Origin of the sequence: Nocardiopsis eucommiae (genome assembly GCF_965344335.1) — a bacterium.
GTDB lineage: Bacteria > Actinomycetota > Actinomycetes > Streptosporangiales > Streptosporangiaceae > Nocardiopsis > Nocardiopsis eucommiae.
On record NZ_CBDRIY010000036.1, the window covers coordinates 1 to 56,357 of the forward strand.

At 70.1% G+C, this 56,357-nt stretch carries 50 protein-coding genes, 5 tRNA genes and 2 CRISPR repeat arrays (1 of these 57 running past the window's edge); of the genes, 32 read left to right on the forward strand and 23 right to left on the reverse strand.

Annotated elements, in window-relative coordinates; all coding sequences use genetic code 11:
• Positions 1-113: 113 nt before the first annotated feature.
• Entirely contained in the window at positions 114-1,259 is a 1,146-nt protein-coding gene (locus ACRWK8_RS20620) for an ABC transporter substrate-binding protein (protein WP_431872262.1), read from the reverse strand.
• Between the two features lie 310 nt (positions 1,260-1,569).
• Here ACRWK8_RS20620 and ACRWK8_RS20625 point away from each other — a divergent pair, with 310 nt between their 5' ends.
• From ACRWK8_RS20625 to ACRWK8_RS20690, 14 genes are all read left to right on the forward strand, one after another.
• Positions 1,570-2,952, forward strand: coding sequence for an MFS transporter (locus ACRWK8_RS20625; RefSeq protein ID WP_431872264.1), 1,383 nt, complete (start codon positions 1,570-1,572; stop codon positions 2,950-2,952).
• A complete protein-coding gene (locus tag ACRWK8_RS20630) occupies positions 2,949-5,081 on the forward strand; it encodes a molybdopterin oxidoreductase family protein (RefSeq protein ID WP_431872266.1) in 2,133 nt (710 codons plus the stop codon). The genes ACRWK8_RS20625 and ACRWK8_RS20630 overlap by 4 nt, the downstream gene beginning before the upstream one ends.
• A complete protein-coding gene (locus ACRWK8_RS20635) occupies positions 5,078-6,520 on the forward strand; it encodes an FAD-dependent oxidoreductase (RefSeq protein ID WP_431872268.1) in 1,443 nt (480 codons plus the stop codon). Before ACRWK8_RS20630 ends, ACRWK8_RS20635 begins: the two co-directional genes overlap by 4 nt.
• A gap of 167 nt (positions 6,521-6,687) precedes the next feature.
• Positions 6,688-9,198 carry a nitrite reductase large subunit NirB gene (gene nirB, locus ACRWK8_RS20640; protein ID WP_431872270.1) on the forward strand — a complete coding sequence of 837 codons (2,511 nt, stop codon included), beginning with the start codon at positions 6,688-6,690 and terminating at the stop codon, positions 9,196-9,198.
• Positions 9,195-9,557: a nitrite reductase small subunit NirD gene (gene nirD, locus ACRWK8_RS20645; RefSeq protein ID WP_378734562.1), complete on the forward strand. Its 363-nt coding sequence runs from the start codon at positions 9,195-9,197 to the stop codon at positions 9,555-9,557. Before nirB ends, nirD begins: the two co-directional genes overlap by 4 nt.
• Complete coding sequence (locus ACRWK8_RS20650; protein ID WP_431872273.1) at positions 9,554-10,711, forward strand: uroporphyrinogen-III synthase; 1,158 nt, start codon at positions 9,554-9,556, stop codon at positions 10,709-10,711. The genes nirD and ACRWK8_RS20650 overlap by 4 nt, the downstream gene beginning before the upstream one ends.
• A gap of 42 nt (positions 10,712-10,753) precedes the next feature.
• Positions 10,754-11,443, forward strand: coding sequence for a sirohydrochlorin chelatase (locus tag ACRWK8_RS20655; RefSeq protein WP_431872275.1), 690 nt, complete (start codon positions 10,754-10,756; stop codon positions 11,441-11,443).
• A gap of 797 nt (positions 11,444-12,240) precedes the next feature.
• Positions 12,241-13,158, forward strand: coding sequence for a DUF6282 family protein (locus tag ACRWK8_RS20660; protein ID WP_431872277.1), 918 nt, complete (start codon positions 12,241-12,243; stop codon positions 13,156-13,158).
• Positions 13,159-13,161: 3 nt separating this feature from the next.
• Positions 13,162-14,076 carry a cupin domain-containing protein gene (locus ACRWK8_RS20665; protein WP_431872279.1) on the forward strand — a complete coding sequence of 305 codons (915 nt, stop codon included), beginning with the start codon at positions 13,162-13,164 and terminating at the stop codon, positions 14,074-14,076.
• Positions 14,073-14,825, forward strand: a complete 753-nt coding sequence (locus ACRWK8_RS20670) for an HpcH/HpaI aldolase family protein (RefSeq protein WP_431872281.1) — start codon at positions 14,073-14,075, stop codon at positions 14,823-14,825. The genes ACRWK8_RS20665 and ACRWK8_RS20670 overlap by 4 nt, the downstream gene beginning before the upstream one ends.
• Positions 14,818-15,588, forward strand: coding sequence for an ABC transporter ATP-binding protein (locus ACRWK8_RS20675; protein ID WP_431872283.1), 771 nt, complete (start codon positions 14,818-14,820; stop codon positions 15,586-15,588). The genes ACRWK8_RS20670 and ACRWK8_RS20675 overlap by 8 nt, the downstream gene beginning before the upstream one ends.
• Entirely contained in the window at positions 15,585-16,445 is an 861-nt protein-coding gene (locus ACRWK8_RS20680) for an ABC transporter permease (RefSeq protein ID WP_378734550.1), read from the forward strand. Before ACRWK8_RS20675 ends, ACRWK8_RS20680 begins: the two co-directional genes overlap by 4 nt.
• Before the next feature lie 19 nt (positions 16,446-16,464).
• Positions 16,465-17,550, forward strand: coding sequence for an ABC transporter substrate-binding protein (locus tag ACRWK8_RS20685; RefSeq protein WP_431872285.1), 1,086 nt, complete (start codon positions 16,465-16,467; stop codon positions 17,548-17,550).
• On the forward strand, positions 17,543-18,181 hold the full coding sequence (locus ACRWK8_RS20690) for a flavin reductase family protein (RefSeq protein WP_431872287.1): 639 nt from the start codon (positions 17,543-17,545) through the stop codon (positions 18,179-18,181). Before ACRWK8_RS20685 ends, ACRWK8_RS20690 begins: the two co-directional genes overlap by 8 nt.
• 19 nt (positions 18,182-18,200) lie before the next feature.
• On the opposite strand, the gene ACRWK8_RS20695 is transcribed toward ACRWK8_RS20690, so the two are convergent.
• Both ACRWK8_RS20695 and ACRWK8_RS20700 read right to left on the reverse strand, forming a co-directional pair.
• A complete protein-coding gene (locus ACRWK8_RS20695) occupies positions 18,201-18,923 on the reverse strand; it encodes an IclR family transcriptional regulator (protein WP_431872289.1) in 723 nt (240 codons plus the stop codon).
• A 256-nt stretch (positions 18,924-19,179) separates the two neighbouring features.
• Positions 19,180-20,136 (reverse strand): LysR substrate-binding domain-containing protein, encoded by a 957-nt coding sequence (locus tag ACRWK8_RS20700; protein WP_431872291.1) that lies wholly within the window; start codon positions 20,134-20,136, stop codon positions 19,180-19,182.
• Between the two features lie 71 nt (positions 20,137-20,207).
• Here ACRWK8_RS20700 and ACRWK8_RS20705 point away from each other — a divergent pair, with 71 nt between their 5' ends.
• Genes ACRWK8_RS20705 through ACRWK8_RS20715 form a run of 3 tightly spaced genes read left to right on the forward strand, consistent with a single transcriptional unit; the run spans position 20,208 to position 22,794 of the window.
• The gene (locus ACRWK8_RS20705; protein ID WP_431872293.1) at positions 20,208-21,413 is read left to right on the forward strand and encodes a thiolase family protein; all 1,206 of its coding nucleotides are present in this window, start codon (positions 20,208-20,210) and stop codon (positions 21,411-21,413) included.
• The gene (locus ACRWK8_RS20710; protein ID WP_431872295.1) at positions 21,410-22,105 is read left to right on the forward strand and encodes a 3-oxoacid CoA-transferase subunit A; all 696 of its coding nucleotides are present in this window, start codon (positions 21,410-21,412) and stop codon (positions 22,103-22,105) included. Before ACRWK8_RS20705 ends, ACRWK8_RS20710 begins: the two co-directional genes overlap by 4 nt.
• Entirely contained in the window at positions 22,102-22,794 is a 693-nt protein-coding gene (locus tag ACRWK8_RS20715) for a CoA-transferase (RefSeq protein ID WP_431872297.1), read from the forward strand. The genes ACRWK8_RS20710 and ACRWK8_RS20715 overlap by 4 nt, the downstream gene beginning before the upstream one ends.
• 104 nt (positions 22,795-22,898) lie before the next feature.
• Here the strand turns inward: ACRWK8_RS20715 and ACRWK8_RS20720 are convergent, their stop codons facing one another.
• Complete coding sequence (locus tag ACRWK8_RS20720) at positions 22,899-23,738, reverse strand: helix-turn-helix transcriptional regulator (RefSeq protein WP_110048162.1); 840 nt, start codon at positions 23,736-23,738, stop codon at positions 22,899-22,901.
• Positions 23,739-23,927: 189 nt separating this feature from the next.
• Between ACRWK8_RS20720 and ACRWK8_RS20725 the strand changes: the two genes are divergently transcribed.
• Positions 23,928-24,872 (forward strand): SDR family oxidoreductase, encoded by a 945-nt coding sequence (locus ACRWK8_RS20725; protein WP_431872300.1) that lies wholly within the window; start codon positions 23,928-23,930, stop codon positions 24,870-24,872.
• Positions 24,873-25,083: 211 nt separating this feature from the next.
• On the opposite strand, the gene ACRWK8_RS20730 is transcribed toward ACRWK8_RS20725, so the two are convergent.
• The 3 genes from ACRWK8_RS20730 to ACRWK8_RS20740 all read right to left on the reverse strand — a co-directional run bounded on the left by ACRWK8_RS20730 (position 25,084) and on the right by ACRWK8_RS20740 (position 28,143).
• Positions 25,084-25,344 (reverse strand): hypothetical protein, encoded by a 261-nt coding sequence (locus ACRWK8_RS20730; protein ID WP_378742830.1) that lies wholly within the window; start codon positions 25,342-25,344, stop codon positions 25,084-25,086.
• On the reverse strand, positions 25,341-26,687 hold the full coding sequence (locus ACRWK8_RS20735) for a TRAP transporter large permease subunit (RefSeq protein ID WP_431872302.1): 1,347 nt from the start codon (positions 26,685-26,687) through the stop codon (positions 25,341-25,343). Before ACRWK8_RS20735 ends, ACRWK8_RS20730 begins: the two co-directional genes overlap by 4 nt.
• A gap of 103 nt (positions 26,688-26,790) precedes the next feature.
• The gene (locus tag ACRWK8_RS20740; protein WP_431872304.1) at positions 26,791-28,143 is read right to left on the reverse strand and encodes an RraA family protein; all 1,353 of its coding nucleotides are present in this window, start codon (positions 28,141-28,143) and stop codon (positions 26,791-26,793) included.
• Between the two features lie 214 nt (positions 28,144-28,357).
• Here ACRWK8_RS20740 and ACRWK8_RS20745 point away from each other — a divergent pair, with 214 nt between their 5' ends.
• Positions 28,358-29,110, forward strand: coding sequence for an IclR family transcriptional regulator (locus tag ACRWK8_RS20745; protein ID WP_431872306.1), 753 nt, complete (start codon positions 28,358-28,360; stop codon positions 29,108-29,110).
• 264 nt (positions 29,111-29,374) lie between these two features.
• Here the strand turns inward: ACRWK8_RS20745 and ACRWK8_RS20750 are convergent, their stop codons facing one another.
• Positions 29,375-29,587, reverse strand: coding sequence for a MerR family transcriptional regulator (locus ACRWK8_RS20750; protein ID WP_431872308.1), 213 nt, complete (start codon positions 29,585-29,587; stop codon positions 29,375-29,377).
• Positions 29,584-29,952: a hypothetical protein gene (locus ACRWK8_RS20755; RefSeq protein WP_431872310.1), complete on the reverse strand. Its 369-nt coding sequence runs from the start codon at positions 29,950-29,952 to the stop codon at positions 29,584-29,586. Before ACRWK8_RS20755 ends, ACRWK8_RS20750 begins: the two co-directional genes overlap by 4 nt.
• Positions 29,953-30,053: 101 nt before the next feature.
• Here ACRWK8_RS20755 and ACRWK8_RS20760 point away from each other — a divergent pair, with 101 nt between their 5' ends.
• The gene (locus ACRWK8_RS20760; protein WP_431872312.1) at positions 30,054-30,821 is read left to right on the forward strand and encodes a Scr1 family TA system antitoxin-like transcriptional regulator; all 768 of its coding nucleotides are present in this window, start codon (positions 30,054-30,056) and stop codon (positions 30,819-30,821) included.
• Entirely contained in the window at positions 30,814-30,993 is a 180-nt protein-coding gene (locus ACRWK8_RS20765; RefSeq protein ID WP_378742820.1) for a DUF397 domain-containing protein, read from the forward strand. Before ACRWK8_RS20760 ends, ACRWK8_RS20765 begins: the two co-directional genes overlap by 8 nt.
• A gap of 165 nt (positions 30,994-31,158) precedes the next feature.
• On the opposite strand, the gene ACRWK8_RS20770 is transcribed toward ACRWK8_RS20765, so the two are convergent.
• From ACRWK8_RS20770 to ACRWK8_RS20800, 7 genes are all read right to left on the reverse strand, one after another.
• The gene (locus tag ACRWK8_RS20770) at positions 31,159-32,286 is read right to left on the reverse strand and encodes an MFS transporter (RefSeq protein WP_431872314.1); all 1,128 of its coding nucleotides are present in this window, start codon (positions 32,284-32,286) and stop codon (positions 31,159-31,161) included.
• 63 nt (positions 32,287-32,349) lie between these two features.
• Positions 32,350-33,249, reverse strand: coding sequence for an ABC transporter substrate-binding protein (locus tag ACRWK8_RS20775; protein WP_378742816.1), 900 nt, complete (start codon positions 33,247-33,249; stop codon positions 32,350-32,352).
• Positions 33,250-33,312: 63 nt separating this feature from the next.
• Entirely contained in the window at positions 33,313-34,044 is a 732-nt protein-coding gene (locus ACRWK8_RS20780; RefSeq protein WP_431872317.1) for an ABC transporter ATP-binding protein, read from the reverse strand.
• A complete protein-coding gene (locus ACRWK8_RS20785) occupies positions 34,041-34,886 on the reverse strand; it encodes an ABC transporter permease (protein ID WP_431872319.1) in 846 nt (281 codons plus the stop codon). The genes ACRWK8_RS20780 and ACRWK8_RS20785 overlap by 4 nt, the downstream gene beginning before the upstream one ends.
• Complete coding sequence (locus tag ACRWK8_RS20790) at positions 34,883-35,881, reverse strand: ABC transporter substrate-binding protein (protein WP_431872321.1); 999 nt, start codon at positions 35,879-35,881, stop codon at positions 34,883-34,885. Before ACRWK8_RS20790 ends, ACRWK8_RS20785 begins: the two co-directional genes overlap by 4 nt.
• 111 nt (positions 35,882-35,992) lie before the next feature.
• The gene (locus ACRWK8_RS20795) at positions 35,993-36,862 is read right to left on the reverse strand and encodes a substrate-binding domain-containing protein (RefSeq protein WP_431872323.1); all 870 of its coding nucleotides are present in this window, start codon (positions 36,860-36,862) and stop codon (positions 35,993-35,995) included.
• 188 nt (positions 36,863-37,050) lie between these two features.
• Positions 37,051-37,854 carry an IclR family transcriptional regulator gene (locus tag ACRWK8_RS20800; RefSeq protein WP_431872325.1) on the reverse strand — a complete coding sequence of 268 codons (804 nt, stop codon included), beginning with the start codon at positions 37,852-37,854 and terminating at the stop codon, positions 37,051-37,053.
• Positions 37,855-38,635: 781 nt separating this feature from the next.
• On the opposite strand from ACRWK8_RS20800, the gene ACRWK8_RS20805 reads away from it, so the two are divergent.
• The 8 genes from ACRWK8_RS20805 (at position 38,636) to cas2 (ending at position 49,062) form a co-directional block, all read left to right on the forward strand.
• On the forward strand, positions 38,636-39,436 hold the full coding sequence (locus tag ACRWK8_RS20805; protein WP_431872327.1) for a DUF2637 domain-containing protein: 801 nt from the start codon (positions 38,636-38,638) through the stop codon (positions 39,434-39,436).
• Between the two features lie 433 nt (positions 39,437-39,869).
• Positions 39,870-40,747: direct repeats of the CRISPR family, unit length 30 nt; unit sequence GTCCTCATCGCCCCTACGAGGGGTAGCAAC.
• Positions 40,748-41,320: 573 nt separating this feature from the next.
• Positions 41,321-41,812, forward strand: coding sequence for a CRISPR-associated endoribonuclease Cas6 (locus ACRWK8_RS20810; protein ID WP_431872329.1), 492 nt, complete (start codon positions 41,321-41,323; stop codon positions 41,810-41,812).
• Positions 41,809-43,230, forward strand: a complete 1,422-nt coding sequence (locus tag ACRWK8_RS20815) for a hypothetical protein (protein ID WP_431872331.1) — start codon at positions 41,809-41,811, stop codon at positions 43,228-43,230. Before ACRWK8_RS20810 ends, ACRWK8_RS20815 begins: the two co-directional genes overlap by 4 nt.
• The gene (gene cas7i / locus ACRWK8_RS20820) at positions 43,227-44,255 is read left to right on the forward strand and encodes a type I-B CRISPR-associated protein Cas7/Cst2/DevR (protein WP_378742800.1); all 1,029 of its coding nucleotides are present in this window, start codon (positions 43,227-43,229) and stop codon (positions 44,253-44,255) included. The genes ACRWK8_RS20815 and cas7i overlap by 4 nt, the downstream gene beginning before the upstream one ends.
• On the forward strand, positions 44,252-47,317 hold the full coding sequence (cas3, locus tag ACRWK8_RS20825; RefSeq protein WP_431872333.1) for a CRISPR-associated helicase Cas3': 3,066 nt from the start codon (positions 44,252-44,254) through the stop codon (positions 47,315-47,317). Before cas7i ends, cas3 begins: the two co-directional genes overlap by 4 nt.
• Positions 47,314-47,811: a CRISPR-associated protein Cas4 gene (locus ACRWK8_RS20830; RefSeq protein ID WP_378742796.1), complete on the forward strand. Its 498-nt coding sequence runs from the start codon at positions 47,314-47,316 to the stop codon at positions 47,809-47,811. The genes cas3 and ACRWK8_RS20830 overlap by 4 nt, the downstream gene beginning before the upstream one ends.
• Positions 47,811-48,791 (forward strand): CRISPR-associated endonuclease Cas1, encoded by a 981-nt coding sequence (gene cas1, locus ACRWK8_RS20835; protein ID WP_431872336.1) that lies wholly within the window; start codon positions 47,811-47,813, stop codon positions 48,789-48,791. The genes ACRWK8_RS20830 and cas1 overlap by 1 nt, the downstream gene beginning before the upstream one ends.
• A 7-nt stretch (positions 48,792-48,798) precedes the next feature.
• Complete coding sequence (cas2, locus tag ACRWK8_RS20840; RefSeq protein WP_431872338.1) at positions 48,799-49,062, forward strand: CRISPR-associated endonuclease Cas2; 264 nt, start codon at positions 48,799-48,801, stop codon at positions 49,060-49,062.
• A 131-nt stretch (positions 49,063-49,193) separates the two neighbouring features.
• Positions 49,194-50,335: a CRISPR direct-repeat array (repeat unit 30 nt; unit sequence GTCCTCATCGCCCCTACGAGGGGTAGCAAC).
• A 380-nt stretch (positions 50,336-50,715) separates the two neighbouring features.
• On the opposite strand, the gene ACRWK8_RS20845 is transcribed toward cas2, so the two are convergent.
• The 5 genes from ACRWK8_RS20845 to ACRWK8_RS20865 all read right to left on the reverse strand — a co-directional run bounded on the left by ACRWK8_RS20845 (position 50,716) and on the right by ACRWK8_RS20865 (position 51,739).
• Positions 50,716-50,789, reverse strand: a tRNA-Val gene (locus ACRWK8_RS20845).
• 20 nt (positions 50,790-50,809) lie between these two features.
• Positions 50,810-50,884, reverse strand: a tRNA-Cys gene (locus tag ACRWK8_RS20850).
• A 46-nt stretch (positions 50,885-50,930) separates the two neighbouring features.
• Positions 50,931-51,003: transfer RNA gene (locus ACRWK8_RS20855), tRNA-Gly, on the reverse strand.
• A gap of 71 nt (positions 51,004-51,074) precedes the next feature.
• Positions 51,075-51,147 (reverse strand) — tRNA-Gly (locus ACRWK8_RS20860).
• 160 nt (positions 51,148-51,307) lie between these two features.
• On the reverse strand, positions 51,308-51,739 hold the full coding sequence (locus ACRWK8_RS20865) for a roadblock/LC7 domain-containing protein (RefSeq protein ID WP_049567257.1): 432 nt from the start codon (positions 51,737-51,739) through the stop codon (positions 51,308-51,310).
• Between the two features lie 360 nt (positions 51,740-52,099).
• On the opposite strand from ACRWK8_RS20865, the gene ACRWK8_RS20870 reads away from it, so the two are divergent.
• Positions 52,100-52,942, forward strand: a complete 843-nt coding sequence (locus ACRWK8_RS20870; RefSeq protein WP_431872340.1) for an aminotransferase class IV — start codon at positions 52,100-52,102, stop codon at positions 52,940-52,942.
• Positions 52,943-53,003: 61 nt separating this feature from the next.
• Here ACRWK8_RS20870 and ACRWK8_RS20875 read toward each other — a convergent pair whose 3' ends face one another.
• Positions 53,004-53,426 (reverse strand): SsgA family sporulation/cell division regulator, encoded by a 423-nt coding sequence (locus tag ACRWK8_RS20875; RefSeq protein ID WP_017546787.1) that lies wholly within the window; start codon positions 53,424-53,426, stop codon positions 53,004-53,006.
• A 476-nt stretch (positions 53,427-53,902) separates the two neighbouring features.
• On the opposite strand from ACRWK8_RS20875, the gene ACRWK8_RS20880 reads away from it, so the two are divergent.
• Positions 53,903-53,976, forward strand: a tRNA-Val gene (locus ACRWK8_RS20880).
• 149 nt (positions 53,977-54,125) lie between these two features.
• On the opposite strand, the gene ACRWK8_RS20885 is transcribed toward ACRWK8_RS20880, so the two are convergent.
• Positions 54,126-54,431: a PGPGW domain-containing protein gene (locus tag ACRWK8_RS20885; RefSeq protein ID WP_378742788.1), complete on the reverse strand. Its 306-nt coding sequence runs from the start codon at positions 54,429-54,431 to the stop codon at positions 54,126-54,128.
• Positions 54,432-54,988: 557 nt separating this feature from the next.
• Between ACRWK8_RS20885 and thrS the strand changes: the two genes are divergently transcribed.
• Positions 54,989-56,357, forward strand: partial view of a threonine--tRNA ligase gene (gene thrS, locus ACRWK8_RS20890; protein ID WP_378742786.1) — the 5' portion only. It continues 608 nt past the right edge of the window; 1,369 of the gene's 1,977 nt are visible here — the first part of the coding sequence; the start codon lies at positions 54,989-54,991; its stop codon lies beyond the right edge, outside the window.

The window sequence follows — 56,357 nt, forward strand, 5'->3', positions numbered from 1 at the left end:
CCCCCCCCCCCCCCCCCCCCCCCCCCCCCCCCCCCCCCCCCCCCCCCCCCCCCCGTCGCCGTCTTCCCGGCGGGCCACCCGAGGGCGCCGCCCCGGGTGTCCCGCCCCCGGCCTCACACCGCGCAGGCCTCCTCGTCGGCCGCGCGGTCGAAGGTGTGGTCGGGCGTGATCCGGGCCGAGTCGGGGACCTCGGGCAGGTCGTCGAACAGCTCGGGGTGGTCCTCCTGGACCGCGAGGACGAACGAGGGGTCCACCACCGAGTCGACGTCGATGTCGGCCCCGGTGACACCCTGCTCCGACAGGAGCCGGGAGACGGTGTCCAGCGCCAGGTAGTTGCAGGCGGAGAAGCGGCCGTCCAGCTGGGCGAGGTTGTGCTCCATGGCGGCCCGGGCGATGTCGGGATCGGTGCCGGTCAACCAGCGTGTGGCGGAGTCGGCCGCGTCCTCCGGGTGGTGCCGGATCCACTGGTCGGACTCGGCGCGGGCGGTCAGGAACGCCCGAACCGTCTCCCCGTTCCCCGCCAGGTACTCCGGCGTGGTCATGACGTAGCCGACGTAGGGGAGGTAGCCGCCGCCGCGGACCACCTCCCACGCGCCCTCGACCTGGTCGGTGACGGTGAGGGGCCACGGGTCCCAGGCGACGGCCGCGTCGGCGCCGCCGGTCTCCAGGGCCACGGGCATGTCCGGTGGCGCGGTGTTGACGAGGTCGACGTCCTCGGGATCGACACCCTCCTCCTCCAGCAGGGCGAGCAGGTAGAGGTGGTTGATCGTGCCGAGGCTGGTGGCGATCGTCCTCCCCTCCAGAGTGGTCAGGTCCTCGGGGTCGATGTCCGCGTCCTCGACGGCGACGAGGGACATGGTGTCGTCGACGTTGCGCTGGGCCGCCGACCCGCTGTAGTGACCGACGATGACGAGGTCCACGCCGCTGTCGAGCGCGGCGAGGCCCGGGACGCCGACCTGGATGACGTCGACGTCGCCCGCCTCCAGCGCGTTGATCGCGTCGACGCCCGTGGGGAACGGGGCGGCCAGGGTCACGTCGAGGCCGTGGTCCTCGAATGTGCCGGTCTCGGCGGCGATGGGCAGGCCGAGCTGGTCGATGCTGCCGACGTAGCCGGCCGACAGGGACCCGGACCCGGCGGCGGAGGCTCCCTCCACACCGTCGTCGACGGTGGAGGCGCCGGTACAGGCGGTGAGGGACAGGACGAGCGCGGTGCCGCTCGCGGCGAGGGGCGCCCGCGAGCGCCGTTCACAGGGGGGCATGGTGCTGACTCTCTCCGTGTTGGGGGGTGGCCTGGGAGGGGCTACCCGGGGCACCGGAGGTCGAACCCGTCGCCTCCGCAGGGGCGGCCCGACGCGGGCGGAGGGTGATTCCTCCCACAAACAGCGGATCCCCCTTGTCGACGCGTAGCCGGGCCACTACCTTCCACCAGCGTCGACGGATGTTCTCACCACGGCCGCGCCCTCCGAGTGAGCCGACTGTTCCCCCGTGTGTCACCGTCGGACACCTCCCGGCAACGCGGCCTTCCTACCTTCGGTTCCGTCGACCCCGTCAATCAGGAAGGCACCAGCCGTGACCGGAACAGGCCAACGCGCGCCGCGCACAGGCAGGAGCTGGATCTCCCGCTGGGACCCGGAGGACGAGGCGTTCTGGAACGACGGGGGGCGCCGGGTGGCCCGCCGCAACCTGTGGGCCTCCATCGCCTCCGAGCACATCGGCTTCTCGGTGTGGAGCATCTGGTCGGTGCTCGTGCTGTTCATGACGCCCGAGCACGGCTTCTCCACCACCCCCGAGCAGAAGTTCCTGCTGTTGTCGGTGGTGACCCTGGTCGGCGCCGTCCTGCGCGTGCCCTACACCCTGGCCGTGCCGATCTTCGGCGGACGCAACTGGACCGTCGTCGCCACCCTGGCGCTCATCGTCCCGACCGTGGCCGCCTTCTTCCTGGTCCGCGACCCCGACACCCCCTTCTGGCTGCTGCTGGTCCTGGCCGCCACCGCGGGTGTGGGCGGCGGCAACTTCTCCTCCTCCATGGCCAACATCAACTCCTACTTCCCCGAACGGGAGAAGGGGTGGGCCCTGGGCCTGAACGCGGGCGGCGGCAACATCGGCGTCGCCACCGTCCAGCTGGTCGGACTGGCCGTCATCGCCCTGTTCACCACCTCCTCCGGGTACCTGGTCCCGCTCTTCTACGCGCCGCTGATCCTGCTGTCGGCCTGGTGGGCGTACCGGTCCATGAACAACCTCGTCCACGTGCGCGCCGACGCGGCCGCGCAGCTGTCGGCCACCCGCGACCGCCACTTCTGGATCATGTCGCTGCTGTACGTGGGCACCTTCGGCTCCTTCATCGGTACCGGGTTCGCCTTCGGCCTGCTGCTCCAGGCCCAGTTCGGACTGGAGCCCGTGCAGGCCGCGGGGATCGCCGTCCTGGGACCGGTCCTCGGCTCGCTCATCCGGCCAGTCGGCGGCAGGCTGGCCGACTCCCTGGGCGGGGCCCGCGTCACCCTGTGGGTCTTCACCGCCATGGCCGTCTGCTCCGCCGTGCTCGTCCTGGCCGTCCAGGCCAGCCAGCTGGGCCTGTTCATCGGCGCGTTCGCGGTGATGTTCGTCCTCACCGGCCTGGGCAACGGCTCCACCTACAAGATGATCCCCTCCATCTACGCGGCCCGGGCGGAGGACGCCATCGCCGCCGGAGAACCCCGAGAACAGGCCCTGGCACGCACCAAGCGCGTGGCCTCCTCCATGCTCGGCCTGATCGGCGCGGTCGGCGCGCTGGGCGGCGTGGGCATCAACGTCGGCTTCCGCGAGTCGTTCGCCGCGACCGGCTCCACCGCTCCCGCCTTCGTCGCCTTCGGCGCGTTCTACCTGCTCTGCGCCGGGGTCACCTGGGCGGTGTACCTGCGTCGCCCCGCGCGCTCCGCCTCCGCCGACGCGCCCCTCCCGGTGACGGCCCGATGACCACGACCCACTGTCCCTACTGCGCGCTCCAGTGCGCCATGAGCCTGGAACCCGGACCGGACGGGCGCCTGGCCGCCCGTCCGGCCCCCTTCCCCACCAACCGGGGCGGCCTGTGCCGCAAGGGCTGGACCTCCGCCGAGCTCCTCACCGTGCCCGACCGCCTCACCCGCCCCCTGCTGCGCGAGAGGCGCGGCGGCGAGCTGGTCGAGACGGACTGGGACACCGCCCTGGACCACGTCGCGGAACGCCTGGCTTCCCTGCGCGCCGAGTCCGGCCCCGACGCCGTCGCGGTCTTCGGCGGTGGCGGCCTGACCAACGAGAAGTCCTACGCCCTGGGCAAGTTCGCCCGCCTGGCCCTGGCCAGCTCCCAGATCGACTACAACGGCCGCTTCTGTATGTCCTCGGCCGCCGCCGCGGGCACGCGCGCCTTCGGCCTGGACCGGGGCATGCCCTTCCCCCTGACCGACGTGGCCGAGGCGGAGGTGGTCCTGCTCGCCGGGGCCAACCCCGCCGAGACCATGCCGCCGATGATGGGGCACCTCTCCGCGCCCACTCTCATCGTCATCGACCCGCGCCGGTCGGCCACCGCACGTGTCGCCCTCGACCGGGGCGGCCTCCACCTGGCTCCCCGGCCCGGTACCGACCTCGCCCTGGCCCTGGGGCTGCTGCACGCGGCACGCGTGCGGGGCTGGTGCGACGAACCGTTCGTCGCCGCACGCACCACCGGGTTCGACGCCGCCTGGGAGCACGCCGCCGCCTGGTGGCCCGAACGCACCGAACGGGTCACCGGCGTACCCGCCGCGAGCATCCGCGCCGCCGCCGACCTGCTGGGCCGGGCCGCCGGGAACCGCTCCGCCTACGTCCTCACCGGGCGCGGCACCGAACAGCACTCCAAGGGCACCGACACGGTGTCGGCCTGGATCAACCTGGCCCTGGCCCTGGGGCTGCCCGGCCGCCACGGTTCGGGCTACGGGTGCATCACCGGTCAGGGCAACGGCCAGGGCGGACGCGAGCACGGCCAGAAGGCCGACCAGCTGCCCGGGTACCGCCGTATCGACGATCCGGACGCACGTGAACACGTGGCCCGGGTGTGGGGGGTGGACCCTGCCGCCCTGCCCGGTCCGGGCCGCTCGGCCTTCGAACTCCTCGACGCCCTGGGCACCCCCGACGGGCCGCGCGCCCTCCTGCTGTTCGGCTCCAACCCCCTGGTGTCGGCCCCCCACACCGCACGGGTACGCGACCGCCTGGACTCCCTGGACCTGCTGGTGGCGGCCGACTTCGTGCTTTCGGAGACCGCCGCCACGGCCGACGTGGTGCTGCCCGTGGCCCAGTGGGCCGAGGAGGGCGGCACCATGACCAACCTGGAGGGCCGCGTCCTCCGCCGGGCAAGGGCGACCGCCCCGCCGGAGGGGGTGCGGACCGACCTGGAGGTCCTCTCCGCCCTGGCCGTGCGGCTGGGGCAACCCGCCGAGCGGTTCCCGACGGATCCCGACGCCGTCCTGGCCGAACTCGGCCGCGCCTCCGCCGGAGGCCCGGCCGACTACTCCGGCGTCACCCCCCGGCGCCTGGCCGACGGCCAGGCGCTGTACTGGCCGGTCCGGACCCCCACCGGGTCCACGCCCCGCCTGTTCCTGGACACCTTCGCCCACCCCGACGGTCGCGCCCGCCTCGTCCCGGTCTCCCACCGCGCCCCCGCCGAGACCACTGACACCGAGTACCCCCTGGTGGCCACCACCGGCAGACTGATGGGCCACTACCAGTCCGGAGCCCAGACCCGCCGCGTGGCCGAGCTGGAGGGCGCCGAACCCGAGGCGTACGTGGAGGTGCACCCCGCCACGGCCGCGCGCTCCGGACTCGCCGCAGGGGACTGGGCCCGCGTCACCTCCCGCCGTGGCCACACCCGCGCCCGGGTGCGCCTGGAGCCCACCGCCCGTCTGGACACGGTGTTCCTGCCCTTCCACTTCGCCGGTGAGCAGTCCGCCAACAACCTCACCCACCCGGCACTGGACCCCGTCAGCCGCATGCCCGAGTTCAAGGTCAGCGCCGTACGCCTGGAACCCGATCCGCCCGGCCGGGGTCGAGGAACCCGGGGCCCGGCCAGCGCACCCATGCCAGGAGGCACCAGTTGAACACCGCGCAGAGAACGTCCCCGCGCCGGATCGTGGTCGTCGGGAACGGTATGGTCGGCGCCCGATTCGCGGAGGAGACGGCCCGGCTGGACCCGGCGGGGGACCGCGTGCGCGTGAGCGTGGTCGGCGCCGAACGGCACCCCGCCTACAACCGCGTTCTCCTCTCGGGCGTGCTCGCCGGGGACTACGGCCCCGACCAGATCCGGCTACCGGCCCCTGGAGGAGCGGGGATCACCGTGCGCACCGGTGTGGCCGCCACCGCCCTGGACGCCCGGCGGCGGGTCCTCTCCCTGGACGACGGAACGCACCTCACCTACGACGAACTCGTCCTGGCCACCGGAGCGCGCGCCGCGCTCCCGCCGGTTCCCGGAGTGCGCGCCCCGGACGGAGGACCGGGGGAGGGGGTGCACACCCTGCGCGACCTGGAGGACTGCCAGCACCTCCTCTCCCAGACCCGGCCCGGCGCCCCCGTGGTGGTCCTGGGCGGAGGCGTCCTGGGCCTGGAGGCCGCACGCGGCCTGGTGGGCCGTGGGGCACGGGTGTCCGTCGTGGAGTCCGCGCCCTGGATCATGTGCCGTCAGATCGACCAGGGCGCCGCGCGGGTCCTGGCCGACAGCTACGCCACGCTGGGCGTGGCGGTGCACGCGCGCCGCTCGGCCGCCCGCTGGATCCCCGGTACCGGTCTGGAAGTGGACGACGGCACCGTCCTGCCCGGCGACGCCCTGGTGGTCGCGGCCGGGGTACGCGCCAACACCGAACTGGCCGCCCGGGCCGGGATCGTGGTCGACCACGGGGTGGTCGTGGACGACAGCCTGGCCACCTCCGACCCCCGGGTGCACGCCGTCGGTGACTGCGCCCAGCACCCCGGCGGCGGTGCCGGACTCGTCCAGCCGGGCTGGGAACAGGCCGCCGTGCTGGCCCGGCGCCTGACCGGTTCCGCGCCGCACGCCTCCTACACCGGAGCCCGACCGCTGACCCGGCTCAAGGCCGAGGGCATCGAACTGACCGCGTTCGGGCGGGTCCACGAGGACGACGACGCCCCGGGACTGGAGACCCTGACCATCAGCGACCGCCACGGCGGCCGTTACGCCAAGCTCGCGGTACGCCGGGAACGGGTGGTGGGCGCCGTGCTGCTGGGCTTCCCCGAGGCCGCCGCCACCCTGTCCCAGCTCTACGACACCGGCGCCCCGGTGCCCTCCGACCGCCTCGCCCTCCTCCAGGGGCCGCCCACCACCGTCCCCGAGGCCCAGGGGGCGGCGGAGGCGCCGGTGTGCCGCTGCAACGCGGTCAGCCGCGCCGACATCGAGAAGGCGTGGCTGGACGGGGCCCGCACCCGCGAGGCCGTCGCCGAACGCACCCGCGCCACCACCGGCTGCGGCGGGTGCGTACGCGACGTGGGGGCCCTGCTGTCGGGGATGCGGCCCGCCCCGGTGGGGTGACCGGGCCCGTCGGACGGCCGCTCCACCCCGGTCCGCGCATCACCCCGCCCCCACCTGCGGTGGCAGCACAACGAAACAACCGCGACACGGTCGTCTGACCCGAGGGAAACACCCGCGAGGTTGCCTGGACGCAGTCCGCACCCGCTACACGAGGAGCCGAGCACACCATGGAAGAGCTCGTCGTCATCGGCAACGGCATGGTCGGCCACCGCCTGGTCGAGGCACTCCGGGACCGCGACACCGACCGGCGCTGGCACGTCACCGTCGTGGGCGAGGAGCCCCGCACCGCCTACGACCGGGTCGCCCTGTCCTCCTACTTCGACGGAGCCAGCGCCCAGGACCTTTCCCTGGGCGACCTCTCCGGCCCCGCCGTCGACGTGCACGTCAGCGAACGCGCCACCGCCGTCGACCGCGTCCGCCGCACGGTGACCACCGCCAGCGGCCGTGAACTGCCCTACGACCGCCTGGTCCTGGCCACCGGCTCCACCCCCTTCGTGCCGCCCATCCCCGGACACGACCTCCCGGGCTGCCACGTCTACCGCACCATCGAGGACCTGGAGGCCATCACGGCCTCCGCCCGTGGCGCCCGCACCGGAGTGGTCGTCGGCGGCGGCCTGCTGGGGCTGGAGGCCGCCAACGCCCTGCGCCTGCTGGGGCTGGAGGCCCACGTGGTTGAACTCGCCCCCCACCTGATGCCCGCCCAACTCGACCAGGGCGCCGCGTCCCTGCTGCGCACACTGGTGGCCGACCTGGGCGTACACGTGCACACCGGCGTCGCCTCGACGGGCGTCGAACCCTCGCCCCAGGGGCGCGCGGCGCGCCTGACCCTGGACGGGGGCGCCCACCTGGACGCCGACATCGTCGTGTTCTCCGTGGGCATCCGCCCCCGGGACGACCTCGCCCGCGCCGCCGGACTCCGCGTGGCCGAGCGCGGCGGCATCGTCATCGACGACACCTGCACCACCAGCGACCCCCGCGTCCACGCCGTCGGTGAGGCCGCACACCACGACGGCACCGTCTACGGCCTCATCGCTCCCGGCAACGCCATGGCCGAGGTCGTCGCGGACCGTCTCCTGGGCGGCGCGGCCACCTTCACCGGCGCCGACACCTCCACGAAGCTCAAACTCCTCGGGGTCGACGTCGCCAGCTTCGGTGACGCGCACGGTCGCACACCCGGAGCCCTGGACGTCGTGGTCAACGACGCCGCGGGCGGCCGCTACGCCAAGCTCGTGGTCTCCGACGACGCCACCACCCTGCTCGGCGGTGCCCTGGTCGGTGACGCCTCGGCCTACGCCACCCTGCGCCCCCTGGTCGGATCCCCGCTGCCCGGTGACCCGCTCGCCCTGATCACCCCGGAGGGCGCCGCGGGGCTGGGCGCCGAGGCACTGCCCGACGACGCGCAGATCTGCTCGTGCAACGCCGTCACCAAGGGCGACCTCACCCGGGCCGTCGACGCTGGCAACCACGACGTCCCCGCGCTGAAGGCCTGCACCAGGGCGGGCACCAGCTGCGGCTCGTGCGTACCCATGCTGAAGCGGATCCTCGCCCAGTCCGGAATCGAGCAGTCCAGGGCCCTGTGCGAGCACTTCACCCAGTCGCGCGCCGAACTCGTCGAGATCGTCCGGGCCACCGGCACCTCCACCTTCTCCGCGCTGATCGCCGCCCACGGCACCGGACACGGCTGCGACGTCTGCAAACCCGCCGTCGCGTCGATCCTGGCCTCGCTCGGCAACGGCCACATCCTGGAGGGCGAGCAGGCCACCCTCCAGGACACCAACGACCGCTACCTGGCCAACATCCAGCGCAACGGCACCTACTCGGTCGTGCCGCGCGTCCCCGGCGGGGAGATCACCCCCGCCAAACTGATCGTCATCGGTGAGGTGGCACGCGACTTCGACCTCTACACCAAGATCACCGGGGGCCAGCGGATCGACCTGTTCGGGGCCCGGCTGGAACAGCTGCCCGCCATCTGGGCGCGCCTGGTGGAGGCGGGCTTCGAGTCCGGACACGCCTACGGCAAGGCCCTGCGCACGGTCAAGTCGTGCGTGGGCACCACGTGGTGCCGCTACGGGGTCCAGGACGCGGTGGGTCTGGCCATCCGCCTGGAGGAGCGCTACCGGGGCCTACGGTCACCCCACAAGCTCAAGTCCGCCGTTTCCGGATGCGCCCGGGAGTGCGCCGAGGCCCGGGGCAAGGACTTCGGGGTGATCGCCACCGACCAGGGCTGGAACCTGTACGTGGGCGGCAACGGCGGGTTCACACCCCGCCACGCCGAACTCCTGGCCGGTGACCTGGACGAGCCCACCCTCATCCGCTACATCGACCGGTTCCTGATGTTCTATGTGCGCACCGCCGACCGGCTCCAGCGCACGGCGCCGTGGATCGAGTCCCTCGAAGGCGGCCTGGACCACCTGCGCGACGTCGTCGTCCACGACTCCCTGGGCGTCGCCGCCGAACTGGAGGAGGCCATGGACCGGCACGTGGCCTCCTACACCGACGAGTGGGCCGCGGTCCTGGCGGACCCGGAGAAGCTCTCCCGGTTCGTGTCCTTCGCCAACGCCCCCCACACGCCCGACCCCACGATCAGCTTCACCACCGCCCGCGACCAGCGGGTGCCCGACACCGCGTCCGTGAACCTGGGCATGCCCGCCCGACGACCGCAGGAGGCCACCCGATGACCGTCACCACGCAGGCACCCGCCATCACCTGGACCGACGTCTGCCCCGCACACACTCTGCGCGTCGAGGACGGTGTGGCCGTGCTGCTCCCCGACGGCGGACAGGTCGCCCTGTTCCGCACCCGCGACCACCACCTGTACGCGGTGGACAACATCGACCCCCGCACCGGCGCCGCCGTCATCTCCCGGGGCATCGTCGGTGACCGGGGCGGGGAACCCACCATAACCTCGCCCATGCTCAAGGAGGTCTACTCCCTGCGCACCGGAACCGGCCTCGACGGCGACACGCGACTGACCACCTGGTCCGTGCGCCAGAGGGGCGGCACGGTGCAGATCGCCACCGAGGGGGGAACACCGTGAGCACCGCCCCCGCCACCACTCCTCCGGGCAACGAACCCGCCACCGCAGCGCCGCTCGCCGGGTTCACCGTGGCGGTGACCGCCGCGCGCCGCGCCGAGGAGATGAGTGCCCTGCTGCGCCGCAAGGGGGCCCGGGTCGTGGCCGCGCCCGCCCTGCGCATCGTGCCCCTCAGCGACGACCAGCGCCTGGCGTCGGTCTCCGACGAGCTCGCGCTCCGCCCCGCCGACGTCGTCGTGGCCACCACCGGTATCGGCTTCCGTGGCTGGGTCGAGGCGTGCGAGACATGGGGAACCGCCGAGGGGCTCCTGGACGGTATGCGCGCCTCCCGGCTGCTGGCACGCGGTCCCAAGGCCCGTGGAGCGATCCGGGCGGCCGGGCTCACCGAGGAGTGGTCACCGCCCTCGGAGTCCTCCGCCGAGGTCCTGGACCACCTGCTCGAACAGGGCGTCCGGGGCCTGCGCGTGGCCGTCCAGCTGCACGGCGAGCCCCTGCCGGACTTCACCGCCGCGCTTCGCCTGGCCGGAGCCGAGGTGGTCGAGGTACCCGTCTACCGCTGGACCCCGCCCGAGGACACCGCCGCCCTGGACCGGCTCATCGAGGCGGTCACCGGCGGGGGAGTGGACGCGGTGACCTTCACCAGCGCGCCCGCCGCAGCAGGGCTGTTGGCCCGCGCCCACACCACCGGTCAGCAGGCCCGGCTCGTCCGCGCGTTGAGCGGCGACGTTCTGGCCATGTGCGTGGGTCCGGTCACCGCGCGTCCCCTCATGGCCCACGACATCCCCACCGTCTGGCCGGACCGGGCCCGGATCGGCTCCCAGGTCCGCAGGCTCGCGGAGGAGCTGCCCGCCCGGTTCCCCGCGCTGGACGTGGCCGGACACCGCCTGCGCCCGCGCGGCCACGCCGTCCTTGTCGACGGCGTCGTCCACACGCTCTCGCCCACCCTGATGCGGCTGTTGCGGGCGCTGTCCCACCAGCCCGGCCGGGTCCTGGACCGTTCCCACCTGCTCACCTGCCTGGGTGAGGACGCCGACTCCCACGCGGTGGAGTCGGCCGTGGCCCGGCTGCGCACCGCCCTGGGCGACCCCAGGATCATCCAGACCGTGGTCAAGCGCGGCTACCGGCTGGCCCTGGACACCCCCGACTGCACCTCCTGACCCCGGCACCAGGAAGGACGGAGCGGGTACGCCCGCCACGCGATGAACACCGGCAACCTGATCCTGGCCGTCCACGGCACCCGCGACCCGCACGGAACCGCCGTCGCCCGGTCCCTGGCCCTGGACGTGGCCGAACTGGTCCGCCAGCCCGCCCGACTGGCCTTCGCCGACGTGCGCACACCCACCGTCGGCCAGGTCGCGGCCCGCACCCCGGGCCCGCTGGTGGTCGTGCCCGCCTTCCTCGCTTCCGGCTACCACGTGCGCACCGACATCCCGCACCAGCTGGCCCGGGCCGGTCGCGCCGACGCCGTCGTCACCCCCGCGCTGGGCGGCCATCCGGCGCTCCTGGACACCGCCGTGCGTCGCCTGGACGACGCCGGGCACCGGACCGGCGACGCCGTGGTCCTGGCCTGCGCCGGGACCTCCGACCCCGGTGCCGGAGCCGAACTCCGGCGGGCCGCCGCCGACCTCTCCCGGCGCCTCGGGACCCGGGTGGAGGTCGCCTTCATCGCCACCGGCGGACCCACCGTCACCGAACGCGTCGCCCAGCTGCGCGAGCGGGGGCACCGCCGGGTGGCCGTGGCCAGCTGGCTCCTGGCCCCGGGCCTGTTCCACGACCGGCTGGCGCACGCGGGCGCCGACGCGGTGGCGGACCCCCTGTGCCCAGCGCCGGCCATCGCCCGCGCGGTGGTGGACCGCTACCGCCGGGCGGTCGTCGGGCAGCCCGCCTGAGGACGACCGCTTCCCACCAGGCACGGACGGCCGTGGCGTCCTCACACGCGCACGTCCTCCGTGGATCCGAACGCCCGGCGGGTGAGCCCGCCCGGCGGTGACCGAACACTCGACGGGCCCGTTCCGGTTCTCTCCGGAACGGGCCCGTCCCGTGGGTCGGGACGGGTGGACGCCGCCCCCGGCGGTGGGCAACCGCCCCAGCCGGACGGGGGTTCGTCCCCCGTGTCTTCGACCCCGCGCCCCTTGACCGCACCGCCCTTCGCTGGCCAAACCCTGGGGGCGACGCGAGCCCCGTACCCGTGCCTCAGCCGTGCCGAGGTGATTCGGCGGTCGCGGCGACGCGTGGCGGTGTGATCGCTCCTCGGCGCGTACACCCGGGCCACTCGTGGGGAGAGCGGGGACGCACGGAGACCTCGGTCGGGCGAGGTGGACGTCCGGAGTTCGCGGCGACGCGTGTCGGTGCGGTCGCCTCTCGGTCCGTACGCCGGGGCCACACGGGTGGGGGAGAGCGCCGGACGCACCGAGGCCTCAAGGCTCGCGCGGGCGGGCGCAACCCGTACGAACGTCCCTCCGCGCGGTGGCGGCGGGGGAGTGCGGTCACGCGGTGTCGGCACCCCCGCACGAGCTGTCGTCGGGGCGCGACAGTGGCCACACGCTGCGGGAACGTGTTCGATCCCCGCAACGAAGCGCCTTGTGGGGACCGCCCCGGGGCGAACGCACACCCACACTTGACAGTCGCAATATGAACATAGATGATTCAATACGAACATGTGACCCTGATCTCAGAGGTGTGCTCTATGACTCTCACGTCCCTCCCGCCCCTCGCGGAGGCACTCGACGGAGCCGTCGATCTGCATTGCCACTCGGGCCCGAACCCCTTCTCACGGGAGTTCGACCACGTGGAGGCGGCCCGTGACGGAGAGCGCCTGAACATGCGGGGAATCCTGGTGAAGTCGCACCACCACAACACCGTCATGGACCTGCTCGCGATGCACCGCGAACTGGACGGCGTCGCGACGCCGATCTTCGGCGGGATCGCCCTCAACGCCCAGGTGGGCGGACTGAACCCGTACGCGGTCGCGATGTCGCTCCAGATGGGCGGCCGCGCGGTCTGGTTCCCGACCTTCTCCAGCCGCTGCCACTGCGAGAACGAGCACCACGGCTTCCCCGAGTCCGACTACGACATCCCCAACCGGGTCGTCGACGTGGTCGACGCCGAGGGCCGTCTCCTCGACGCGGCCCACGAGGTCATCGACCTGGTGGCGGAGGCGGACGTGCTCCTCTCGGCGGGCCATCTGGAACCGGCCCAGTCGGCCCAGCTCTTCGCCGCCGCCACTGAGCGCGGCGTGCGCCGCATGATCCTCAGCCACCCGAACTTCATCGTCGACGCCGACGTCGAGCGCTGCCGCCAGCTGGCGGAGCTGGGCGGCTACATCGAGCACGAGGTCGGCATGTACGACCCCCAGGGCTTCCGCAAGTGGGACCCGGGGCTGCTGGTCGAGTGGATCCGGGCCATCGGCCCCGACCACACGGTCCTCTCCTCGGACCTCGGACAGCGAGGGCGCCCCATGCCCGTCGACGCCTTCATGCGCGTCGGTGCGGCCCTGCTCGAACGAGGCCTGACCGTCGAGGAGCTTCGCCAGGTCACCTCGCACAACGCCGCCTTCCTGCTCGGTCTGGAAGACGAACGTCCCGCTCCGGTCGAGAGGCGCTGACGGATGGCCTACCTCGCGAGTGACCCGCGCAGCCAACTGTCCGCCTCGAGCGGGCCCGACGCCGACGCCGCGCACGAGCCGCAGTACTTCGACTTCAGTGAACTCGCACCCACCGTGACCACGGGACGGGGCGGGCGTCTGTGGACGGTACGAGCCGCCAACGCGGCCGTCGTCTACGCCGAACACGCCGACGGGGACACCGTCGAGCGCGAGGACGCCGACGAGACGATGCTGGTGGTCCTACCCTCCCGAGGCCGCCTCGTGGTGCGCACCGACGGGGAGACGGTCGGCGTCGAACCCACGAGCGTCGTCACGGTCCAGCCGGGCCCCTGGCGGTACGAGGTCGAGGGGGCGCTGCGGCTGCTGCGGCTGCACACGGTGGCCGCGTCGGACCTGCTGGACCAGGCGCTCAACGGCGAGGCCTACGCCGACGGCCTCGGACTCAGCGTCCCCGCCGATCCCTGGCCCGCGCCCTCGGGCGACGCCGAGATCCGCGTCTACGACGCCATCGAGGACATCGCCCCGCAGGAGGGACGCCTGGGGCGCATCCTCCGTGGCCGTCACGCGATGGTGAACCTGCTGTACCCACGCGTCGGACCCCGGGACCCGCGCACCCTCTCGCCCCACACCCACGACGACTTCGAGCAGTTGAGCTTCGTCGACGCCGGTGAGTACGTCCACCACATCCGGCGTGCGTGGGGAAACGACCGCACCGCGTGGCGCCCCGACCATCACCGTGAGATCGGCGGGCCGTCGCTCACCATCATCCCGCCGCCGCTGGTGCACACCAGCGAGGCCGTCGGATCCGGCGAGAACCGCATGGTCGACATCTTCGCCGGGCCGCGCGAGGACTTCTCGCGCCGTCCGGGCTGGGTCCTCAACGCCGACGACTACCCGTGGCCGGAGACGGACCGATGAGCGGTGGGAACGGGTCCCAGGGCCCACAGTGGGCCGCCTGGGTCAAGCTCGACTCCTGGGAGTCCACGGCCATCCTCGCCCGCGCCGGTGTCGAGGTGATCGTCGTCGACGCCGAACACACGATGCTGGACCTGTCGGCGATCGCCCGGCACATCGCCGTCGGCCAGGCGCACGGGATGCGCGCGCTCGTGCGGGTTCCCGACCAGGGGCCGTCCTTCGTCCAACGGGTGCTCGACGCCGGCGCCGACGGGATCGTCGTTCCCCACGTCGACGGTCCCGAGGCCGCCGCCGAGATCGTGTCCGCGACGCGGTTCGCTCCCGAGGGACGGCGCGGCTCCGGTGCGACGTCGCGAGCCGGGGCGTGGGGGCAGGGGCCACGAGCCGACTACCTGTCCCGGCCGGTCGAGGTCATCGCGCAGATCGAGTCGCTCTCCGCGCTGGAGCACGTCGAGGACATCGCCGCGGTCGACGGGATCACCGGGCTCCTTCTCGGCGCCGCCGACCTCGGGCTCGACGCCGGACGTGCCGTCGGAGACGCCGATCGCACCGTGGTCACCGCGGCTCACAGGCACGGGATCGCCGCGGGGGCGGCGGGAGGACCGGGCGGCGCCGCACGCGCCCGCGAACTGGGGTTGGACTTCTTCGTCGGCGCCGCCGACACGACACTGCTCGCGGAAGCCGCCGTGAACGCCGTCAGGCGCATGCGGGCAACCGAGGACCACACGGGAAAGGCGTCGCTCCATGGGTGAGCCAGTCATGAACTTCGTCCACGTCAGCAAGCACTATCGCGGTGGAACGGTCGCGGTCGAGGACTTCCACCTCGACATCGCCGACGGGGAGTTCGTCTCCATCGTCGGACCGAGCGGATGCGGCAAGAGCACCCTGCTCAAACTCATCATGGGACTGGAGCCGCTGACCGAGGGCAGTATCAGCTACCGGGCCGAGGCGCGCAACGAGTCGGCGATGACCGGGATGGTGTTCCAGCAGCCGCTCCTGCTTCCCTGGCACACCGTCCTGGACAACGTGCTCGTGCCCTCGACCCTCCAGGGGCGCTCCCAGCGCAGGCGCGACGAAGGCCGGGCGCACGAGCTCCTGGAGATGCTCGGGCTGTCGGACTTCGCCACCAGCCACCCCTACCAGCTGTCCGGCGGGATGCAACAGCGTGTCGGGATCGCTCGGGCCCTCCTGCACGACCCTCGGATCCTGCTGATGGACGAGCCGTTCGGCGCACTGGACGCGATGACCCGCGACCAGCTGACGATGGACCTGCTGGAGATCTGGGAACGGGACCGCAAGACGGTCGTCTTCATCACCCACAGCATCTCCGAGGCGGTCCTCCTCTCCGACCGCGTCGTCGTGATGACGCCGCGCCCCGGTCGCGTCGGCGCGGTCATCGACATCGACCTGCCGCGCCCGCGCACCCTCGACGTCGTGAGCACCGCCGCGTTCGGTGACTACACGCGCCGTATCAGAACCGTCCTTGACACAGCCGAAGTGGTGACCACCCCATGACCGCACCAGACTCCTCCTCGACAGGGCAGACCCTGACAGTGCGCCGCGAGGCGGGGGACACCGAGACGCGTCGCAGGCTCTCCGACCTTCCTGGCTGGTTGCTGTCGAGCGCCACGGTGCTCATCCTGCTGACCGTGTGGGAGGTGGTGGTCCGCACCTTCGACATCTCGGTGATCCTCTTCCCCGCGCCCACCCGGATCGTGGAGGCGCTCGTCGAGGGCTTCACCGACGGGCCGTTCCTGCGCCACACCTGGGTCACGTTGCAGGAGATCCTCTACGGCTTCGCCATCGCCGTCGTCTCCGGACTGCTCGTCGCGGTGTGGGTGAGCTCCTCGCGCCTGGCCGAGAAGATCGTCCTGCCGATCGTCGTGGTGCTCCAGACCGTGCCGAAGGTGGCCCTCGCGCCGCTGTTCCTCGTCTGGTTCGGCTTCGGAATGGAGTCGAAGATCCTCACGACGGCGCTGATCGCGTTCTTCCCGATCCTCGTCAACGCCACGCTCGGCTTCAACTCCACCAGCAGCGACCAGGTGAACATGATGCGTTCCTTCGGAGCGACGCGTCTGCAGGTCCTCACACGGCTGCGCCTGCCGACGGCCGTCCCCAGCATCATCGCCGGACTGGACGTGGCGGTCGTGCTCTCGGTCATCGGTGCCATCGTCGCCGAGTTCGTCGGCTCACAGGCCGGACTCGGCTACCTGATCATCGCCAGCAACACCTCGCTGGACGTGGCCACCATGTTCGCGGCCCTGGTCGTGCTCTCGACCATCGGTCTCGTACTGCACTACGCGGTCGTCCTCGGCGGGCGGCGACTCGCCTTCTGGTCCGAGGAGAACCGTGCCCGCTCCGTTGGAAACTGACTCCCTCGAAGGACGACTCATGACCATGACACGCGTGTCCCGCAAGGTGCTGCAAGGCGGCGCCGTACTGATGTTCACCTCCCTGCTCGCGGCCTGTGGCGGGTCGGGCGGCGACGGTGGCGACCAGCAGGTCTCCATGACGCTCGCGACCCCGACCTGGAACGCGGGGATCGCCTCGATCGCGGTGTCCCAGGAGATGGGCTACTTCGAGGACGAGGGCCTGGACGTCGAGATCATCCTGGCCGACTCCGCGACGACCCAGGTCCAGCAGATCGCGACCGGCCAGGTGGCGACCGGGGCCGTCAGCCCCGAACCGGTGATCCTGGGCCGTGAGCCCGGCAAGAACCTCGACCTGACCTACTTCATGTCCTACTACAAGGACAACATCTACGGCCTGAGAGTCCCCGCCGACAGCGACATCACGTCGATCGAGGACCTGGAGGGCAAGACCGTCGGCGCGATCAGTCTCGCGAGCGCCTCGGTCACGCAGGCCCAGGTCGGTCTGCGGGAGGCGGGTGTACCGGAGGACTCGGTGACGTTCGTCGCGATCGGGACGGGCGGCCAGCAGGCCACCGCCGTGGAGAACGGCCAGGTCGACGCGCTCGCCCTGCTGGACACGTCGTTCCAGGTGCTGGAGAACCAGGGGATCGAGCTGCGCGAGATCGAGGTCCCGGGGACCGACATGCTCACGAGCGGCGGACTCGCGGCCCGGACGGGTGACCTGGAGGAGGACCGGGAGCTGTACGTCAAGCTCGGCCGCGCGATCGCCAAGGGCGTGGTCTTCAGCGAGGCGAACCCCGAGGCCGCCGTCCAACTGCTCTTCGACGCCCACCCCGAGGCGCGCCCCTCGGGCCTGGACGACGATGTCGCCCTGTCCTCGTCGGTCTCCGTCCTGGAGGCGCGACTGGCCAACCTCGGCGCCGAGGACGACCCGTACGGCGTGATCGACCAGGAGGCGCTCCAGGCCAACGTGGACTTCCTGCTCGACGCTGGCGAGCTCACCGAACCGGTGGACCCGGTCGACCTGTACGACGACTCGTTGATCCAGGACATCAACGACTTCGACCGGGCCGCCGTCCGACAGGAAGCCGCGGACCATGCCTGACGACACGACCGTGATCGACCCCTCGGGGTTGACCGCCCAGGAGAACTACCGGCTGCTCACGGGCTGTGTCGTACCCCGCCCCATCGCGTGGGTGACGTCCGTGGGCCGTGACGGTGCGGCGAACCTGGCCCCGTTCAGCGCCTTCACGATGGTGTCCAACGATCCGCCCATGGTCGGGATCAACATCGGGCGGCGCGGGGGCGGGTTCAAGGACACGGCCCGCAACATCGCGGAACGGGGGGAGTACGTCGTCAACATCCCCGGATGGGAGCGCTGGAGGGAGGTCCACGAGTCGGGGGAGGTCCATCCCCCCGGTGTCGACGAGGCCGAGCTCCTCGGTCTCGCGACCGAGCCGAGCGACGTGGTGAGCGTGCCCCGGCTGGCCACCGCCCGGGTGAGTCTGGAGTGCCGGCTCGCGCGCGTGGTGGAGTTCGGCCGGGCCGGTGCGCAGTTCACGGTCGGGGAGGTCGTGCGGTTCCACGTGCTCTCGTCGGCGCTGGACGGCCTCAAGATCGACACCGCGATGATCGATCCGGCGTCACGCCTGGCTGGTCCGACCTACGGACGGCTCGGGAACGTCGAACGGCTCGGTGACGCGCCGTCGGGGGCCCGGGGCAGGGGGGACCGTTGACGGAGCAGGTCTGAGGGGCTCAGTCGTCCGCGCCGAGCGACCGGGAGATCGTGGTCGCGGCACTCCGGAGTGCCGCGAGTTCGACGCTCTCGGCGTGGACGTCGAGCACGTCGCGGGTGCTCAGGAGCGCGAGTGACGCCGCGAGGCCGTGCTCGTCCCACACGGGAGTGGCGAGCACGGCGATGCCCCGCGTGCTGACCTGGGCGGCGTACCCGCGCTCGGACGTCTCGCGCACCAGGCGCCCGATCCGTTCACGCTCCCCGTCCGGGAGCTGTCGCGAGGCGCGCACCACGCTCGGGGCGTCGGCCATGAAGGTGTGGAAGATGCCGGTCTGCGCGGCGGCGGTCGACAGCTGCATGCCCACCCGCACGGAGACGACGATCTCGCGGCGCGGAGGTTCCTCGACGTGCGCCACGACCGGTGACGAGGAACCCCAAAGGGACAGGACCGCCGTGATCTCGGTGTCGCGGGCCAGGGTCTGCATCGGGTCCACGGCGAGGCGCAGGATGTCGCGTCGGCCGAGGGCGAAGGCGCCGAGCTGCACGAGTGCCGGTCCCGGAACATAGGTGCGGTCGTCGCGGAGGGCGAGCACGTTGGCGTTGACCAGGGAGGTCAGGTAACGGTAGGTCGTCGTGCGGTTGAGTCCGATGAGGTCGGCGGCTTCGGTCGACGTCACCGATTCACGATGCGGACCGAACAGTGCGAGGATCATTCCCACTCGGTCTACTGCTTGGATGTCCACTCCGGAGCCCCTGACGTGATGTGTTCCAGTTGTTCACATGGCGACCACATCGTACCGTGCTCGGGGGGACCGCGAAGAACCGCTGGCGGCGTCCGGCCCCGGGGATCCGGGCTCCGAGAACCCCGTGGAGCCAGGGGATCCGACGATCCCTGCCGTGGGTGGTCCTGACCAGGAACGCCTCGATCCCGGGGCGCCGGGGCATCGGCCGTCGGTCGTCCCGACGACCTCCCCTCGGCGCCGCGAGGTCCCGCATGGCTCACGCACCGGAACGCCCGCGTCCCTCCTCGTCCTCGTGGGCGGTGTCCCGCCGGGGGGTGTGGTCCGTGATCCCTGGGACCGTCGCCCGGATGATCTCCACGGTACGTGCCAGGTGGGGCTCGGAACGGTCGGCGCGGTGCGCGACGGCGAGTTCCACGTGCGAGTCGGCCCCGGTGAGCGGCCGGTAGGCGACGCCCCGGAGTTCCAGCGCCGTGACGGGTTCGGGCACGACCGCCACACCCAGCCCCCCGGCCACCAGAGTGACCAGGGTCGAGGTCTCCCCGACCTCGTGGCGAACGCGTGGCTCGACGCCCACGTCGCGCAGCAGGCCCAGGACGATGTCGTACATCACCGACCGGCGGTCCGCGGAGTGCACGATCAGATCCTCTCCCGCGAGGTCCTCGGCACGCAGCCGTCCGCGCCCGGCCAGGCGGTGGTGCACCGGCAGGGCGACGAGCAGCCGGTCCCGGCGCAGCGTGTGCACGATGATGGAGCGGTCGGCCACCGGGGGGCGCAACAACGCGACGTCGATCGTGCCGCCGCGCAGCGCCTCGACCTGGTCGGGGCCCAGCATGTCACCCCGGAAGGAGAAGTCGACCCCCGGGAGCTCGACCGAGAGCCGACGGCTGAGGTTCGGCAGCAGGCTGTACGTCGCTGATCCCACGCATCCGAGGGAGAGGTGGCCCACGGCGCCGGAGGAGACGAGACGGGCTTGGTGGGCGGCCCGGTCGACGTCCGCGAGGATCCCGCGTGCCAGGTCCAGGTACACCCGGCCGGCCTCGGTGAGCGCGACGCGACGCGTCGTACGGTGCAGCAGCTCGACACCGAGTTCCGCCTCCAGCTGGCGGATCTGCTGGGAGAGCGGCGGCTGGGCCATGTGCAGCCGCTCGGCGGCCCGACCGAAGTGGAGTTCCTCCGCCACCGCGACGAAGTACCTGAGATGCCGCAGATCCATATCTGGTCCATATCAATAGCCTGGGATATGAGTACTTCAGGATATCGCGCTCAGGGCCTAGCGTCGGTGCCATGAGCGCATTCCTGTACGCCGCGACCCGGACGCCGTTCGGTCGCTTCAACGGCGCGCTGGCCGGGGTCCGCCCCGACGACCTGGCCGCGGCCGCGATCACCTCCACACTCGCCACGGTGCCCGAACTCGATCCGGCCGCGATCGACGACGTGGTGTGGGGCAACGCCAACGGGGCCGGGGAGGAGAACCGCAACGTCGGCCGTATGGCGGCGCTGCTCGCCGGACTGCCGGTCAGCGTCCCGGGCACCACGGTCAACCGACTCTGCGGGTCCGGTCTCGACGCCGCGATGGCGGCCAGCCGGACGATCGAGTCCGGCGACGCCGAGATCGTGCTGACCGGTGGTGTGGAGTCGATGACGCGGGCGCCGTGGGTGCTGCCCAAGCCGACGGGGCCGTTCCCGGTCGGGGACCTCACCGCCGTGTCGACCACGCTCGGTTGGCGTCTGGTCAACCCGCGCATGCCGGAGGAGTGGACGGTGGGGCTCGGTGAGGCCAACGAACTGCTCCGGGAACGCTTCGGGATCTCCCGGGAGCGGCAGGACCGGTTCGCGGCCCGCTCCCACGAGCTCGCCCACCAGGCCTGGGAGTCGGGCTTCTACGACGACCTGGTGACACCGGTGGCGGAGACCGACCTGGTGCGTGACGAAGGCATCCGAGCCGCGTCCACACCGGACGTGCTGGCCACACTCAGGACCGTGTTCCGTTCACCCGAGCGGGGCGGCACGATCACGGCGGGGAACGCCAGCCCCCTCAACGACGGTGCCTCCGCGGTGCTCCTGGGCAGTGAGGGGGCCGCCGACACGATCGGGGCCGCCCCGGTCGCCCGCGTCGCCGGGCGGGGCGTGACGGCGCTGGATCCGCGGTCCTTCGGGTTCGCGCCGGTCGAGGCCGCCAACCGTGCCCTGGCCCGCGCCGGGATCGGCTGGGAGCAGGTGGGCGCGGTCGAGCTCAACGAGGCCTTCGCCGTGCAGGCGCTCGCCTGTGTCGACGCCTGGGGGATCGATCCCGCCATCGTCAACCAGAAGGGCGGGGCCATCGCGATCGGACATCCGCTGGGCGCTTCCGGTGGTCGACTCCTCGCCACCCTGGCCAAGGTGCTGCGCGAGTCGGGACGGCGCTACGGCGTCGCCGCGCTGTGCGTCGGGGTCGGCCAGGGGCTGGCCGTCGTGCTGGAGAACACCGACGACACGGGGCGGCTCCGATGAGCCGCGCGGAGGTCGTGGAGAGCGCCGACGCAGCCGTGGCCGGGGTCGAGGACGGGGCCACCGTCCTCGTCGGCGGCTTCGGACTGGCGGGCATGCCGTTCGACCTGATCGAGGCGCTCATCCGCCAGGGAGCCAAGGACCTCACGATCGTGTCCAACAACGCCGGCAACGGCGAGGTCGGGCTCGCCGCGCTGCTCGCGGCCGGACGGGTGCGCAAGGTCGTCTGTTCCTTCCCCCGGCAGGCCGACTCCTGGGTCTTCGACCGCCTCTACCGGTCGGGTGAGATCAAACTCGAGCTCGTGCCGCAGGGCAACCTCGCCGAGCGGATGCGCGCGGCCGGGGCGGGCATCGGCGCCTTCTACTGCCCGACGGCGATCGGTACGCCTCTGGCCGAGGGCAGGGAGGAACGTGAGATCGACGGTCGCAGGTACCTGTTGGAGTACCCGATCAGGGGTGACTACGCCCTGATCGGCGCGTACCGGGCGGACACGCTGGGCAACCTCACCTATCGCAGGACCGCACGCAACTTCGGCCCGGTCATGGCCACGGCGGCGGCGACGACCGTCGTCCAGGTCGACCAGATCGTGGAGCCGGGGGAACTCGACCCCGAAGCCGTGGTCACCCCGTCCATCTACGTCGACCGGATCGTCCAGGTGCAGACCCGTCGCCACACCGTCCAGGGGGCCCGATGACCCACGCGAACGATCCGTCCGCCGGAGCGCCGATGAGGGCCGACCACCCCCTGTCGATGGACGAGCTGGCCGCCGTCATCGCCGCCGACATCCCGTCCGGAGCCTTCGTCAACCTCGGGATCGGGCAGCCCACCAGGATCGCCGACCACCTGTCGGCCGGCTCCGGGGTGGTGCTCCACACCGAGAACGGCATGCTCAACATGGGGCCGAGGGCCGAGGGCGACGCCGTGGACCCCGACCTGACCAACGCGGGCAAGGTCCCGGTGACCGAGTTGCCGGGAGCGGCGTACTTCCACCAGGCCGACTCCTTCGCCATGATGCGCGGCGGACACCTGGACGTCTGTGTTCTCGGCGCCTACCAGGTGGGGTTCCAGGGCGACCTCGCCAACTGGCACACGGGCGCACCCGACGCGGTTCCCGCTGTCGGCGGTGCCATGGACCTCGCCATCGGTGCCAAGGAGGTCCACGTGATGATGCCCCTGTTCACCCGCTCCGACCAGCCGAAACTCGTCCCGCTCTGCACGTATCCGCTCACCGGGGTCGGCTGTGTCAGTCGCGTCTACACGGACCACGGCGTCTTCGAGGTCGGTGCCCGGGGCGTACGGATCCGGGAGACGTACGGTGTCGGCGCCCGGGAACTGGCACGACGGCTCGGCATCACGGACCCGGACACCGCGCCCACGGGCTGAGAGGGCCTGCGCCGTCGCCCTGCCGCGGTCTCCTGGCGTCGTGGCCCCGGCCCCGGCGACCCTGGCGGACGCGGGGCGACGCCGGGGCCGCCGTCCAGCCAGGGTCAGCGGAGCGTTCCAGGGCCGATCACGGACAGCAGGCGCAGCTTCTCGTGGCTCTCGCTGCCGGGGACGGCGGTGTAGACGAGCAGCGAGTGGGCCTGGTCCGGGTCGAGGAGCCTCTGGCAGTTCAGTTCGAGCGGGCCGACCTCCGGGTGCACGAAACGTTTGATCCCATGCGGGCGGATGCCGACCTCGTGGTCCTCCCAGACCCGGCGGAACTCCTCACTCTGTTCCAGAAGCAGGTCGGCGAAGTGTGCGGCGCGCGAGCCGGGACCGCGCAGAGTGGCGATCTCGCGCAGGCCCGCGACGTACATGCGGGTGAGGAACCGGTGCTCCTCGGGAGCGTGGAGTGACCGTGCGGCCGGGTCGGTGAACCACCGGTACCCCGAACTGCGGGCGGGCCCCTCGTATCGGGTCGTGGCGCCGGTGAGCGCGACCCCCATCGGGGTCTGCCGCAACGTCTCCCCGAGTTCGGTGACGATCTCCGCCGGTGTGTCCCCGAGGCGGTCGAACACGCGCAGCAGCCCCGGGCTGATGTGCTCGGTGTCCGCGCCCCGAACGGGCGGGTTGTGCCCGGCCAGGCGGAACAGGTGATCCCGTTCGTCGAGCGACAGGTGCAGCCCCTGGGCGATCGAGGCGAGCATCTGCTCTGAGGGATGCGGCCCGCGCGCGCGTTCGAGCCGCGCGTAGTAGTCGGTCGACATGGCGCAGAGAAAGGCGATCTCCTCTCTCCGCAACCCCTTGGCCCTCCTGCGTTGTCCGCGGGGGAGTCCCACGTCCTCCGGCTGCAGGGACTCTCGGCGGCGGCGGAGGAACCCGGCCAACCCGGTGCGATCGATCACGACTGTCCTTCTTTCGGTGTCCTTCCCCGTGTCTACCGTCTCGGCGCTCGGTGAACCACGGCCCGTCGATCCACCTCTGCGCCCCGAAGGGGGGCTCGGCGAGCCGTGGTTCGGCGAGTCCTTGTCCCGCCTCCGCTGAGAGACGAACCTGGGGATCGGAACCCATCACATCGGCCCTGGAGACGACCCATGCCCCGCCAACGACCCGAGTTCACCGTTCCCGATCAGTCCGGCCGACGTGCGTTGGTCACCGGCGCGAGTGACGGAATGGGGCTGCACCTGGCCCTGCGCCTGGCCGAGGCCGGAGCGGAGCTGGTTCTTCCTGTGCGGAACCAGGGCAAGGGTGAGGCCGCTCTCGCGTGGATCGGCGAGCGGGTGCCCCACGCGAAGGTGGAGCTCGCCTCCCTGGATCTGTCCTCCCTCAACTCGGTCGAGGCCCTCGCCGAGCGGCTCTGCCACGAGAACCGCCCGATCCACCTGCTCGTGAACAACGCGGGGGTGATGACGCCTCCGGAACGACAGAGCACGGGGGATCGCTTCGAGCTCCAGTTCGGCACGAACCACCTCGGACACTTCGCTCTGGTGGCCCGCCTGATGCCACTGCTCCGGGCGGGCGGGGCACGTGTGACCTCCCAGCTCAGCGTCTCGGCTGATCGGAACTCGATCAACTGGGATGACCTGAACTGGGAGCGTTCCTACAACGGAGGGCACGCCTACAGCCAGTCGAAGATCGCGCTCGGTCTCTTCGCCCTCGAACTGGACCGGCGCAGCAGGGACCAGGGGTGGGGCATCACGAGCAACATCTCGCATCCGGGGATCGCTCCGACGAGCCTCCTGAGCGCCCGTCCCGAGATCGGTCGTGACCGGGACACCCTGGGCGTGCGCGTCATCCGGGCGATGTCCGCACGGGGCATCCTCGTCGGGACGGTGGAGAGCGCTCCGCTCCCGGCCTTGTACGCGGCGACCTCGCCCGAGGCCGTGGGCGGTGGGTTCTACGGCCCCGCCGGCCCCGGCCACCTGGGCGGACCGCCCGCGGAGCAGACGCTCTACAGTCGGCTGAAAAGCCCGGAGGAGGCCGCTCGGGTCTGGCAGGTCTCCGAACGGCTCACCGGGGTCGCACCCTCCGCGTTCTGAGCCTCCCGCCCTTGGGAGGCGACTCCGCCTCCCAAGGGCGCCCGCCCTGTCGTCAGGCGTCCGAACCGGGCACGGCTGCTCGGGGATCCCGTCGGGTCGTCGAACGGCGCGGGGCCCCGCGCAAGCACGCGCGATCACCCTGACGCTGAGCGGTCCGTGGCGTTGGTAGGGGCGGGCGACGGTGCGCCCCCACCCCACCTCTTCGGGTCTCTCAGTCCTCCTCGGGTTCGGGCTCCTGCGGCGTGAGGTAGTTGCCGATGAAGCCGAGGACACCGAAGGCCGCCGCCGCGCCCACGCTCGGCACGAACAGCAGGTCGGAGGCGCCGGTCACCCACTCCGGACGCTGGACGAGGACTCCGGCCATCTGCCCCAGGACCAGGAGAGCTCCCAGCGCCAGACAGCAGACGAGACCGATCTTGAACAGCGCGCGGACCACGCCGAAGGTTCTGGGCTTGAGTGCGAGCACGGTCATACCCCCAGGATCGGAAGGACGCCCCAACCGATCAGACAGCCGATCAGGAAGATCGGGATCATGTAGTAGATGATGAGTGGCAGGAAGGTGCTCTCCGGCCGTGCCCCGGTCAGGCTCGCCGCGACGAAGATCGAGCCGGAGGCGGGAGGGGAGGCCCCCTCGGTGGAGGCGAACACCAGGATCGCGATGATCGCGAGGAGCGGGTCGACCCCCACGCCCACCAGCGCGAGCAAGGAGATCTGACCGACCGCCGTCAGGGTGGCCGTGGACGAGAGCGGACCGGCGACCAGGGTGACCACCAGGCCGACGACGACCACCATCACGGCGGAACCGACGGGCAGGGACTCCAGGATGACGTTGACGTCCTCCGCCAGGCCCAGGCGCCCCAGGATCTCACTCGCCGCGATCGCGAAGAACAGCAGGGCCCCGATCGTCGCGAACCTCGGCAGGGCACCGTCCAGCAGGCGCGACCAGTCGCGCACCGTTCGTGGGAGACGGTCCCGTCCGGCGATCAGCGAGAATCCGATGATGAGGATGGGGATCCAGGTGAGCAGTGAGATGTCACCGACCGCGTCGCCCAGGGGCGTGGACTCGGTCAGGTAGGTCGCCAGGGGGCCCACGGTGAGGACGATGGGGATGAGGGCGCCGAGGAAGATCGTCAGCGCGCCGGCGCCCTGACGCAGCGACGTACGCATCGGCACCAGGTCGTGCTCGTCCACCTTGGGGATCCCGTCACGGCGGACGAAGTACGTGACCAGGCCGATGCGCAACAGGATCTGGTACAGCCCGGCGATCAGGAGACCCAGGTACACCTGGCCGGTGGTGACCATCCCCCCGGCGAACCCGATCATGATGACCATCGAGGCACTGGGCGGCAGGGCCGCGCCCATCCCGCCGTTGCCCGCGAGCACGGTGGCCGCGCGCGTGGGGGACCACCCGGTGCGCACCATCCAGGGGCCGGTGAAGGACCCGCTGGAGGCGGTGTTCGCGGAGTTGGAACCGGACAGGGCCCCGAAGACGGCGGATCCGGCCGTGTCGATGAACGCGGGACCGCCTCGCACGCGCCCGAACGCGGAGTTGAGGATGGCCAGGATCTTCTGGATCAGGCCCGTCACGTCGATGAGGTAGGCCATGAACACGAAGGCCAGGGCCGCGAAGAGCACGTCGTGGGTGAGGGCGTCGGTCAGCCCTCCAAGGAGGTACTCGGGGGCACGCGTCCCGGCGAACAGGGCGGTGACCACGAGTCCGAGCAGCATGGCCTCGCCCATGTTCCGCTTGAACACGACGTTCCACACGATGATCACGGCGATGAACGCCGCGAGGGCTAGTAGCGCGATCGGCATGGGTCGACTTTCGGTGGAGGGGAGTACTGGTGCCCGTGGGCGGGCGGGGTGTCGCCCCGCGGGAGCGACCTGGTGGGGAGGGGGCTGGTGGGGGAGGGGAGCGTCACGCGCGTTCCCTCCGGATGGCCTCGCGGCGCTCGGCCTCGTCGGTCAGGACGAGCCGGGCGGCGACGAGGGTTCGCTCGGCCTCCAGGCGGGGCACGACGAAGACGCCGTCTCCGTCGGCCACCACGATGTCCCCTGGAGCACAGACCGCGCCGCCCACCGCGATGGTGCGACCGACGTGGCCGGGTCCGTCCTTGTAGGGGCCCGCGGGGGAGATCGCGGCGGACCAGACGGGGAAGCCGAGTTCGCGCAGTTCGTCGGCGTCACGGACCGCGCCGTCGATCACCATTCCGCGCACTCCCTTGTTGATGGCGCGTTCGGCGATGAGCTCACCGAGCAGCGCACGGGAGTCGTCGCCCCCTCCGTCCACGACCATGACGTCACCGGGGCGCGCGACGGTCAGTGCCTGGTGCAACGCGCGGTTGTCACCGGGCCGCGTCTGCACCGTCAGGGCGCGTCCCGACAGACGGGCCCCGGCCCAGACCGGCCTGATCCGGGAGGACAGGAAGCCGAGCCGGTCCCGCGCGTCCCCGATCGCGGCGGTGGGGATCGTCGCGTAGGCGTCGATCAGCCGTTCGTCGGGGTGTTCGCTCACGCGCGCCAGATGCCGGTGACGGTCGGCCGCGCCCTTGCTGACGGGGGCTTCCACGCGGAGTTCGTCCAGCAGGGCGATGCTGGCGTCCAACTCCTGGGAGCGCCGCACGGCGTGCAGCCGCGTGCCGTGGTCCAGCCGCTCCAGCGCGGCGTCACCGTCCGTGAGGGCGGCGGCCACCTGCTCACGCATCCACTCCTCCTCACCCGCCGCGCTCCCGGCGTCCATGGCCTCGGTGATCAGCGCACCCAGCCCCTTCATGAACACGCTGCGCAGCAGCTTGCGCCCCGACGCGGCGCCCACGGCCGGGCCGATCGGCTCGGCGTTCGCGCCCACGACCCGGAGCATCTGGGCGGCCTCCTCCGCCGAGGGCCCCGCGAGGAGGATCTCCACCTTCGGCCCGAACTTGACGACCGAACCGATGAGGGCCCCGTCGACCACGCGGGCCGCACCATCGACAGTACGTGCCACATCCGTCTTGACCTGCGGAGAGGCGGCGTTGAGATCGATGTAGACGGCGTCGGATCGCAACGCGGACGCGGCTTCACGGGCGACGGAGACCGCGTGCGCGGCCGTCGCGAGGCTCAGGACCACGTCCGCTCCGGCCACCGCCTCCGCCGTCGAGGGGGCCCGATCAACGCCCTCGGGGGTCCGCACCGTGCTCGCGGGATCGAAGCCGACGGCCTGCCAACCAGCGGCGGCGTAGGCCTCCGCGAAGATCGCGCCCGCCTCGCCCAGTCCCAGAACGGCTACCTTCATCTTTGCACCAGCTATCATTGGGTGATAGTTTCTCTTGTTGATTGATAGTGAGTGTGACCTGCGGCTCTCTCGGCTGTCAACCTCCCGGAAACCTCTCCGCTACCTTGGAGGGGGCGGCAGCGAGCTGGATCGCCGTGTCCGGCGGGCCCCGAGGCCTCCGGCCGGGGCCGGGAAGTTCTCCGAAGAACACGAGCGAAGGAGTGGCGAGGCGAGCATGGGCGCCGGAGGCGGAAACCAGGGACGCACGCTCGACCGTGCGCTGGACGTGCTCGAATGCCTGGAACGCGCGCGCGGTCCGTTGCGGCTGAGTGACATCGCGCGGGAGGCCGACCTGCACCTGGCCACCACCCAGCGGACGGTGAACCAGCTGGTGCGGCGTGGCTACGTCCAACAGGGGCGTCTGGGGTACTCGCTCGGTCCGGTGGTGCTGGGGCTGGCGCACGGCTTCGTGGTCAACGACCGGGTGAGCACGATCGCGACGCCGGTGCTCACCGAGCTCTCCGCGACCACCCGGCTGACCTCATCCGTGTTCGTCCGCTCGGGGGACGAGCGCATCCTCATCGCCCGTGTCAGCGGAGCGGACCCGCTCCGCTACCAGTTCCCGATCGGGCGCCGCGTGTCGCTCAACGTCGGTGGCGGGAAGGTGTTGCTGGCGGGCTGGCCGGACGCGGAGATCGAGGACTACGTTCGCCGCTACCCGGAGGTCGCACTGGCCTCGGGGCGGATCCAGGGGGAGCGGGCCCTGATGGAGGACATCCGGGGCGTGCGCGAGGACGGCTACTACCTCGCGGAGTCCGAGCGGGAACTCGGTGCGCTGAGCCTGAGCGTGCCGGTGTACGACGCCGACAAGGAACTCGTCGGGGCGATCAACCTGGTGACGACGACCGACGTCACCAGTGCGGAGAAGCTGCTCACCTGGTTGCCCGAGCTGTCACGGGGAGCGGGGGCCATCGGCGCTCGCGTCTGACCCGACCACGAGGTCGGCGTCCTCCCGTGTCCTGGCTTGCTGGCAGTGCTGACTCATGAGTTGGCAAGGAACGGTCGGAGCGCTCCGACATCGTGACCTCCGTCCGCGCACCCTTCCCGAAGCGGACGCGACCGCGCTACCAGCTCTGGCTTCGGTCCGTGACCGCTCTCGGGGCGGCCGAGCGGGGTGTTCGCGTACGCGGAAGCGGCCCGCCACGCGACGTGGTGAGCCGCTTCGTTCTCCTCGGGGGTTCGGGCGGTGGTCTCACGTGGTCTTGCCGCGTTCTTCGGCGAGGTCGTAGACATCGCCTGCTCGGTAGTAGCGCCATCCGTTGGTGGGATGGGGGAACCAGTCCACGATGCCGTCCAGGCGTCCGGTGCGCGCCCAGGTTCGCAGGGTGGAGGTCGCGACGCCGAGGATCTCGGCGGCGTCCACGGGATCCATGTACAGATCGGGATGGGTGGGGTAGTCCTTCACCACTGCCTCCCCTGGTGAGGTCGTTCGTCGCCACGTCGTGGCAGTGGCGGACGGTGGCCCGGCGGTGGCCGGTTCCCTTCGGGGAGTTCGGTCGGGGTGCTCGTGCCCGCGCGGGTGAGGACGAGGGCGTTGACGATCCGTCCCAGGTGCACCGTGGGGTGGGTCCGGTCGTTCCCCTCGCCGTCCAGCCACTGGTAGAGGCCGTCTGTGGTGACGGTGACCTGTGCGCGGCCCAGGTAGGTGCAGCAGGTCAGGGTGGGAACGGGGCCCAACGTGAACCAGTGGGCCTTGTCGCTGATCACGGAGCACAGGCCCCGTGCGGTCAGCTCGTCTTGGAGTTGCCGTAGCTGTTCGATCACATCCATGGGTCCAGGTTCGGGGTGTGCCCTTTCACCCTGCCAGGTCAGATGGATCTTTCTCTGTGGATACTCCCCACCCGTGATACTGCTGTGTGATTCTGTGAGATGTGAATGAGTTGCAGAGGGAACTCCGTCGTCTTCGCAAACAGCGTGGACTCACACAGGCGCAGGTCGCGGAAGTCGTCGGCTACGTTCCGTCAGCGGCGTCCAACTGGGAAACTGGACGAACCATCCCAGATCGAGCGACCATCGCGGAGCTGGACACGTTCTTCGGTGCACGCGGCGGACTCGTGCGCATCCTGGAAGAGGTCACACAGACGGATGGCGTCGCGCCGTGGTTGAGCGATGACAAACAGCTGTCCGAGCGTGCTGTCACCATCGAGGTCGTCACACCAGTTCTCGTGCCCGCTCTGCTGGAGTCCCCGCTGTACGCGCGCTACGCCCTCGCTGAGGGGCGACCGTCGGACCCCATGAGCAGGATCGAAGCACTGGCCAAGGACCGGTGCGCTCACCTGGGATCACTATCCGAGGACCTCCGGGTGTTCGCGACGTTCCCCGAGTCCGGTCTCCAGGGAGTCTCCCGTGCGGTTCGTAAGGAGCAAGCGGCTCACCTGCTGGGACTCATCGAATCGGATCGGGTCCGTGTGCACATGGTCCCGAGGGGGAGCATCCTGGCGGGCGTGACGTCGCCGTTCCAGATCTACAAGCTTCGGGACGGTTCACGGGTGGCCACTTCCGAGCACACCAACGGGACTATCGTGGTCAACGAAGCCCCCGGTGTTCAACGGTTGCAGGAACTCGCACGCAACGCCCTCGGCAGCGCGCTCCCCGTAGACGACACCCTTCGGAGACTGAAGGAGATCAGTGATGAGTAACGAGTGGCGTACGTCGAGCTACTCGCAGAACGGTGGCCAGTGTGTCCAGGTCCGCGAGCGTTCGGCGGCGATGGATGTTCGGGACAGCGTCCACCCCGACGCGGGGCACATGACCTTCTCCGCCTCGGAATGGGCGGCGCTGGTGGCCTCCTCGGCCGATACCGACCGCTGACAGACTGACCCATCGACCTGCGGGCTCGCTGCCCCTCTCGGGGTAGCGGGTCCTGTCGTGTCCTCCACCCTCCTCACGCGAAGGATGCATTGAGGGTCTTCGCGCCGGTGGGAAGCAGCGGCGGGTGGTGGGTGACGACCCGTCTCCCACCACCCATCCCCAGAGTCAGCTCCGGATCCGCCGTCGTACCGCCGCCAGCAGCAGAATCGCGATCACGGGAGCCAGCGCTGTGGCCGCGAAACCCGCCCCCGGAGCCAGGACGTACAGGGGAACCCACACCGCCACGGCGAGGGCTCCGCCGAAGAACTGGAAGGACAGCGCGAGCGAGGAGGCTCCCGCGCGGTTCTCGGCGGTGCTGGTGGCCGCCATGGAGTTCACGGTCGCGCGCATCGCCGTGACGGCCGCCCCGACGGCGACGACCCCGAGCACCATGGCGACCGCCGACGGACCCAGGGCCGCCGTAACCAGACCGAACGCCAGTACCGTGTTCGCGATCAGCCCGAGGGCGAGCGGTCCGATCCTGTCCAGGACGCGCCCGGCGGTGTCCGCCATCAGAAGACCGGCGATCCCGAAGGCGGAGGCGACCAGGCCCCGTTCCAGGGGACCCAGACCGAAGGCGTCCTCCGCGCGCAGGACGGAGAGCACCGTCAGGCCGACGGCTGCCAGGTAGCACAGGAACGCCAGCGCGCAGGCGAGCGCCAACTGGCTGTTGGCCAGGGACCGCCAGCTCGCCCGGCCGGAGGCGCGCCGCTCCGAGACCGCCTCGTCCGGGGGCAGCAGCGCCAGGAGCACGGCGCACAGGGCCGGTGCGACGAACGCCAGGCGCCAGTCCACGGCACCGGACACTCCGCTGATCAGGGGGCTGAAGGCCTGACCGGCCGCCTGCCAGGCCGCGAACCACCCCATGGCCCGCCCGAGCCTGGCACGGGGCACCGAGTCGGTGATCGAGGCGACCAGGAGCGGGGTGGTGAACGCGTTGGTCGCACCCTGGAGCACACGGGCGGCCAGGAAGAGTTCCATGGTGGGGGCGAGCGCGCACAGGCCACAGGCCAGCACGAACACGACCAGGGAGACGCGCACCGTGCGGCGCCGCCCCCACCGCTCGGCGAGGGTCCCCGACACCAGCATGAGCGCGGCGAACGGGATCATGTAGGCGGTCAGCGCGCTCGCGGCGATCTCCGGTGTGGAGTCGAGGCCCTCGGCGACTTCCTGGAGGATCGGTGTGACCATGGTGCTGCCGTAGGGGCCGAGCGCCCCTCCCACGTACAGCGGCCAAACGCGGGTCCGACTCAACGTGGCGGGCCTTCCTGCGAAGGGCGCCCCGGCGGAGGCCGGGGCGCCCGGGGGGAGTGGTGGTCAGACCTTGATGTCGAAGTTCTTCACCAGGCTGTCGAAGGCCGAGTCGTCCTTGATCAGACCCCAGCCGCGCATCCAGTCGTAGGTGCGCTGGAACTGGTCCTGCGGGTACGGGGCGGGCTCCACGAAGCGCAGGCGGCCCAGCGGGAAGTCCTCCGGGGTGAGCTCCTGGATCTCCGGCGGCACCTCGCCGATGAGGTGGTGCAGGTAGGGGCGGGGGTCCTCGTTCAGCTTGTGCACCGCCCGGACCACGGCACGGTTGACCGCCTCGTAGGTCTCGGCGTCCACGTCCGGGCTGGCGATCTCCGAGCCGATGTAGAACGCCTCCGACAGGAGCCTGTACCCCTGCTTCTCCGCGACGGTGATCCAGGGCTCCATCAGGGCCGCCGCGTCCACACGGCCGTCACGCAGCGCCTCGAAGCGCTGCTGCGGGCCTCCCGCGTGCACGACCTTGATCTCCTCGCGGGGCAGGAAGCCCTCCAGGCTCTGCAGGGCCAGGTAGTGCGAGCCGTGGTGGAAGTTGACCGCCACGGTCTTCCCGGCCAGGTCGGACGGGTGCACGTCCGGGGAGTCGGGGTGGACCAGGATCGCCTGGCTGCCGACGGCCGCGCGCTTGCTCACCACGCGCCCGCCCACGGCGGTGTCGTCCGCCCTGCGGATCTGGCCCCATTCGCAGGCGCGGTAGAGGTTGGCCTCGCCGCTCTCGAAATTGGACTTGCTGGTGCCGAACGAGCTCACGAGCTCGTGGTCGTCGAGGTAGGACAGACCCGCGTCGGCGTAGCCCTTGGGGACGAAGGAGACCTCCACCCCCTCGTCCTCGTAGTAGCCCTCGTCCTTGGCGACGAGCTGGGGGAGCGAGAAGACGAGGGAGAGCAGTTCCATGGTGATCTGCTTGGCCATGACGGTGTCCTTTCTTCGTGTTCGGGTGTGCGGGGTGCGGGAGTCACCGTGGTGGCGACGGGTTCAGAGGAGGTCGGCGACCACGCGTCGCTGGAGGTCGAAGAGTTCGGGATCCTCGGGGGCGCGGGGGCGGGGCAGGTCCACCCGGTACTCGCGCACGACCCTGGCCGGACGTCTGGCCAGGACCAGCACGCGGTCCGCGAGCAGGACCGCCTCGGCGGGGCTGTGGGTGACCAGGAGGCCGACCCTGCTCTGGCGTGTCCACAGGTCCTGGAGGAGGAGTCGCAGCCTGCGGCCGGTCAGTTCGTCCAGGGCGCTGAAGGGCTCGTCCAGGAGGACGACGGCGGGGTCGATGGCGAAGGCGCGGGCCACGGCGACGCGCTGGCGCTGGCCGCCGGAGAGGACCGACGGGTACTTGTCGGCGTACTCGGCCAGCCCCACGTCCCGCAGCGCCGCGTCGGCCAGCGCGGGGTCGAGTCCGGCCGACCGCAGGGCGATCTCGACGTTGGCGCGGACGGAGAGCCAGTCCAGCAGCCGCGGCTGCTGGAACACCATCCCGAGGCGTCGCCGCGCGCCGTCGACCCCGGCGCCAGCGACCTCACCGGTGTCCGGCCGTTCCAGACCGGCGACCATGTGCAGGAGGGTGGACTTCCCGGTACCCGAGGCACCCACGAGGGCGACCAGCTCACCGGGTTCGACCGTCAGGGAGAAGTTCTCGAAGACGTGCTCGGTCCGCCGGTCCCTCGTGCTGGTGAACGACTTTCCGACGCGCCGTAGCTCCACTGCCGTGCTCATACCGCTGCCACCTTCCGCCACCGTCCGGCCCGGTTCTCCAACCCCTGGAGGAGGCCGTACTCCAGCACGGCCATCACGACGGCGAACAGCACCGTCCAGGCCAGGACCCCGGCCACGTTCTGGGCGGCGAACTCGCCGTTGATGGCGGCTCCCACCCCGCTGGACATCCCGAAGATCTCCACGAGGACGATCACCTTCCAGGCCAGCGACAGCCCCAGCCTGGCCCCGCCGAACAGTGCCGGGGCGAGGGAGGGCAGCCACAGGTACCGCAGCCGGTCGCGGGTGGAGAAGCGGTAGACGTGCGCCATCTCCAGGAGCTGGGCGTCGGTGGCCCGCGTCCCCTGGTAGATGCTCAGGGTCAGCGCGGGGGCCGAGGAGAGGGCGACCGCCATGACCGGGTTGATGAGTGCGACGCCGAACCAGATCACGCACAGCAGGGCCCAGACCAGGCCGGGGACGGTCAGCCCGATCAGGACCGCCGGCTCGAAGAAGCGCCTGGCCAAGGGGGATCGGCCCATGGCGATCCCGACGAACACGGCGACGGCGAAGGCCAGGGCGAAGCCGAGGGCGACCCGTTGGAAGGTCACCCCCAGGTCGGTGTAGAACCCGGGGTCGGAGACCAGGCGCAGGACCTCGGCGCCGATCTGGTCCACCCCGGGCACGAGGACGCTGTCCATCGCCAGGGCCATGCCGTGCCAACCGCCGACGAGCAGCACCAGGAAGGAGGCGGCCGCGGCCGGTCCCCGCCACCGGAACGACGCCCCGCGGGCCAGGGGAAGCCCGGCGTGCCCCGTCTCGGGTGTGGCGGTCTCGGGCGCGGGTGCCCGGGTGCGCAGGCTCATCGGTCGGCTCCGAGGTCGAGGAAGATGTCCTGCTCGGGCAGGGCACTGATGATTCCCAGCTCCACCGCCTTGTCCAGTTGGGCCTGGAAGTTGTCGAAGGTGACGTTCCCCCACTCCAGCGGATAGACGTCGACCATGCGCTCGGGCAGCAGGGCGATGGCGTCCGGCTCGTCGTCGCCGATGCCGTAGAACTCGTGCAGCTCGGCCAGCAGCTCTGGCTCGTCATGGATGTGCTGGTGCACCTCGTGGCGCATTCGGTGGAGGGCCGAGGCGGTCTCGCCGTTCTCCTCGACCCAGGACCGCAGGGCGCCCTGGGCGTTGAGCACTAGGGGTTCGGACTGGCCGCTGCCCTCGCGCCACAGGTCGTCGACGGTGGCGATCTGTCGGGCCCCGCGGCCGACCAGGCGGGTGGCGTTCGGCTCGATGGTGATGATCGCCTCGACGTCGCCTCGCTCGAACAGCGCCAGGCCGTTGAGCACGGCGCCCTGGTGGATCGAGTACTCGGCCTCGAAGTCGATGCCGTTCACGGCGCTGGCCAGCTGGGTGGAGCGGTAGGCGTCGCTGTTGTTGGGCGGTGTGGCGACGGCCTTGCCGCGCAGGTCCGCGGGGGTCTGGTAGGGGCTGTTCTCGGCGACCAGCCATCGCACGTGGTTGTTCAGGCCGGAGCTGAACAACACCACGTCCGCCCCGGCTCCGGCTGAGACCGCCGCCCCGACGGGTCCGAAGCTGGACACGTCCAGGGCCCCGGACAGGAGCTTGTTCTGGACGTCACCGGGGCCGGTCCCGGAGATGTACTCCAGGTCGAGTCCCTCGTCCAGGCCGAAGCGCTCGGCGATCGGGCGCAGGACGGCGCTCGCGGTGCCCTCCTCCGAGTCCTGGACCTTGGCCGCACCGGAGGACGAGGCACCGCAGGCCCCGAGGAGGGGGACGGTTCCTATGGCGGCGGCGGACAGGAGGCCGGCGCGGAGCAGCGACCGGCGGTTCAGGTGGGGCATGACGGTCTCCAACGGACGGGGTGTGGGGCGGGTGCGGTGCGCGGGGTGCGGTGCGCGGGGTACGGGGTTCGGGGTGCGGGGCGGACGGAGAGGGCGGGCCGGTGAGGTGGGCTAGCCCGTGCCGAGCAGTGAGCCGTAGTCGTTGCGGCCCTCGGTCAGGCCCCAGGACTTCATCCAGGCGTAGCTCTCGTGGAAGCGCTTCGCCGCGAACGGCTGGGCGTGCGTGTAGCGCACGTGCGAGCGACCGAGTTCCTCTGGGGTGAGGTCGCCCTCGACCTCGCGGACGATGTGGTGCGCCGACTCGCGCCACGGGCGTTCACGAATCAGGTCGACGGCCTGGTTCACGGCCAGGATGTAGGCGTCTCGGTGCTCTTGGCCCAGGTGGGGGGCGACCACCTGCGAGCCCCGGTAGAAGTAGCTGCCGAGCAGGTGCGCCCCCTCCTTCAGTGCGACGCTGAGGAAGGGCTCCATGAGCATGGCGGCCCGGGCCTGCCCGGAACGCAGCGCACGCAGCCGCAGGTGCGGTGCCCCCACGTGCCGCACGACGACCTCCTGACGGGCGAGGGTGTTGCCCAGCAGGTGCAGCGCGGTGTAGTGCGAACCGGTGAACTCGTTCACGGCGACCGGCACCCCGCCGAGGTCGTGCGGTTCGTTCAGCAGGGGGTCGAAGCTCACCAGAGCCTGCGCGACGACCGCGGGCCGGAGGTAGTCGATCCGTCCGGCGCGGCGACCGCGCTCCAGCCGGTCGATCCCGCCCCACTCGCACAGGTTGTAGACGTCGGCCCCCTCCGTCTCGTACAGGGCTTCCTTGCGCCGCGCGATCGGATCGCGCTCGGAGGGGTCGTAGGTCGTCTCGTCGGCCTCGGCGAAGCGCACCTCGAGGCCCCGTCGCGAGAACAGCCCGCGTTCGAGCGCGACGATCTCCGGGAGGTCGAACACCGGATGGTTGGGGGAGATCACCAGCGTGCCGTCGGTACCCACGGGGCCCTCCAGGAGGAATCTCTACTTAACTGGTCGAAAATGACGGTATAGGTCGCGCGTCACGGCTGTCAACGGCTGTTTTCAACTGGTGGAATCAGCTTCCACTGAAAGAAAACCGCTGTTCAGCAGGGGTTTTCGCAACGGAAGGGCCCCGCGCTGACAGCGCGGGGCCGGGTGTGGAGTGGGTCTCAGCCCTCGATGAGGGCGAGCGATACGGGCAGGTCCTGGAGCTGGAGGGCGGCCTCCCGGAGCGCGGCGGCCGCGTGCTCCAGGCGTTCCCCCTCCAGCCGGGCCGTCGGCCCCTGGACCTCGACCGCGGTCCGGACGCGTCCGTCGGTCATGACCGGGGCGGCGACGGCCCTGAGCCCCGTGGCGGCGGGGTCGTCGACCACCGCGAACCCCCGGAACTGCGTGGTCAGGAGTTCGCCGTACAGCACGGAGGACGCGTCAGCGTGACCGGGGAGACGGTCCCCCCACTCCCGGGCCACGTCCTCCAGGGGCCGGGGCCCGAAGGCCAGGACCGCGAGGCCCATGGCCGAGGTCCCCAGGGGCTGACGCAGCCCGGGCTGGCCGTTGTAGCGGAACGGTTCGCTGGAGGGGGTCGTGAGCAGGACGACCATCTCCTCGGCGCGGCGGACTCCGAGGCTGGAGGTCTCCCCGGTGGCGTCCACCAGCGCGCGCAACGCGTCGGCGGCCTCGGGCAGCCCGGCCGAGGACAGCGAGCGGCGGGCGAGGCGCATCAGGACCGGACCTGGAAGGAACCTCTCACTGACCGCGTCCCGGCACAGCAGGCCTTCGGAGCACAGGGTGCGCAGCAGGCGGTGCACGGTGCTGATGTTCAGCTCGGTCGCGCCCGCGAGTTCCGTGAGGCTGAGGCCCTGGGGCGCGTCGACCACCGCGTTGAGGAGCAGCCCGGCGCGGGCCACCGAGCGCACCTCGCCCGTGCGCGGGGTCTCCGACACCGTGGCCGTCTCCTCGATGTGAATGCTCATGGGCCCACCCTCGCCTGTCCGTCCGGTCCTCAGTGGCTCCTCGCGCTCTCACACTACGCGCGAGGAGACGTGGGCCGGGATCAGAGCGAACGAGGGCCGGGCGTGGATGCCGCGCGACCTCATGGTCGGATCAGCGACCGCGGGTTCACCCGGTGAGCCGCCCCGCTCGCAACGTGCCCTGTGCGTCATCCGTGGCTCCTGCGGCGTTGACCCGTGGTCAGACCAGGGTGACCACGACCTTTCCGGCGCCGCTCGCGGCCTGCTCGTGCGCCTTCGCGCGCACCAAGAACATGAACACGATGTTCGTCTACAGCCTGGCGCGGTGGACACCGGCATCACCGTCAACGGGATCATCGCCCGGACCGGCCTGTCCCGCGACGCACGCGGATGGGAGAAGGTCCTGACCACGCAGGCGAACCGCTTCATCGGGGGCGGCCACCCTCGAAGGGCCGACAGGATCGGCTGTTCGGGAGGGCGCCACCGTGGAAACAACGAAAGCGGGTTCCCGTGGGAACCCGCTTTCGCCTGATGTGGGCGATACAGGACTCGAACCTGTGACCCCTACCGTGTCGAGGTAGTTCCGGCGTCGCGGCGACCTGCGCAAACAAGCATCCACCCAGTTCAGAGGGTTCCGTTGAGAGACCTTCAAGGCGGTTGGGAGCCGTTGGGGGACGTTCGCGTCTCCCAAGAATCTCCCAGCGGGAGGTGGGAGACAGTGGTCTCCCACCTCCCAACCCCGGCGACTCGACCGCCGCGAAGGTCTCTCGGTCACACGAAAGAAGTGATCGTGATGGAGTCCTCCCGTTGGTCACGAGCAGTGACCATCGCCGCCGTGCTTCTGCTCGCGGGCATCGCCGCGGTGGTGTCTTACTCGCACATGTACGAACTCGCCCTGCGCCACGGCGAACCTCCGTGGAGAGCGGCTCTGTTCCCGCTCTCTGTCGACGGCATGATCGTGGGCGCGAGCATGACGCTACTCAGCGATGCTCGCCACGGCCGCAAGGGTGGCTTTCTGCCCTGGAGCCTGCTGATCATCGGCTCCGCCGCTTCTCTGGCAGCGAACGTCGCTGTCGCAGATCCCACGATGTGGTCGAGGATCATTCACGCCTGGCCATCGTTTGCGTTGATCGGTGCGTACGAGCTGCTCATGCGAGAGTTCCGCACCACCGCGCAGCGCGTGCGCACTGCGTCCGCAGCCGCTGAGCAGACACCAGTACCGACTGGAGCGACCAAGTCTGAGGAGAAGATCGAAGCCGAGTCCGTATCGCGACAGCCGACCCGGCTCGATGTCCTTCGGAGTAGTGACCACCCCAAGGCTGGGCGAATGGAGTCGTTGACGCCGTTTCAAGCTCGGGCCTGGCGATGGGCGTTGGACCGAGAAGGCGTGCTGGGGGCGCTGCCCACCGGTGCGCAGATCGCTGACCGCTTTGGTCGGAAAGAACGCTGGGGTCGACTGGTCAAGGAGCGCGGCCTGCGGCTGCGCAACGAAGTGCCTGCCGACGAGTCCGGTGCGCTCGATGAGCGTCGCACGCACCTACATACCAGGACTCCACCGGATTCGGTACGTGAAGCGGTGCGATGAGGTGGCGCATTAATGGGTGATTCGAGGATCTCGGTTTCTGGAACCTCCTGATGTAATCCAGAGCCGTCGGATGAGAAGCACGAAGGTCCCGTATCAGACTGTGCCCGTTCGTGTCGTTGCGTCCTCCACCATCCGAATCGGATGCCGTTCTGTGTCGCGTAGCGTCACCCGTAGACCATGGCCCTCGCCAGCGGCTGGTTCGTCTCCGGACTCGCCGTGAAGGGGGATGGAGGGGCAAGAGATTCTTGCTACGGAAAGGAAGATCGAGGGCGCGACTAGTGGGTGTCAGTGTGATGGTGTTGGATGGCCAGTGTGATCGAGGACGAAGGTTTTTCAGCGCCACGCCGGGCTCTGCTGCGTTACCTGAGGGTCGCTGAAAAATGCGACTCCAGAGTCTTCGCTGCGGACCTTCGACCTGCGGCTTTACCGTCGGGTCCTCATCGCCCCTACGAGGGGTAGCAACGACTCAGCGTGTACCGGCACCGGGCGTTCGAGGCCGTCCTCATCGCCCCTACGAGGGGTAGCAACATGGCGGCGCGCTGGGCGGGGGTGAGGGTGTGGTCGTCCTCATCGCCCCTACGAGGGGTAGCAACGCCACGATCTGCGCCCGCTTGGCCAGACGGTTCCGGTCCTCATCGCCCCTACGAGGGGTAGCAACAGGCCGTCACCGGGGCGCCGCCGGGGCAGTTCGCGTCCTCATCGCCCCTACGAGGGGTAGCAACACGCTGGCGCCTCCGTGGTCCTCGGCCAGGAGCAGACGTCCTCATCGCCCCTGCGAGGGGTAGCAACGGGTCCACACCAGGCACGGTGAGCACCCCCTCGACGTCCTCATCGCCCCTACGAGGGGTAGCAACGACACCTATGCACGGCCCTGGACCGCGTCGATGGTGGTCCTCATCGCCCCTACGAGGGGTAGCAACATGGCGAAGCCCCGGCCCAGGGCGGCGCCGGTGCGGTCCTCATCGCCCCTACGAGGGGTAGCAACGCAGCAGTGCCGATGTCCTTCGGACGGGTCACGGTGTCCTCATCACTCCTACGAGGGGTAGCAACAGGACGCCGACCACATCGTGGCGGCGTGGAACGCGTCCTCATCACCCCTACGAGGGGTAGCAACGGGTTGGTGGTGGCCAGCAGGCGGGCGCCCTTGACCGTCCTCATCGCCCCTACGAGGGGTAGCAACCCGGGCACCTGACCGACTGGTCATCCACCACCACCTGTCCTTATCGCCCCTACGAGGGGTAGCAACATGTAGACGGCGTCCCCTGAGACCACGTCGTCGATGTCCTTATCGCCCCTACGAGGGGTAGCAACACCGTGTGCAGCGCTACCATCACCCCGGCCTGGGCGTCCCATCACCCCTATGAGGGGTGGCAACGCCGCCAGGCCACGGACCTGGCGGCCGTGCAACACCGTCCTCATTGCCCCGGAGGGGGACGGCTTATGTCGGGTTTCCTTTGAGCATTTTTGAGCCACTCGTTGTCGAACGTGTTTACGGTTCTCGGTGCTCTTACCAGTTCTCCTCATCTGGTGTAACGGAAACGCGTTATTTGGCCTTGGTCGGCCATCTTGCCGATCTGAGGCCTCTTTTGTCGGAGGCGGTTTCTACTGTGAGGCCTTGTCATCTGATGTTGTGTAAGGAGGTCGCCGGTGCGTCTTCGCGTAGCGGTTCACACCAGGGCCCCGTCTCTTGAGTGGAGAGAAGTGCTGCGCCCAGGTCGGGGCCTGGTCTATGAACTGCTCTCCTTCGGAGCGCCGGAGCTCGGAGCCCGGTTGCATGAACGTGGTTGGGGGGAAACCGGCATGGTTCCCTTCGGCCACAGCGCCCCTACCTTCCCGTCCGCCTCCCGGAGACGCGGTCGCTACTCCGCCGGTGGAACGGGAACTGTGGAGTTCACCAGCCCGGTCCCGGAGCTCGTCGAAGGTCTGGCCAAGGGCCTGGCCCGAGAGCACCTGTTGGACTGGGGCGGCACGGCGCTGCGGGTTCAGGGCGTCGATGTCATCGCCCCACCGAACTTCGCCTCCGGTAAGGCAGTGATGCGGACCTCTACCCCTGTGGTGATGAAGGGCTCCGGGCACAACGAGCACGGCGAGCGCACCACGCGCCAGGCCTGGGTACTGCCGACAGAGCCCGAGTTCCCTGCCTACTTCGAAGGGAACCTGCGCCGCAAAGCGCTAACGATCGGTGTCGACCCCGATGTTTCGGTGCAAGCCATCACCTGGGTGGGCCCCAAACGCAGTTTCGCCGTCAGTCAGGGGCACAAACCCGGTGCGGCAATCGAAGCGGAGATCCACGGTGCTCCCGAGACCCTGCAGTGCATTTGGAGTTGGGGACTGGGTCAGGCCAACTCGGCCGGGTTCGGATGGGTGATCGCATGAGCACCACCGCCACCGCGACCGCCACCGGGCTCAGGGTGCACCTGACCGCGCACCCCTTTCAGCGGATCGGCGCCTTCGCCCTGTCCAGCCTCGTACATCGGACCCGAAAGAACCTGAAGCAGCTCACTCACCCGGTGGAGTTGACCGAAGAGGAACTGCGGGCCGCGAACACGAACATGACCCGAGACTTGGCGCGGACCACCGAAATCGCGGACAGCAAAGGTCCTCACGGTTTCTGGCTCGGCGCCAGCTACTTGTTCTGGCCCAACTGCCCGATCAACACCACCAACCGCAAATCCCTCTTGGGGCAAGGGCTCGAAGACAACCTGACTGCTTGGCGGCACCTGCCCGAAAACGACATGGTGGTGGATGCCCGGTGCGTCCTGTGTGATCAGTCGGCCTGTGGGTTCTACGGCAAGGTCGACGTCCCGCTGATGGAGAGCTCTTCCTACCGGAACACCACCATCCCCACGCATGAGGGGATGGCCCTCTGCCGGGGTTGCCTGCTCAGCTTCTACGCCCTGCCCTACGGATGCTCGATCTGGGGCGGGCGCGCCACCGCACTGCACACCTGGGACGACGACCTGCTGTGGGCACTGACCAAGTTCCAGGTCGACCAGACCCGCCGCCACGCCGTCACCGGCGCACCCGCCGGAACCCGCCCCTCCTACGCTCGCCAACTCGTGGCGCTGGGCCGAGTGCGCGGATACGAGGAGCGCGTCACCGACGGCGTGGAGCTCATGGTGTTCACCAACAGCAACAAGGAGCAGGACCTGGCCGTGCACGCCATGGACCAGCCCGCCACCGCGTGGATCAGCGACCTGCCCAAACCGTCCCTTCACTGGTTGGGACGCGCTCACCGGTGGGAAAAGGTCCCCGGCCGCTCCATGCTCGCCCGCAACCTGTTCGACCTCCCCGAGAGGGTCATCCCCACCGTCTCCCACTTCCTACGCGAACGCGCCCTGAGCAAGGGCGGTATCTGCGCCCAGACCCCTCTGCTGTCCGCCACCTGTTCCGACTACGCCACGAAGGTGCTCCAGGTGTCTTCCACCGACATGGACCAGATCGACCAACTCGCCGCACGCATCGCCGCTGTCCTCAACACCGACGACGACAAGGAACTGAAGAAGTTCCTCCAGGCACGCAAGAAGCTCACGACCCTGCGTGCCTGGTTGCAGCGCCAGTCCGTCGACCGGACCCTGCGCACCCAGGAAGCGGCCCCCTTCATCACCCAGCGCCAGTGGCGGCTGCTCTTCGACGCCGAGGACCGGGTCTTCCTCCACCGGGACCTGTTGTTCATCGGGGTCCTCAACCACCTGCACGAACTCAAGCCCTCCTGGCGCGGACACGACCACGACGACGTGAGCACCGACGACCTCATCACCGAAACCGACCTGGAAGCGGAGAACGACGCATGACCTACCTCGTGGGCAAGATCGCCCTGGACATCACCGCCGGCGCCCCCAACAACGGTCGTGGCGAGGACAACATGTCCAAGGTCAAATACCTGACCATCGGCCGCGGCGAACGCGTCCCCTACATCTCCGCCCAGGCCTTCCGCCGCTGGTGGCGTGACTCCCTGCCCCTGGCCGAGAAGCGCTCCCCGGTCACCCGCTCGGGCACCGGCAAGAAGCAGCAGGCCTACACCGACGGGCGCCCGGACCTGTACCTCGACGATGACCTGTTCGGCTACATGGTCGCCACCAAACAGGGCAACTACCAGCGCGACACCGTGCTCGCCACCGGCACCCTGGTGGCGCTGCCAGCCAAGCGCATCGTGGCCGACTTCGGCACGATGAGCCGCGGCTTCCCGGCCGACGCCGACCCGGTCATCCACGAACACGAGCACTACACCGCCGAGATGGCCGCTGACATGTTGGTGGACCTGCCCCGGGTGGGTACGTTCGAACAGGACGGCGGCGGGCTGCGCAAGGCGCTTTCCCCGGCCTCGGCCGATGCAGCGGTCGAGGCCGGTGCCAGCGAGTATGTGCTGCGCGGCGTCGAGTCGTTGCGCCTGCCGATCCAGGAGCGCCGCCGCCGCGCCGCCGTCTTGCTGCGCACCCTGGCCCAGGTTCAGGGCGGGGCCAGCCGGGCCCTCCACTACGGCGACCGGGCCCCCTCCTTCGTACTGTTGGCCCCGCTCAAGGGCGGCAACAACCCCTTCACCCGTGTGCTGGCCGCCGGGCCACAGGGGGCATTCTTCGACACGGTGGTCTTCGCCGAGGAGCTGCGGGCCTGGTCCGATGAGCTGGATGGTCCTGTACACATCGGTTGGGCGCCCGGGTTCCTGGGGGCTCAGCGTGACCAAGCTCGTCAGGACCTGGCCGAGGAGATCACCGCTGGTCGGGTGGTGATCGACCACCCCCGTACCGTGCTGGGGGCGCTGGCCAAGGAGATCGAGGCGGGGCAGCGCGACGCCTGGTTCGAGGACGCGACCGTATGACCAGCGCACTCCAGATCACCATCGACGCTCCGGTGGCTTCGTTTCGCAACCCCCTGTACTCGGGGGTTCAGGTCACTCTGCCCTGCCCGCCGCCGTCCACCGTCGCTGGCCTGCTGGCCGCCGCGGTGGGCGGCTGGGACCGCATGCCCCCCGACGCCCGCTTCGCCATGGCCTTCACGGCCCAGGGCAAGGGCGTGGACCTGGAGACCTTCCACCCTCTGGCCAAAGCGGGCAAGAAGCCCGCCCCCACACCGAAGGACCACGAGTTCCTCGCCCGCACCACCCTCACCCTGTGGGTACTGGACCACCTGGACCTGTGGGAGCGGGCGCTGCGCCGCCCGGTCTGGCCGCTACGGCTGGGCCGCAGCCAGGACCTGGCCTCGGCCCACACCCGTCGCGTCACCCTGCACCCTGGGCAGGGCACCCAGGGCCACGCCCTGCTGCCCGCCGAGGCGTCCACGTCAGGGATGCAGTTGCGGATGCCGCACTCCATCAGCGCTGACCGCTCCCGTATCCAGTGGGGCACCTACCGCTACGCCTCCCAAGGGAGCCGCGCCCACATCGACTCCCCGTGGCACACCAGTGATGGTCAAGCGGTCGTCCCCCTAGCCCCCGTCCACCCCAACGCCGGTTCCAGCAAGCCTGTTGAGCTGGCCCACATCTGGGCCAAGAGCGCCGACAAACGCGCCCAGCCTCCCCAACAGGGGGAGGCGCTGACCACCCATCTGCAAGCCACCACCCGAGCCTTGGACACGCTGCACTCACGCATCGGCCCCCTTCCCGAGACCGACTGCCAGTTCTGGAACCGGGCCAGGCTCGCCTGCCTGTTCCACGACGCGGGCAAGGTCCCCGACGGCTTCCAGACCATGGTGGGCAACCCCCCACCCACACAACCCTGGGGCAAGCGACACGAGATCTACTCCCTTGCCTTCGTCGAACACGTCCTGGCCCATCTCCCCGAAGACGAACGCACCCGGATCGGCCTGGGCGTCGTGACCCACCACCGCCCCCTGGCCGGGGGAGAGGGGTCCATCCGCAACGAAGCTCGCTCCCTGATCTGCCCCGAGGACTTCCACGACCACTTCGCCCCCGTGGACTCCACTTCGGCCAACGCTCTGGCCATCTGGCTGGCCCGGGCCGCCGACGTCCCCGTTCCGCAGGAGGTCACCCCCCAGGAGCTGGCCCAGGCCGGGCACCGATTGTTGAACCGCATCCTCACGCACTGGGAACGCGGGCAGAGCCCTGATGAGGCGGCCGGCCTGAGCGCCCTCCTGCTCCAAGGAGCCATCACCCTGGCCGACCACGTCGCCTCGGCTCACGGCCACCTCCTCACCGACCACCCCTTGACCAGCGTCGACTACCCCACACAGCTGCGCTCGACCTTGAAGGCCAAAGGTGCCCACACCTACGCGCACCAGGAACAGGCGCACACCACGACCACCCACATGGTGCTGCGCGCCCCCACCGGCCAGGGCAAGACCGAAGCCGCTCTGCTGTGGGCCACCACCCACACCCAGCACTCAGGACACGAAACGGGAGGCACACCCCGCCTGTTCTACGCCCTGCCCTACCTGGCCTCCATCAACGCCATGGCCACACGCCTACGTGAGGACCTCGGCCACGATCAGGTCGGCGTCGTCCACTCCCGTGCCGCGAGCTTCTACCTGTCCACCGCCACCTGCGACACCACCCAGGCTGACCGAACCCGAACCGACCGGCAGCACGCCTCGCGCGCGGTGGCTCAGGCCAACGCCAGCCGCCTGTTCCGCGAACTCGTGCGTGTCACCACCCCCTACCAGCTCCTGCGCGGGGCCCTGGGCGGCACCGCGCACTCCTCCACCCTCCTGGACAGCGCCAACTCCACGTTCGTCTTCGACGAACTCCACGCCTACGAGCCCCGCCGCCTCGGCATGATCCTGGCCATGATGGAACTGTGGGTCCGCCTGGGCGGGCGCATCGCCGTTCTGTCCGCGACCCTGCCCGACCGACTCCTGGAGACCATCCGTGCGGCCCTGGGGCCAGACCACAAGGTCCAACTGGTCGAACCCGACAGCGACCACACCTGGCCGCGCCGCCACCGACTGCACCTGCGCGCGGAACACCTCACCGGCCCCGCCAGCATCGAAGAGATCACGAGCTCACTGCGCGCGGGACACAGCGTGGCCGTCATCGCCAACAACGTCGCTGACGCCTGGTACCTGTACGACCAACTCGCGCCGCTCGCCCGAGAACTCCATGGCGAGGACGCGGCCCTCCTCCTGCACTCGCGCTTCAAGACCGGCGACCGCAACCGGATCGAGGAGGCCATCCGAGAGCGGTTCGGCACCCGCACCACACCCCGCCAACCCGGGCTGCTGGTAGCCACCCAGGTCGTCGAGGTGTCCTTGGACGTCGACTTCGACGTCCTGCACACCTCCGCCGCACCCCTGGAAGCACTGCTGCAGCGCTTCGGCCGTGTCAACCGCGTCGCGGCCCTCGAGCACCCGGCGCCGGTCGTCGTCCACCGCCCCCACTACGCCCCCAGAGGCAAGTCCGGCCCCGACTGCGCTGACAAGGTCTACGACGCCGAACCCACCCAGCTGGGCTGGGACATCCTGGTCCGTCACCAGGATGGCGAACTCGACGAGCAGCTGTTCACCGCCTGGCTCGACGACATCTACAACGGCCCCTGGGGCAAGAGGTGGCAGGACCACACCGACGCCTCCCAAGAGCTCTTCCGCGACCAGTTCCTGGCCTTCGACGAGCCACTCAACGACACCACAGTTCTCTCGAAGGCCTTCGACGAGATGTTCGACGGCGTCGAAGGCATCCTCGCCAAGGACCGCAAGGACTACAAAGACGCCCTCCAGAACACCTCCCCCGGAGAGGAACGCGGCACGGGCAAATTGCTGGCCTCCCAGTACCTGATCCCGCTGCCGCACTACGCCCGAGCGTTGGGCACCTGGGACCACACCCTCAACGTCCTGGTCATCGACGCCGAATACGAAGCGGACCGCGGTCTGATCGCCATCCACCCGCCCGGCAACGCGGGCAACACCTACCAGCCCGGGGTGCTCCTGTGATCAGCGCCGAGGACGTCGGCGGCGTCCACGTCAAGTACCTCCACCACTGCCCACGCCAACTCTGGCTGTTCGCCCGCGGCTTCCGCCCCGAGGCCACCAGCGCCACCGTCCAGCTCGGTGAAGCCGTCCACGACACCTCCTACCGCCGAGCCCACCCCGTCGACCTGGGCTCGGCACGCCTGGACGACCTCGACGGGAACCTGTGGGTACACGAGACCAAATCCTCCTCGCGCCCCAGCTCGGCCGACGAGGCCCAGGCCATCCACTACTGCTACCGGCTCCGCCTCGTCGGTGTCGACGCCCAGGGCGCGATCCTGCGCTACCCCAAAACCCGCCGCACCCAACGCATGCCATACGAATCCACCTGGGACGAACGAGCCCGCTCAGACATCGCCCAGGTGCGCACCACCGTCGCCCAACCCCTCTCACCGCCCAGGCTGGCCCGCACCCGATGCCGGGGATGTAGCTACTTCGACTACTGCTGGAGCCAGTGATGCCGACCGCAGCCCGCACCTACTGGCTCACCACGAGCTGTCGCATCCGACGCAAGGACCAGTCCCTGGTCATCGAACGCGAACACGGCGAACACGTACGCATCCCCATCACTGATGTGCGCGACCTGATCGCCTGCAAACCCGTCGACGTCAACACCTCCGTGGTGAGCCTGCTCAACCAGCACCACATCAACGTGCACCTGCTCAGCTACTACGGCGACTACACCGGATCCCTGACCGCCGCTGACACCGCCACCTCCGGAGAAACCGTCATCGCCCAGGTGGCACTAGCCACCGACCCTGAGCGGGCCATACCCATCGCCCGCGACATCGTGCGCGCCACCGCCTTCAACGTGCGCCGCATCATCGACCGGCCCCTGCTCAAAGCCCCCTACACAGTTCTCAAGAGCAAAGCCGGGGACGCACCCGACACTGCCTCGCTCATGGGATTGGAGGGCAACTTCCGTCGCTCGGCCTGGGAAGTTCTGGACACCAAACTCCCTGACTGGCTGCAACTGCACGGACGCAGTCGCCGCCCGCCCAAGAACGCCGGAAACGCCTTCATCAGCTACGCCAACGGCATCGTCTACGCCCGCACCGTGACCGCGCTGCGTCTGACCCCACTCCACAGCGGTATCGCCTTCCTGCACAGGACGATGGAACGCCAACGGCACTCCCTCGCCCTGGACCTGGCTGAGATGTTCAAGCCGATGTTCTCCGAACGTCTGCTGTTGCGCATGGCTACGCGCAACCAGCTCAAACCACACCACTTCGACATCGACTCCAACCAGGCCATGCTCAGTGACACAGGCCGCAAACTGGTCGTTGCCGCGGTCCGCGACGAGTTCGCGACCACCGTCAACCACCGCGAGCTCAAACGACCGGTGGCCTACGACGAACTGCTGTACCTGGAGGCCCTCAAAGTGACCCGGGCCTGTTTGGAAGGCGATACCTACAAGCCCTTCCGGATCTGGTGGTGAAGCACACGTGCACGTCGTGGTCGTTTACGACACCGCTGCCGAACGCAACCCGCAGATCCTGCGGACCTGTCGCTTGTACCTGCACCACGTGCAGCGCAGCGTCTTCGAAGGGCAGTTGAGCCCTGCGCAGATCAAACGCTTCGAGCGTGCCGTCAAGGATGTCATCGATGATGGATACGATCACGTTCTGGTCTACACGTTCCCGCCGGGGGTGGTGCCGCAGCGGCTGGCGTGGGGGATCGCCAAACCCGAGCCGAGTGACATTCTGTGAGAGGGCGATGCTGGTGACGAGGTGTCGGTTTTCAGCGGCGCACCGGCTTCTGCTGCACTACCGGAGGGTCGCTGAAAAAAGTGGCCTTCGGGCTCGCGCTGTGGAGCTTGGACCTGCGGCTTTACTCTCGGGTCCTGATCGCCCCTACGAGGGGTAGCAACATCCGGGCCATCTCTTCCCCGAGGCCGTCTTCCCAGTCCTGATCGCCCCTACGAGGGGTAGCAACCCGGATTCTCCGGCCCTGCGGATGTCCGCCATCAGGTCCTGATCGCCCCTACGAGGGGTAGCAACTGGTGCGGTGGAGCAGGTCCTCCACCGACTCCAGAGTCCTGATCGCCCCTACGAGGGGTAGCAACAGGAGCAGCAGTTCGTCCGCGACCTGCGCCAGCACGTCCTGATCGCCCCTACGAGGGGTAGCAACACAAGGCCGACGTCTTCGACCGCCCCCTGGACGACGTCCTCATCGCCCCTACGAGGGGTAGCAACTTGTTGCGGGCCAACCACAGGAAGGACAGATACAGGTCCTCATCGCCCCTACGAGGGGTAGCAACGGGTCATCCACCGGGGAGAACCCGGCCGCTTCCAGTCCTCATCGCCCCTACGAGGGGTAGCAACGATAGGGGAGTGGACGGTGTGCGAGGACTGCGGGGTCCTCATCGCCCCTACGAGGGGTAGCAACGGTGGGGGCGGCACGCCACAGGCGGGCGGCCGCCATGTCCTCATCGCCCCTACGAGGGGTAGCAACAGCGGGGCACGGACCCGGCCGGGATCGCCTGCCCGGGTCCTCATCGCCCCTACGAGGGGTAGCAACGGGTCGGGGGTGCGGCGTCCGAGTGCTGCGGCGACCAGTCCTCATCGCCCCTACGAGGGGTAGCAACGGGTGCGGGGCGGTGGACTCGGGGACCACGATCCGGGTCCTCATCGCCCCTACGAGGGGTAGCAACCGGGAGTCGGCCCAGATCGCGGCGACCTCTTCCTCGGTCCTCATCGCCCCTACGAGGGGTAGCAACGAGTACTGGCCGTAGTCGACGCGCCCGTCCACCCAGGTCCTCATCGCCCCTACGAGGGGTAGCAACCACTACTCCGGCCCGGGCGTGGCCAGAACCGCGCGTCCTCATCGCCCCTACGAGGGGTAGCAACACCACCAGGCGCGGGCTGTACCCGAGGGCGTTGACCGGTCCTCATCGCCCCTACGAGGGGTAGCAACATGCCGCGTTGGGCCCACGTGTCCCCAACGCGGTGAGTCCTCATCGCCCCTACGAGGGGTAGCAACCGAGCCTGGGCCTGGACGGCCTGGAGCTGCTGGGCGTCCTCATCGCCCCAGTGAGTTGCTTGGTTGCGATCTGCCCTGGCCGAGATGATGAGGTTCACCGACGCGGGGCGGCGTTCGCACCGGACCGGGCTGGCCGAGGCCCCCGAAGTCGCCAGGGCCTCCCGGTCGGGGCACACCATCCCGGGGATGAAGCGCGTCTACGAGCTGGTCACTCTGGAGAGGAAGAAGTGCGAACTCCAAGGTGGCCGTAGAGCGGTGGAGACAGGGCGTGGGCGCTCTCATCGACGGGATCGGTTGTTCGGTGGGGCACCGATGCTGGGTGGGCGCCACCGTGGAAACGACGAAAGCGGGTTCCCGTGGGAACCCGCTTTCGCCTGATGTGGGCGATACAGGACTCGAACCTGTGACCCCTACCGTGTCGAGGTAGTGCTCTAGCCAACTGAGCTAATCGCCCTTATGGAAATGTGGTGCGCGTGGAGCCGGAGACGGGAATCGAACCCGTGTGCAGGGATTTGCAGTCCCTTGCCTCAACCACTCGGCCACTCCGGCATGCAAGCACGGGGAGCCGCGTGGCACCCATGCGTGCCTTACTCCGAGCGGACGACGGGATTCGAACCCGCGACCCTCACCTTGGCAAGGTGATGCTCTACCAGCTGAGCCACGTCCGCGTGTGCCCGGGGTGTTGCCCCGAACCCGATCCGATTGTGCCACCTGGGGAGGCACAAGGCGAATCGTCTCGAGCGGACGACGGGATTCGAACCCGCGACCCTCACCTTGGCAAGGTGATGCTCTACCAGCTGAGCCACGTCCGCGCGGCGAGTGTGTCGGCGGGCCTCCGGGGCTTCCCGGTGCCGCGTCCCTCGCTGCGTTAGGAACTCTAGCGGAAGTTCCGGGGAAGTGCGAAATCGTCTTCCCCAGGGGCTTTCGCGCCCTGCCGTGGCAGGCCGGACCGGCCCGCCCCGGCGGCAGGAGCTACTTCTCCACGTGTGCGGGGGAGGACGGCATGTCGGGGCGCGGAGGGGCGGACAGGTACTGGCCGACCCGCTCGATCACCTTGTTCATCTCGTAGGCGATCAGGCCCACGTCGCTGTCGGCGTCGGACATCAGGGCCATGCAGGCGCCCTCGCCCGCGGCGGCCACGAAGAGGAAGGCCCGGTCCATCTCGATGATGCTCTGGCGGATGTTCCCGGCGGAGAACTGCTTGCTGGCCCCTCCCGCGAGACTGTGCAGCCCGGAGGCGATCGCCGAGAGGTGTTCGGCGGCGGGCCGGTCGAGCCCGCTGGAGGTGGCCATGAGGAGCCCGTCCGTGGACAGGACGATGGCGTGTTGGGTGCCCGAGGCGCGGGTGAGGAGGTCGTCCAGCAGCCAGCTGAGTTCGCCGCGGGCGGTGCTCGGTGGGGTCATGTCTCTCTTCGCTGTGTCTGGTGCGGTCGTGGGCGAGGGGGCACGCGTGTACCGGCAGGGGAGGACGCTGCCACCGGTCCCGCATAAGCGTTGCCCAGATGATAGTCATTCGTAACTTATCTGTCCGGCACAAGCCATCGTTTCCGGGTGGTCCACCGCCCCGAAACGGGGGCTGTGACCTGCGTTGACACCCTGCCAAAACCCGTCGCGCCACCGGACCGGCGGCCGGTGCCGGACAGAGGCCTTGTCAGGCCCCTCCCCGGGGGGTAGGGCATCGCCCGGCGGGACGGGGCGCGGAAGTGGCAGGATTCGGGGTGTCACCGGCCCGACCAGGGGCCCAGAGAACGTGTGGGGGTTGGTATGAGGGTGTGGATCGCGGGTGCCGGTCACGGTCGCGGCGCCGTGCTGGACGAGAGGGACGCACTGATCCCCGTGGCCGACCACGGGATCACCGTCGGAGACGGCGTCTTCGAGACGGTGCGCGCGCAGAACGGGCGGCCGTTCGCGCTCACCCGCCACCTGAAGCGGCTGGCCCGTTCCGCTCGGGGGCTGGGCATGGACGAGCCGGACCTGGAGCTGATCGCGGACGGCGTCGCCCGGGCGGTGGCCGCCAACCCCGAGATGACCGACGCCCGGGTGCGCATCACCGTCACCGACGGGGTCGGGCCACTGGGATCGGACCGGGGTCAGGGCGAGCAGACCGCCATCGTGGCGCTGGGCCCCTTCCCCGGGATCGCCCCCTCGACGAAGGTGGCCCTGGCCCCCTGGCCCCGCAACGAGTTCGGCGCGCTCGCCGGGCTGAAGACCACGTCCTACGCGGACAACGTGCGCGCGCTCGCGTACGCGCGGGAACGGGGTGCGAGCGAGGCGGTCTTCCGCAACATCGCGGGCAACCTGTGCGAGGGCACCGGCAGCAACGTCTTCGTGGTGCTCGACGACCGGCTGGTCACCCCGCCGCTCTCGGCCGGTCCGCTGGCGGGCATCACCCGTGAACTCGTCCTGGAGTGGTTCGGCGGGGACGAGGAGGACGTCCCTATGGAGCGGCTCCCCGAGATCTCCGAGGCCTTCCTGACCTCCACCGGCCGTGACGTCCAGGCGATCCTCGACATCGACGGACGCCAGGTGTCGGCGGAGCCGGGGCCGGTCACGAGGAAGGCGATGGCGGTGTTCGCGGAGCGCTCCGCGGCCGACATCGACCCGTGACGGCATGACGGAGGACGGCGCCCCGGCGCCGTCCTCTTCGTTCCCGACCCCTGGGTGCTCCCTAGGAGTGGAGGTGCTGCTGGATCTCCTCGTCGAGGTCCACGAACTGGCCCTCCTGGCCCGCCGGGACGATCTCGTAGGTGCGGTGGAGGAACTCCGCCAGCGGTGAGACCTGGGTGTCGAACTCGGCCTGGCCGAAGGGCGAGGACAGCGCGATGCTGACCGAGCGGTCGCCGCTCTCGTCCTTGGAGGGCCACACGCGGACGTCGCCCTCACCGACGGGGCGGACGATGCCCACGGTGAGGAGCTCGCGCGCGAAGATCCACTCGACGGGGTTGTCCTCGCCGGTGTGGAACGCGACGCGGATCGCGTACGGGTCGTCAGCGCTGTAGTCGAGTCGCGCGACCAGGGGAACCGCGGTGCGCTCCGGGACCACGAGTCGCAGGCCCAGCTCGGCGGTGGCAGTGGTGTCGCTACTGTTCATGTTCGCCAAACCTTTTCTCGTCCGGCCCAGAGTCCTGGGGCGCGGGCCGGTTGCCGCCTCACTCGCTCCTACGCGGCTGTCCGCGGACTATGACGTGAGTACGGGAACTTTCTTGGTCGGTGGGACCGGAGATCTCGCTGCCCGCCCAGCGGGGCCAGCGCGCCGCCTGGCGGCACCACGATCCTTCGTCACTGTAATGACCAGGGGAAACCAAAGATTTCCCCATGATGAGTGGCCCGTGTCACGCGGAGGTCGATCCGCGGTCACGAAGGGAGGGGCCACGGGGGCGGGAACTCCTACTCATTGCGGGGATCATGGCTGACCGGGGAGCCTCGTGGGAACCCGTTGACCAGCATATGTGACCTCGATCACGTGACTTCGTGCCCGCTGGGCGGGTTTGTGTGCGTCGAACACTCCCGGAGATGCGCTAGAGTTTTTCTTGTCAGGCCGACGAGGCCGGACAGAGCGGCACACAGGGGCGATTAGCTCAGTTGGCTAGAGCGCATCGTTCACACCGATGAGGTCACTGGTTCGAGTCCAGTATCGCCCACAGTGCGGAGGGGCCCGGTTCGTATCACACGAACCGGGCCCCTCTTTTTTTGTTTTGGTCGGGTCAAGCTCGGGCAACGTGCGCGTATGCGTCCCCGTGCGGGTTTCGGAGGTGGTGTGGTCCCGGAAAGGTCCGCACCCATTCGGGGGTCAGTCCGGGGGAGCGGCGCGTCCACGGCGCGCGGCCCTGGCGGCCCTGCGCTCGCGGCGGCGCTCCAGGAGCTGTTCCCTGGTCCTCAGCGCCCACCTCTCGCCCCGGCGGGTCCACACCCGGGCGGGCCTCAGCAGCCGGTGCGCCCAGCGGAACTCGGTGCTGAGGATCAGGAGTCCGAGGAGGATCGAGGCGATCCCGGGCCCGGGGACGACCAACATGACGACCCCGGCCAGGATGACGACGGTGCCCACGGTTCCGACCAGGACGCGCCACGGGAGGTGCAGGGCCGGGTGGGTGTGCATGCGTCTGCGGAACAGGCGGAGCCGTGCGCGCAGGCGCCTCCACCGTCGTACACGGGCATGGCGAGTGGGGGATGTCTCCGGGGCCGGTGGCCCGCTCGGTGGGCTCGGTGACATGCGCTCACAGTATTCGGTCGATGCGACTGGTGCTTTCGGGTCGGGCTGGGTCGTCGTGATCGGATGTCTGCTGATTCTCACCGATCTCGCGGGTCGGATCAATGGTTCCTCCGACGGCTGTGGAGAAACCCCGGAAAACGTGATGATCCATGACAGAACCTTCCGGTGTGCACGGGTTCGTCCTCGTCAGAGGGTGGGTCGGCGGTCTCTTCGCCTCTGCGCCCACGACCAGTCGTGCGGCCGAATTCCACGACCGAATCACGACTGTTTCGCCCCTGGGCGTTGTTTCCGGCGCACCCGTCGGATCGGCCGGGCCCCTGTGGACAACCAGAAGCACCCCCCTCCCGGAGCCGATAGCATCGGGGGTGCGAAACACCTGCGTCCGCGCACCCACGCGGGCGGGTTCGCGTCCACGACATCGACGTAAATCCCTAGGAGTCACCGTGTCCGCCGCGTCTGAGCTGCACATCACCCTCGCCGGAACCCCGCGTGCGGTGGCGGCCACGACCACCGCGGGCCAGGCGCTGGAGGCGGACGGCAGGACCGTGATCGCCGCCCTGGTCAACGGTGAGCCCCGCGACCTCGCCCGGGAGCTCTCCGACGGCGACGTCGTCGAGCCGATCGCGATCGACTCCGAGGAGGGGCGGGCGATCCTGCGCCACTCCACCGCGCACGTCCTCGCCCAGGCCGTCCAGGAGCTCTTCCCGGAGGCCAAGCTCGGCATCGGCCCGCCCGTCGAGAACGGCTTCTACTACGACTTCGACGTCGCCGAGCCCTTCACCCCCGCCGATCTCAAGAGCATCGAGAAGAAGATGCAGCAGATCATCAAGCAGGGGCAGCGGTTCGACCGCCGCGCCGTCTCCGACGACGACGCCCGCGCCGAACTGGCCACCGAGCCGTACAAGCTGGAGCTGATCGGTCTCAAGGGCGGCGCGGCCGAGGCCGCCGAGGGCGCGTCCGCCGAGGTCGGCGCCGGTGAGCTCACGATCTACGACAACGTCCACCCGCGCACCGGCGAGCTGTGCTGGAAGGACCTGTGCCGTGGGCCGCACATCCCCACCACCAAGGTGATCCCGGCCTTCAAGCTCATGCGCACCGCCGCCGCCTACTGGCGCGGCAAGGAGACCAACCCGCAGCTCCAGCGCGTCTACGGCACCGCCTGGGAGACCAAGGACCGGCTCAAGGAGTACCTGGCCTTCCTGGAGGAGGCCGAGAAGCGGGACCACCGCAAGCTCGGCTCCGAGCTCGACCTCTTCTCCATCCCGGACGAGATCGGCTCCGGCCTGGCCGTCTTCCACCCCCGTGGCGGCATCATCCGCCGGGTGATGGAGGACTACTCCCGCAAGCGCCACGAGGAGAGCGGGTACGAGTTCGTCTACTCGCCGCACGCCACCAAGAGCGCCCTGTTCGAGAAGTCGGGCCACCTGGACTGGTACGCGGAGGGCATGTACCCCCCCATGCAGCTCGACGGCGGTCAGGACTACTACCTGAAGCCGATGAACTGCCCGATGCACAACCTGATCTTCGACGCGCGCGGGCGTTCCTACCGCGAGCTGCCGCTGCGCATGTTCGAGTTCGGCACGGTGTACCGGTACGAGAAGTCCGGTGTGGTGCACGGCCTGACCCGGGCCCGGGGCTTCACCCAGGACGACGCGCACATCTACTGCACCCGTGAGCAGATGGCGGACGAGCTCGACTCGCTGCTCACCTTCGTGCTGGAGCTCCTGCGCGACTACGGCCTGGAGGACTTCTACCTGGAGCTGTCCACCAAGGACCCGGAGAAGTACGTCGGTGACGACGCCAGCTGGGAGG

What these genes read in the sequence shown, in the direction of transcription:
- ACRWK8_RS20620 (WP_431872262.1), bottom strand. Translation starts at nt 1,259, where the DNA reads ATGCCCCCCTGTGAACGGCGCTCGCGGGCGCCCCTCGCCGCGAGCGGC.
- ACRWK8_RS20630 (WP_431872266.1), top strand. Translation starts at nt 2,949, where the DNA reads ATGACCACGACCCACTGTCCCTACTGCGCGCTCCAGTGCGCCATGAGC.
- nirB (WP_431872270.1), top strand. Translation starts at nt 6,688, where the DNA reads ATGGAAGAGCTCGTCGTCATCGGCAACGGCATGGTCGGCCACCGCCTG.
- nirD (WP_378734562.1), top strand. Translation starts at nt 9,195, where the DNA reads ATGACCGTCACCACGCAGGCACCCGCCATCACCTGGACCGACGTCTGC.
- ACRWK8_RS20655 (WP_431872275.1), top strand. Translation starts at nt 10,754, where the DNA reads ATGAACACCGGCAACCTGATCCTGGCCGTCCACGGCACCCGCGACCCG.
- ACRWK8_RS20660 (WP_431872277.1), top strand. Translation starts at nt 12,241, where the DNA reads ATGACTCTCACGTCCCTCCCGCCCCTCGCGGAGGCACTCGACGGAGCC.
- ACRWK8_RS20665 (WP_431872279.1), top strand. Translation starts at nt 13,162, where the DNA reads ATGGCCTACCTCGCGAGTGACCCGCGCAGCCAACTGTCCGCCTCGAGC.
- ACRWK8_RS20670 (WP_431872281.1), top strand. Translation starts at nt 14,073, where the DNA reads ATGAGCGGTGGGAACGGGTCCCAGGGCCCACAGTGGGCCGCCTGGGTC.
- ACRWK8_RS20675 (WP_431872283.1), top strand. Translation starts at nt 14,818, where the DNA reads ATGGGTGAGCCAGTCATGAACTTCGTCCACGTCAGCAAGCACTATCGC.
- ACRWK8_RS20680 (WP_378734550.1), top strand. Translation starts at nt 15,585, where the DNA reads ATGACCGCACCAGACTCCTCCTCGACAGGGCAGACCCTGACAGTGCGC.
- ACRWK8_RS20685 (WP_431872285.1), top strand. Translation starts at nt 16,465, where the DNA reads ATGACCATGACACGCGTGTCCCGCAAGGTGCTGCAAGGCGGCGCCGTA.
- ACRWK8_RS20690 (WP_431872287.1), top strand. Translation starts at nt 17,543, where the DNA reads ATGCCTGACGACACGACCGTGATCGACCCCTCGGGGTTGACCGCCCAG.
- ACRWK8_RS20700 (WP_431872291.1), bottom strand. Translation starts at nt 20,136, where the DNA reads ATGGATCTGCGGCATCTCAGGTACTTCGTCGCGGTGGCGGAGGAACTC.
- ACRWK8_RS20705 (WP_431872293.1), top strand. Translation starts at nt 20,208, where the DNA reads ATGAGCGCATTCCTGTACGCCGCGACCCGGACGCCGTTCGGTCGCTTC.
- ACRWK8_RS20710 (WP_431872295.1), top strand. Translation starts at nt 21,410, where the DNA reads ATGAGCCGCGCGGAGGTCGTGGAGAGCGCCGACGCAGCCGTGGCCGGG.
- ACRWK8_RS20715 (WP_431872297.1), top strand. Translation starts at nt 22,102, where the DNA reads ATGACCCACGCGAACGATCCGTCCGCCGGAGCGCCGATGAGGGCCGAC.
- ACRWK8_RS20725 (WP_431872300.1), top strand. Translation starts at nt 23,928, where the DNA reads ATGCCCCGCCAACGACCCGAGTTCACCGTTCCCGATCAGTCCGGCCGA.
- ACRWK8_RS20730 (WP_378742830.1), bottom strand. Translation starts at nt 25,344, where the DNA reads ATGACCGTGCTCGCACTCAAGCCCAGAACCTTCGGCGTGGTCCGCGCG.
- ACRWK8_RS20735 (WP_431872302.1), bottom strand. Translation starts at nt 26,687, where the DNA reads ATGCCGATCGCGCTACTAGCCCTCGCGGCGTTCATCGCCGTGATCATC.
- ACRWK8_RS20740 (WP_431872304.1), bottom strand. Translation starts at nt 28,143, where the DNA reads ATGAAGGTAGCCGTTCTGGGACTGGGCGAGGCGGGCGCGATCTTCGCG.
- ACRWK8_RS20745 (WP_431872306.1), top strand. Translation starts at nt 28,358, where the DNA reads ATGGGCGCCGGAGGCGGAAACCAGGGACGCACGCTCGACCGTGCGCTG.
- ACRWK8_RS20755 (WP_431872310.1), bottom strand. Translation starts at nt 29,952, where the DNA reads ATGGATGTGATCGAACAGCTACGGCAACTCCAAGACGAGCTGACCGCA.
- ACRWK8_RS20765 (WP_378742820.1), top strand. Translation starts at nt 30,814, where the DNA reads ATGAGTAACGAGTGGCGTACGTCGAGCTACTCGCAGAACGGTGGCCAG.
- ACRWK8_RS20775 (WP_378742816.1), bottom strand. Translation starts at nt 33,249, where the DNA reads ATGGCCAAGCAGATCACCATGGAACTGCTCTCCCTCGTCTTCTCGCTC.
- ACRWK8_RS20780 (WP_431872317.1), bottom strand. Translation starts at nt 34,044, where the DNA reads ATGAGCACGGCAGTGGAGCTACGGCGCGTCGGAAAGTCGTTCACCAGC.
- ACRWK8_RS20785 (WP_431872319.1), bottom strand. Translation starts at nt 34,886, where the DNA reads ATGAGCCTGCGCACCCGGGCACCCGCGCCCGAGACCGCCACACCCGAG.
- ACRWK8_RS20790 (WP_431872321.1), bottom strand. Translation starts at nt 35,881, where the DNA reads ATGCCCCACCTGAACCGCCGGTCGCTGCTCCGCGCCGGCCTCCTGTCC.
- ACRWK8_RS20800 (WP_431872325.1), bottom strand. Translation starts at nt 37,854, where the DNA reads ATGAGCATTCACATCGAGGAGACGGCCACGGTGTCGGAGACCCCGCGC.
- ACRWK8_RS20815 (WP_431872331.1), top strand. Translation starts at nt 41,809, where the DNA reads ATGAGCACCACCGCCACCGCGACCGCCACCGGGCTCAGGGTGCACCTG.
- cas7i (WP_378742800.1), top strand. Translation starts at nt 43,227, where the DNA reads ATGACCTACCTCGTGGGCAAGATCGCCCTGGACATCACCGCCGGCGCC.
- cas3 (WP_431872333.1), top strand. Translation starts at nt 44,252, where the DNA reads ATGACCAGCGCACTCCAGATCACCATCGACGCTCCGGTGGCTTCGTTT.
- cas1 (WP_431872336.1), top strand. Translation starts at nt 47,811, where the DNA reads ATGCCGACCGCAGCCCGCACCTACTGGCTCACCACGAGCTGTCGCATC.
- ACRWK8_RS20865 (WP_049567257.1), bottom strand. Translation starts at nt 51,739, where the DNA reads ATGACCCCACCGAGCACCGCCCGCGGCGAACTCAGCTGGCTGCTGGAC.
- ACRWK8_RS20870 (WP_431872340.1), top strand. Translation starts at nt 52,100, where the DNA reads ATGAGGGTGTGGATCGCGGGTGCCGGTCACGGTCGCGGCGCCGTGCTG.
- ACRWK8_RS20875 (WP_017546787.1), bottom strand. Translation starts at nt 53,426, where the DNA reads ATGAACAGTAGCGACACCACTGCCACCGCCGAGCTGGGCCTGCGACTC.
- ACRWK8_RS20885 (WP_378742788.1), bottom strand. Translation starts at nt 54,431, where the DNA reads ATGCACACCCACCCGGCCCTGCACCTCCCGTGGCGCGTCCTGGTCGGA.